This is a genomic window from Streptomyces sp. NPDC031265, from assembly GCF_055570295.1.
The window spans coordinates 150372-206468 of record NZ_JBVIHM010000011.1 but is presented as its reverse complement, the minus strand read 5'-3'; the positions used below and the strand labels follow the sequence as shown (position 1 = coordinate 206468).

The window sequence follows — 56097 nt, the reverse complement described above, 5'->3', positions numbered from 1 at the left end:
CTGCTCAGCAGCCCGGACAGCGCGCACTTGCGTTGCGGGCGAGGTCCACATGGACGCGCCCGAAGAGAAGGATTCTGGTCGGCACATCGTCAGATTGACGATTGCCGGGGGCCTCAGTCAAGTGCCTTCGATGATGTGGGAGATCCATCACGGCCTGCTCCACCCCTCTCGCACCGTCCCTCACACCGCCTCTCCCAGCGCGGCGATCACATCGGCCCGGCGCGGCTGCCCGGCCGCGCGGCGCACGATCCGGCCGGTGCGGTCCAGGACCAGGACGGTCGGCGTGGCCCGGATGTCCAGGGCGCGCACCAGCGCCAGGTTCTCCTCGGCGTCGATCTCCACGTGCGCGACCCCCTCCACCATCGCGGCAACGTCCGCCAGGGTGCGCCGAGTTGCCCGGCAGGGCTGGCAGAACGCGCTGGAGAACTGCACCAGGGTCGCCCGCTCGCCCAGCTCCGCGCCCAACTGGGCTGCTCCCAGCCCCGGCCCCTCCTCGCGCACCGCGCTTCCTCTCCTCGTTCCTGCCGTCCCGCCTGTTCAGCACCGCACGCCGCCCGGAAGATTCCCGCCCGCCCCGACCTGGGCGTACGTGATGAGAATCTCCCCGTCCGAAGGCCCCAGGACTGGCCACCACGGCGCGTATCGGGCACGATCTGCCCAACGCCGAAAACCTACGGCTGCGTAACTTCCACCGGGAGAACCCTCCCCGGGAACAGAAGGGTCAACTCCAGATGGCAGAACTCGTCTATCGGCCGGTCGTCGGCGCCGCCCTCACGGTGTTCAAGGCGCTCGACCTGAAGATCGACACCCAGGGTTCGGAGAACATCCCACGCTCCGGCGGCGCGGTGCTCGTCAGCAACCACGTCAGCTATCTGGACTTCATCTTCACCGGCCTCGCCGCTCTGCCCCAGAAGCGCCTGGTGCGCTTCATGGCCAAGGAGTCGGTCTTCCGGCACAAGATCTCGGGCCCTCTGATGCGCGGCATGAGGCACATCCCGGTGGACCGCAAGCAGGGCGAGGCCGCGTACGCGCACGCCCTGGACTCGCTGCGCTCCGGTGAGATCGTCGGCGTCTTCCCCGAGGCGACCATCTCGCAGTCGTTCACGCTGAAGAGCTTCAAGTCGGGCGCGGCCCGGCTCGCCCAGGAGGCCGGGGTCCCGCTGATCCCGATGGCGCTGTGGGGCACCCAGCGGGTGTGGACCAAGGGCCGTCCGCGCAACTTCAAGCGCAGCCACATCCCTGTCACCATCCGGGTCGGCGAGCCGGTCGAGGCCCCCGCCGACCAGTACGCGGGGGCCATCACCCGGCGGCTGCGCGAGCGGTGCCAGGAGCTTCTGGAAGCCGCCCAGCGCGCCTATCCCGTACGCCCCAAGGACGCCGCGGACACCTGGTGGATCCCGGCCCACCTCGGCGGCACCGCGCCCACGCCCGAAGAGGTGCGCGAGCGCGACACCAGCCGCTGAGTCCGCGAGGCGGCCGCTGAATCGTCACGCCCCGGCGGCGACCGGGGCGTGGACGGTGATCCGCGCGCCGGGGCTCACCTTCTCCAGGAGCTCGGTGAGCTCTGCCGCCGCCTCTTCCAGGCCGCAGTGCGGAGCCATCCCCTCCAGCAGGAAGAGCGCGTTGACGGACTCCTCGGTGAGCCGGGTCCGCACGCCCTGACGCCAGTTCCAGCGACGGCAGGTCACGCCCTCGTCGTCGCACCACACCACCTCGCCCGCGTCCGGGTGCTCGACGGCCGCCTCCCCGCCCGCGACGGTGGGGAACGGCTCGTCGCCGGTGGCCCGCACCAGCCGCATCGACCCCGCGATGTGGTCGGTGTCCTCGCCGCCGACCGGGACGAGATGGGCGACACTGATCGCGTTGTAGACGTCGACGAGCCGGTTGATGCGCGGCAGGCCGCCGTCGGCGAGCGCGCGCCTGGCGAGCGCCTCGGCCGAGTTGCGGGTGCGCGAGGGCTTGGCGCCGAACGCGGTGTACGCGTCCCGCCAGGCCGCCATGTGCGGGTCCTCGTGCGGGGCGAGCGCGCCGAGCCGCTCACGCAGCCGCCGGGCGGCCTCGTCGAGCAGTGCCGAACTCGCCTCGTCGCTGGGGCCGTTGACGAGTCCGCGGGCCTCCACGGCGACATGGGTGAAGCCGGGCGCGAGCGCGTACACCTCGTCGGACACGGTGAGCGTGAGCGTCATGGTCTGGGGTGCCTCACATTTCGGTCGGGAGCGTCCGCCAGAGGTGCGGACGGTCGGGCGCGGCCTTCAGAGCGGCCAGCACCACCGGATGCGGTACATCATAGAGTACCGGATAGTCCACCTCACTGAACTCCGGCCGCACCTTCCAGGCCAGCCGCTCCTCCCCCAGTGAGAACTGGGCGTCGACCCCGGGCTTGTTCCCGCGCACGTCCTGCCGCGCCCACTCCCGCTCACCGGGCAGCTTCAGGGCGACCAGGCCGTGCAGGACGGGGTTCGAGCCGTCGTCGTCGGCGAGCCGCTGATAGCAGAGGGCCGCCGGTATCCCCTCGGCCCGCAGCAGCGCGGCATAGGCGTGGGACTTGGCGTAACAGATGCCGGTGCGCCGCTCCAGGACGTCGGAGGCCCGCCAGGTGACCCGGAGATCGCCCGCGTCCTGGGAGTGCGGGATGGTGTCGCGGACGAATTCGAAGGCGACCTTGGCGTATGAGTATGCGTCGGGTGCGACGGTCGCGAGTTTCGCCGCGAGGTCGCCTACGAGCGGGTGCTCGTGATCGATGACCTCGTCCGATACGAGATACGCCGAGAGTTCAGAGTTCCGCTGGATGAGTCGCATGGCACGCGAGCGTACGAAAGCGGCCGACCGCAAGTCAATGACTTTACGATCGGCCGCATAAATATTCGGCCCAGTCGGCGGGACGCCTAGCGGGACATCTCTTCCTTGAGCGCCGCGAGGAAGCCGTCCACGTCGTCCTCGCTGGTGTCGTACGAGCACATCCAGCGGACGTCGCCGGCCGCCTCGTCCCAGAAGTAGAACCGGTAGCGCTTCTGCAGCCGCTCGCTCACGTCGTGCGGCAGCCGGGCGAAGACCGCGTTCGCCTGGACCGGGTAGAGGATCTCGACCCCGTCGACCGAGCGGACGCCCTCGGCGAGGCGCTGCGCCATCGCGTTGGCGTGGCGCGCGTTGCGCAGCCACAGGTCCTTGGCGAGCAGCGCCTCCAGCTGCACCGAGACGAAACGCATCTTGGAGGCGAGCTGCATCGACATCTTGCGGATGTGCTTCATCCGGCGCACCGCGTCCGGGTTGAGCACGACGACGGCCTCGCCGAAGAGCATGCCGTTCTTGGTGCCGCCGTACGAGATCACGTCGACACCCGCGGCGTTGGTGAACGCACGCATCGGCACGTTCAGGGACGCCGCCGCGTTGGCTATCCGGGCGCCGTCGAGGTGCACCTTCATGCCGTGCTGGTGGGCGTGGTCACAGATCGCGCGGATCTCGTCCGGCGTGTAGACCGTGCCCAGCTCGGTGTTCTGGGCGATCGAGACGACCTGCGGCATCGCGCGGTGCTCGTCCTCCCAGCCCCAGGCCTGCCGGTCGATGAGCTCGGGGGTCAGCTTGCCGTCCGGCGTCGCCACGGTGAGCAGCTTCAGGCCCGCCATGCGCTCCGGCGCGCCGCCCTCGTCCACGTTGATGTGCGCGGACTCGGCGCAGATCACCGAGCCCCAGCGATCGGTCAGCGCCTGGAGGGCGACGACGTTGGCGCCCGTCCCGTTGAAGACCGGGAACGCCTCGGCGTGGGAACCGAAGTGGCTGTGGATGACGCGCTGGAGGTGGTCGGTGTAGTCGTCCTCTCCGTACGCGATCTGGTGCCCGCCGTTGGCGAGCGCGATGGCGGCCAGGACCTCGGGGTGCACGCCCGCGTAGTTGTCGCTGGCGAAGCCGCGCACCTCGGGATCGTGGTGCCGTCGCGCGTCGGTCTTCACGGCTTGGGGGTCAGCCACAGGCGCTGTCCATTCACTTCCACGGCGGGCCGGTCCCAGACTCCGGCGATGGCCTCGGCCAGCTCCTTGACGTCGGTGAAGCCCGCGAACTTCGCATTCGGGCGCTCGGCGCGCATCGCGTCGTGCACCAGTGCCTTGATCACCAGGATGGCAGCAGCGGCGTTCGGCCCGTCCTCGCCCCCCGCCTTGCGGAAGGCGTCGGCGAGCGAGAGGGTCCACGCCTCGGCCGCGGCCTTGCCCGCGTTGTACGCGGCGTTGTTCGCGGTGGGCTTGTGCGCCCCGGACTGGCTCACCAGTACGTAACGGCCGCGATCGCTGCGCAGCAGCCCGTCGTGGAAGGCCAGCGAGGTGTGCTGCACGGTCTTGATGAGCAGCTTCTCCAGCAGCTCCCAGTCGGCGAGGTCGGTCTCCGGGAAGGAGGCGCTGCCGCGCCAGCCGCCCACGAGGTGGACCAGACCGTCGATCCGGCCGAACTCCTTCTCGGTCCTGGCCGCCCACTCGCGGGTGGCGCCCAGATCGAGCAGGTCGACGGTGTCGCCCACGACGGTCGCCCCGCCATGGGCGTAGCGCGCCGCGTCGACGGCCTCGGCCAGCCGTGTCGCGTCCGCGTCGGACGCCACCACGATTGCACCCGCCTCGGCGAGCCTGAGCAGGGCGGCGCGGCCCGCCGGGCCCGCTGCCCCGGCCACCGCGACCACGGCGCCGCTCAGCGGCCCGTTGCCATTCCCGTTGCCGTTCATGATCGTCTCCTCCGCACGAGTGCTCACGCGGCAGCTCGCTCGGCGTTCGCCGCGGTGATCCCCTTGGTGGAGGCAATCACGTCCTTCAGCTTCTTGGCGAGCGCCTCATAGAACATGCTCAGGGGAAACTCGTCCGCGAGCACGTCGTCGACGAGTTTGCGCGGCGGCAGCGAGAGATCCAGGGCGTCCGGGCCCTTGGCCCAGCGGGATCCCGGGTGCGGCGCGAGGTAGGTGGAGACCAGGTCGTACGCGGCGAACCAGTGCACCAGCTTCGGGCGGTCGATGCCGTCCCGGTAGAGCTTCTCGATCTCGGCGCAGAGCTCGTTGGTGACCCGCGGGGCCTGCTCCCAGTCGATGTGCAGCTTGTTGTCGGTCCAGCGCACCACGTCGTGCTTGTGCAGGTACGCGAAGAGCAGCTGGCCGCCGAGGCCGTCGTAGTTGCGGTTGCGGTCGCCGGAGACCGGGAAGCGGAACATCCGGTCGAAGAGCACCGCATACTGCACGTCGCGGCCGTGCTGGTTGCCCTCGGCCTCCAGCTTCACGGCCTCCTTGAAGGCGGTGAGGTCGCAGCGCAGCTCCTCCAGGCCGTACATCCAGAACGGCTGGCGCTGCTTGATCATGAACGGGTCGAACGGCAGGTCGCCGTGGCTGTGGGTGCGGTCGTGGACCATGTCCCAGAGCACGAAGGCCTTCTCGCAGCGCTCCTGGTCGCCCACCATCTCCCGGATGTCCACGGGCAGTTCGAGGCCGAGGATGTCGACGGCCGCCTCGGTGACGCGGCGGAAGCGGGCGGCCTCGCGGTCGCAGAAGATGCCGCCCCAGGTGAACCGCTCCGGCGCCTCGCGCACGGCGATGGTCTCCGGGAAGAGGACGGCCGAGTGGGTGTCGTACCCGGCGGTGAAGTCCTCGAAGGCGATGCCGCAGAAGAGCGGGTTGTCGTAGCGGGTGGCCTCCAGCTCGGCCAGCCAGTCGGGCCACACCATGCGCAGCACGACCGCTTCGAAGTTGCGGTCCGGGTTGCCGTTCTGCGTGTACATGGGGAAGAGGACCAGGCGCTGCAGCCCGTCGGCGCGGTCGGCGGCCGGGTGGAAGGCGAGCAGCGAGTCCAGGAAGTCCGGCACGTCGAAGGCGCTGTCGGCCCACTTGCGCAGGTCGGCGACGAGCGCGCGGTGGTACGCGGCGTCGTGCGGCACCAGCGGCGCGAGCTCCTCGACCGCGGCCACGATCCGCTCGACCACGGCCTCCACGGCGGCGCGGGCCGGTGCGCCCTCGGCGTCGAAGTCGATGGATCCGTCCTTGGACTGCCAGGGCCGGATCTCCTCGACGGAACTCTTGAGCACGGACCAGGCAGGGTGCTCGACCACGGGCCGGTCGGCGATCACGCCTTCGGCAGCCACGTCCTGCACAAGAATTTCCGTCATGTCACTTCCTCCACAGGAGAACCTCGCGTTAAGACACCGTATCCGTGTTCGGTTCCCCCACTCAAGGGGGATCCCAGGAAATTATCCTGCGCTTCGTCACACCGACCGCTGTTCTTCCTGCGGAGATCCGCAGGGGCGCTCGGTTCTGCCACGGCGCAGACGTAGTACTCCCCCGCGTCAAGGGCCCGGGGACTCGCCCACCTCCGGGTGACCCGTCAGGCCCCCGCACGCCCCGCGGCAACCGGGCGGGCGCCTCCACTGCCCCGCGCGAGCCGGGGTCCAACGCGCCTCCCGGCCGTTAGGCTGCGGCACTGCCGCGTGCGCACGGGACTGCCCGCGCGGAAACCGCCGTCGACGGAAGCGAGGCCTGTCTTGACGTTCCTCACCATCGGTCATCGCGGGGTCATGGGTGTCGAGCCGGAGAACACCCTGCGTTCCTTCGTCCGCGCCGAACGCTCGGGCATGGACGTCATCGAACTGGATCTGCACCTCAGCAAGGACGGCGCGCTCGTCGTGCTGCACGACGCGGAGGTGGACCGCACCACGGACGGAAAGGGCCCGGTGGCCGACAAGACGGTCGCCGAGCTGCGGGAGCTCGACGCGGGTCAGGGCGAGCGCATCCCCCTGTTCGACGAGGTCCTGGACGCGGTCGGCTCACCGCTCCAGGCCGAGATCAAGGACGTCAGGGCCGCCGACGAGCTCGCGCGCGTCATCCACGCGCGCGATGTCGTCGGCCGCGTGACCGTCTCCTCGTTCCACGAAGAGGCGCTCGCACGGATGTCCTCGCTGGTGCCGGGGGTGCGGACGGTCCTGGTCGCGAGCCGCTGGGACAGCGATGTCGCGGAGCGGGCCACGGCGGTGGGCGCGCACGCCCTCTCGCTCGACATCCGCCGCCTCACACTGGAGGACGTGGAACGGGCACACGCCGCGTCCGTACAGGTCATCGGGTGGGTGGTGAACACCCAGGACCATCTGCGGCTGGTGCGCGCGCTGGGCCTGGACGGCGCGACGACCGACTACCCGGAAATCCGCCGCACCGGCCGGTTCACAGCCTGAAACGCCCGCGGTACCGCTAGACCAGTTCCTTCACCAGGAGCTCGAAGGCGAGGTCCTGGCGCTGCGGGATGCCGAAGCGCTCGTCGCCGTACGGGAAGGGCGTCATCCTTCCCGTACGGCGGTAGCCGCGCCGCTCGTACCAGGCGATCAGCTCGTCCCGCACCGAGATCACCGTCATGTGCATCTCGGTGACCCCCCAGCCCTCGCGCGCGGAGCGCTCGGCCTCAGCGATGATCTCCTTGCCGAGGCCGCCGCCCTGGAGGCCGGGGCGGACCGCGAACATCCCGAAGTAGGCGGCGTGGCCGCGGTGTTCGAGCTGGCAGCAGGCGACGATGGCGCCGTCCCGCTCCACCGTGAGCAGCCGGCTGCCGGGCGTGGTGATCACCTTGCGCACCCCCTCCGGGTCGGTGCGCTGCCCTTCGAGGATGTCCGCCTCGGTGGTCCAGCCGGTCCGGCTGGAGTCCCCGCGGTAGGCCGACTCGATGAGCGGGACCAACTCCTCGACGTCGGCCTCGGTGGCGTCCCGGTAGCTCAGCTCTCCGGCGCGGGTGGTGTCCATGCGAACGTTCTCCCAACTGCATCATGACGTGGCGGGCGCACCCCGAGCGTAACCCCGCCCCTAAGCTGCTTCGGCATGGTGCATGTGCTGAGCAGCAGAACCCTTCTGCGCCCCACCGACCCCGACCGCTCCCGCGCCTTCTACGGCGGGCAGTTGGGGCTCGCGGTCTACCGCGAGTTCGGCACGGGGCCGGAACGCGGCACGGTCTACTTCCTCGGCGGCGGCTTCCTGGAGGTGTCCGGCCGCGCCGATGCGCCCCCCGCGCCCGGGCTGCGGCTGTGGCTCCAGGTGGCGGACGCGGCCCAGGCGTACGAGGAGCTGACCGGGCGCGGGGTGGAGATCCTGCGGCCTCCGGTGCGCGAGCCGTGGGGGCTGATCGAGATGTGGCTCCAGGACCCGGACGGGGTACGGATCGCGGTGGTCGAGGTGCCCGCCGACCATCCGCTGCGTTTCCGCCCCTGACCTCGGCCACCCCGCTGCGACGAGGCCGGTGGCCCGGCGGCACCCGAGCTCCCCGCGCGCCCCCCTGTGTGTCCTTGCGCCCGCGTGCGACACGGCCCGTACGGGAATCGACCCCTCGGCAGGGCGACATGTCGAGCGGGGAGGTGTGCCATGCACGGAACCGCGCTGTCCGGCTGGCTGCTCGTGGCGGTGTGCGCGGCCACCGGCGCGTACTGCGTACTGCGGCTGCGCAGCGACTGCGCACGCGCGCGCAGTTCGGCCGGGGGCGAGGCGGTGATGGGCTTCGGCATGGCCGCGATGGCCGTCCCGGCGGCGTTCGCGTCCCCGCCGTCCTGGATCTTCGCCGCGTACGCGGGGGTCTTCGGGGCCGCGGCCCTGCGGGCGGGCTGGCTCGCCCGCGCACGCGGCCACAGCCACAGCCACAGCCACAGCCACCATCTGCACCACATCATCGGCTCGCTCGCCATGGTCTACATGGCGCTGGCGATGAGCACCCCGGACGACCACGCGGCACACGGGGGCCACACGGCTCCCGCGGGCGGGATCCCGCTCGTCACCGGCGCGCTGCTCGTCTACTACGTGGGCTATGTGCTCACGACGGGCGCGCGGCTGCTGCCCGCGGCGGGACCGGCCCGCGACGGCGGTGCGCCCGGCTGGGGCGCGCGGCCCGAACTGATGCTGGCGTGCCGGTTGTCGATGGGCATGGCCATGCTGGCGATGCTGCTCGCCCTCTGACGTGCGCCGGGGGTTCGTCCGGGGCCCGTCCGCGGCTCTCCTGACGTCCGCCCGGCGACGCCCGCCGGTGATCGTGATCAAAACGTGGCGTGCGTCACTTGGTGTGCGAGGTCGTACCTATGGGGACGGCCCCGCTCATAGGCTGAGGCCATGATGGTCTGCCTCGCGTTGCTGGCGCTCGGCGTCGTGGCCGCCGTGGTGGCCCCGCGGCTGTTCGCGCGCGCCCACTGGGCCGAGCGCGAGCCGGTGGTGGCGCTGTGGGTCTGGCAGTGCGTGGTGGCCGCGGTGCTGCTGTGCTTCGCGCTCGCGATGGTCTTCAGCGCGGCGGCGGCCTGGCAGACGGTACGGGGGCAGGTGTTCGCGACCGCCCCGCGCGCGGTGGTCGACGCGTACGCGCTGGGGCCGTACGGCCCCTGGTCGGCGGCGCTCGCGGTCCTGCTCTTCTGCGGCGGCGCCTGGACGGCCGCGATGCTCACCCGGGAGATCCGCGCTGCGCGGGCGGGGCGCCGGGCACGCCGTTCGGAACTGCTGGTGCGCGCGCCGCTGCTGCCCGGCGAGGAGCCCGGCGGGGCGCCGCTGGTGGTCCTGGAGGCCCAGCGCCCGGACGCCTGGTGGCTGCCGGGACCGAGCCCCCAACTGGTCATCACCACCGCGGCACTTCGGCGCCTGAAAGGCCGTCAGCTCGATGCCGTGCTCGCCCATGAGCAGGGCCACGCGCGCGCCCGCCACCACTGGCTGCTGAACTGCTCGGCCGCGCTGGCCAACGGATTCCCGAAGATCCCCGTGTTCGCGGCCTTCCGCGACGAGATGCACCGGCTGGTGGAGCTGGCCGCGGACGACGTCGCCTCGCGGCGGTACGGGCGGCTGACGATCGCGCTCGCCCTGGTCGAACTCAACGAGGACCGGGGTCTGTTCGGCCCCTGCCCGGCCCCGCACGGCGAGGTCCCGCAGCGGGTGAAGCGGCTGCTCGCCGCCTCGCCCCGGCTCACCGCGGGCCACCGGCTCCGGCTGACCGCGGCGGCCGCCCTGGTCCCGGTCGTGCCCCTGCTGGTGGCCTTCGTCCCGGGCCTGCGCGCCCTGGGCTAGCCCCCGCGCTCACGAGATCGACCCGTCGGCACTCAGCGAGGATCGAGCCCATGCCCATCGCAGCCCCGGCGACGCGCGCCCCCGCCCTCGCCACCGGTCCGGCCCGCGCGGGCGCGGCCCTGGCGACCCTATCCGGCCTCCTGCTGGCCCTTGTGGCGGCCGGGTGGGGGCCGCTGATGTCCCTGGACCGCGCGGTCGCCGACGGGCTCCACAGGAGGGCCGTGGCGGAGCCGGGGCTCACCCACGTCAACCGGGTGCTCACCGACTGGGTCTGGGACACCTGGACGATGCGCGCCCTGCTGGCCGTGGTGGTCGTCGCCCTCTTCGTACGCGGCGGACGGCGCCCGGCGATGTGGGCGGCGGCGACGAGCGCGCTGGGCACGTTCGTCCAGCAGAGCCTGAAGGCGGCGCTCGGGCGGGAACGGCCCAGCTGGCCGGATCCGGTCGATTCCGCGTCGTACGCGGCCTTCCCGTCGGGCCACGCGCTCACCGTGACGGTGACATTCGGCCTCCTGCTGTGGCTGGCCGTCGCCCGTGGCGCCCGGCCCGCGGTGCGGCGGGCGGTGGCCGCGGCCGGCGCCGTCTCGGTGCTCGGAGTGGGCTTCACCCGCGTCTATCTCGGCGTCCACTGGCTCTCGGACGTGATCGGCGGCTGGCTGATCGGCGCGGCTCTGGTGGCCCTGTCGGCGGCGGCGTACGGGAAATGGGGCGCGAACCGGCCGCATCCGGCCGACGGGGCTTGAACCGGCCGGGGCACTCGGGGAAGGATCGCGGCCATGGCGATCAAGGGTGTGCTGTTCGACTTCTCCGGGACGCTGTTCCGCGTCGAGTCCACGCGGGACTGGCTCCACGCCGTCCTCGACGAGAGAGGCATCACTCTCCCGGAGGAACAACTCACCCGGTACGCCGATGAGTTGACCGAGGCGGGGGCGCTGCCCGGCGGCGCGGACCCGTCGCACGTGCCGCCGCATCTGACGGAGCTGTGGACGACCCGCGACCGCAGCGCCGAGCTCCACCGGGCCGCGTACACCGGGCTCGCGAAACGGGTGACACTGCCAGATCCGCAGTTGTACACCGCGCTCTACGAACGGCACATGACACCTGCCGCCTGGCGCCCCTATCCCGACGCGCGGGCGGTCCTGACCGGGCTGCGCGAGCGGGGCGCGCGCGTGGCGGTGGTGAGCAACATCGGCTGGGACCTGCGGCCGGTCTTCCGCGCCCATGACCTGGACGGCCTGGTGGACGCGTACGTCCTGTCGTACGAGCACGGGGTGCAGAAGCCGGACGCGCGGCTGTTCCGGGCGGCGTGCGAGGCGATCGGGCGGGAGCCGGGCGAGGTGCTGATGGTGGGCGACGACCGCCGGGCGGACGGCGGCGCCGCGGCACTGGGCTGCGCCGTCCACTTCGTGGACCACCTGCCGGTCGAAGAGCGGCCGACCGGGCTCAGCCCCGTCCTGGAAGTCGTCGACCGGGGCGAAGAGCAGGCCGCATACGGGCCGCCCCTCCTGGGTGATCCCCCGCGTCACCCAGAAAGGGCAGCAAATCCGCAGGCCAGAACCCCCGGGAGGGGTTCCCGCATACGGTGACCTGAGTATATTGGCTCAGAGCCAGTCAACGCAGGAGTTACAGCATGTCCCCGCGCAGCGCATCGGTCAATGAAGAGTTGCGCCGACGTTCCCGCGAACGGCTGCTCCAGGCGACAGTCGAGCTGGTGGCGGAGCGCGGCTACGAGGCGACCACCCTCGGCGACATCGCCGACCGGGCCGGTTCGGCACGCGGTCTCGTCTCGTACTACTTCCCCGGCAAACGCCAGCTGCTCCAGTCGGCCGTCCACCGGGTCATGCACCTGACCCTGGAGGCGGGCCTGGAGCAGGAGCCGCGGACCGACGACGGCCGGGAGCGGCTCGCCCGTGCCATCGACGCCGTACTGAGCCTCACCAAGGTCCACCCCGTGCTGATGCGCGCCCATATGGCCGGGATCCTCCAGGCCGAGGGGTTCGTGCAGTGCCCCGAGCAGCAGCGCCTGTCCTGGCTGCTGCGGGACACCGTGGAGCGGTTCGGCTCGACGGACGTGGACGCCGACTACCCGCTGCTGCGCGCGCTCCTGATGGGCGCGGTCTTCGCGGCGCTGCTGCCCGGCGCGCCCATGGAGGTGCCCCGGCTGCGGGCCGAGCTGTTCCAGCGGTTCGGGCTCGACTGGGAGCTCGGCGATCCGCCGCCGCAGGGGAAACCCCTCGCCGTCCCCTGACGCCGCGCGCACCCCGGTGCGATGCTGGAGTCCCTGGTGGGATCCTCCTGCGGGAAGGGAGCACCCTTCGTGCTGCGCATAGCCGTCGTCGGTTCCGGGCCGAGCGGGGTCTACACCGCCCAGTCCCTGGTCACCCAGAGCACGGTACCGGGGCTGCGGGTCGACGTCCTGGACCGGCTGCCCTGCCCGTACGGACTGGTGCGCTACGGGGTGGCGCCCGACCACGAGAAGATCAAGTCGCTCCAGAACAACCTGCGGACCGTCCTGGAGGACGAGCGGATCAACTTCCTCGGGCACGTCGAGATCGGCCCCGGGGGCGTCTCGCCGGAGCGCCTGCTGCGGCTCTACCACGCGGTGGTGTACTGCGTGGGCGCGTCCACCGACCGTCGGCTCGGCATTCCCGGCGAGGACCTGCCGGGCAGCTGCTCGGCCACCGACTTCGTCTCCTGGTACAGCGCCCACCCCGACGCCGGAGCGAACGGCTTCTCCCTCGAATGGCTCACCGCGCGCTCGGCCGTCGTCGTCGGCGCGGGCAACGTGGCGGTCGACGTGGCCCGCATCCTGTCGCGCGGCGCCGACGAGCTGCGCCCCACCGACGTGCCGCACGCGGCGCTGGGCGCGCTGGCGGCGAGCCGGGTGCGCGAGGTGCACATGGTCGCCCGGCGCGGCCCCTCGCAGGCGAAGTTCACCACGAAGGAGCTGCGCGAGCTGGGCTCGCTGCCGGGCGCCGAGGCCGGGGTGGACGCCGCCGAACTGGCTCTGGATCCGGCCTGCTCGGACCCCTCCGCGCTGCCCGCCGCCGTCCGCCGCAACGTCGAGGTGCTGCGCGGCTGGGCGGCGGCGGACCGCGAGCCGCGCGGCGTGGAGCGCACACTGCGGCTGCGGTTCTTCCTGCGCCCGGTGGAGATCCTGGAGCGGGACGGGCGGGTGGGCGGGGTCCGGTTCGAGCACACGGCCCCGGACGGGGCCGGGGGCGTGCGCGGCACCGGCACGTACGAGGAGATCGAGGCGCAGCTGGTGCTGCGGGCGGTCGGCTATCTGGGCGTGCCGCTGGCGGGCCTGCCGTTCGACCCGGCGACGGGGACGGTCCCGCACTCGGCCGGACGCGTCCTGCGCGACGGCGTGCCGTCGCCCGGCGAGTACGTGGCGGGCTGGATCAAGCGCGGCCCGACCGGCGTCATCGGCACCAACCGCCCGTGCGCCAAGGAGACGGTGACCTCGCTCCTGGAGGACACGGAAGCCCTCTCGCGGCGGCCCGTCGAGGGCGAACCCGTGGACGCCATGCGGGAGTCGGGGCTGCGGCCGGTCCAGTGGCGGGGCTGGCTGGACATCGAACGGGCGGAGGCTGAGCTCGGGCGCTCGCTGGGCCGGGGGCCGGTGAAGATCGCCGACTGGGACGGGCTGCTGGCGGCGGCGCTGGGGGCGGGCGAGGAGTGAGGCGGCCGAGCGGGGGCTCAGCGGCGGTGAGCACGGGCGAGGGCTGAACGGGGCTGGGGGCGCGCGACGGCCGAGCGGGTGCCAGGGTGGCGAGGACGCCGCCCTTCTCCGCCGCGACCAGCTTGAGCAGTGCTTCCTCGTGTGCTGGGCACGGTGACGGGTGAGCGGGGCTGGACAGGCTCGGCGGCTGAGCGGCGCTGGGCCGCCGAGTCCGGGCCCGGCCGCGAGTCCGGACTCAGCCACCGAGTCGGCGCTCAGCCGCCGAGCCGCTCCCCTTGGAGCGCCACCGCCTCCAGGATCCGGTCGAACAGCCCGGGGAAGAGCTCCTCCAGGTCGGTCCGGCGCAGCCCGTTCATCTTGGCGGTGCCCCGGTAGGTCTGCTGGATGACACCGCTCTCGCGCAGCACGCGGAAGTGGTGCGTGGTCGTGGACTTGGTGACGGGCAGGTCGAAGTACGAGCAGGAGAGCGCGCCGTCGGCAGCCGCCAGCTCACGGACCACCCGCAGCCGGATCGGGTCGGAGAGCGCGTGCAGCACCGCCTCCAGACGGATCTCGCCGCGCGCCGGATGGTCGAGTTCGCGCTTGCTCGTTGCTGTGGACACGCACTCATTGTACGAGACCCATCGTAGTTTGACATCTCCCGTACTACGATGCGTATCGTACGAAGCGAGCCCGGCGCCGCCCAGTGGTGCCTCGGCCGTCCTGGATGGAGTCTGCCGTGTCTGCTGCGAGTGCCCTGTTCGAGCCCTACACCCTGCGGTCGCTGGCCATTCCGAACCGGGCCTGGATGGCGCCCATGTGCCAGTACAGCGCCGAGGTGTCCGGCCCGAACGCGGGCGTGGCGAACGACTGGCACTTCGCCCACTACGCGGCTCGCGCGGCCGGCGGCACGGGCCTGATCCTCGTCGAGGCCACCGCGGTGGCCCCCGAGGGCCGGATCTCCCCTGCCGACCTCGGCATCTGGAACGACACCCAGGTCGAGGCGTTCCGCCGGATCACCGCGTTCCTGGAGGCGCAGGGCACGGTGCCCGGAATCCAAATAGCTCATGCCGGCCGCAAGGCGTCGACGGACCGACCCTGGCTCGGCGGCGCACCGATCGCCGCCGGTGACGAGCAGGGCTGGCAGCCGGTGGGGCCGAGCCCGGTGCCGTTCAGCGAGCGGCACACCGTACCGGCCGAGCTGGCGGTTGATCAGATCAAGGAGATCGTCGGCCAGTTCGCCGACGCGGCCCGGCGCGCGCGGGACGCCGGGTTCAAGGTCGTCGAGATCCACGGCGCCCACGGCTATCTGATCGGCGAGTTCCTCTCCCCGCACTCCAACAAGCGCACCGACGCGTACGGCGGCTCGTACGAGAACCGCACCCGCTTCGCGCTCGAAGTCGTCGACGCGGTGCGGGCGGTGTGGCCCGAGGAGCTGCCGCTGTTCTTCCGGATCTCGGCCACGGACTGGCTGGAGGAGGGCGGCTGGAACGGCAACGACACCGTCCGCCTCGCCGCGCTGCTCAAGGAGCACGGCGTGGACCTCCTGGACGTGTCCACCGGCGGCAACGCGACCGGGGTGCGCATTCCGGTCGCACCCGGCTACCAGGCGCCGTTCGCGGCCCGGGTACGCAACGAGACCACGCTGCCCGTCGCCACCGTCGGCCTGATCACCGAGCCGGCCCAGGCCGAGAAGATCCTGGCCAACGGCGAGGCGGACGCGATCCTGCTCGGCCGGGAGCTGTTGCGCAACCCGTCCTGGGCCCTTCAGGCTGCACATGAGCTGGGCGGAGAGGTCCAGGTGCCGGACCAGTACGGCTGGGCGATCTGAACCCGGCCCCGGCCGCTCTCAGAAGATCTCGAAGGGCCCGCTCACCCCGGTGAACGGGCCCTTCGCCGTGTCGCCGCCCGGCCAGGAACCCCCGTGGCGCGCCCCGTCATGGCTGCTCCGCTCTCGTACGGGTGAATGCGGCCCGGGCGGGCCGGACGGGTGGCGCCGTGGGTGTCCCGGATGACCTCGCAGGGCCCTCCCACGCCCTCCGACCTGCGTGGACGCCATCTGCGGGGGCCGCTGTCAGTGGTCGGGTGCAGACTGGCCACTATCCGGGACAACGGCGTTTTGGAGGGGTCGGGATGACCGACGTACTGCTCACTGTGGGGACGCGCAAGGGACTGTTCATCGGCCGCAGGCACGGCGGCGACTGGCGGTTCGGGGGTCCGCACTTCAATGCCCAGGCGGTCTATTCGATCGCGATCGACACCCGGCGCACGGTTCCCCGACTGCTCGTCGGCGGGGACAGCGCGCACTGGGGGCCCTCCGTCTTCCGCTCGGACGACCTGGGCGAGACCTGGGTGGAGCCACCCCAACCGGCCGTGAAGTTCCCCGAGTTCACCGGCAGGTCGCTGGAGCGGGTGTGGCAGCTGCACCCGGCGGGCCCGGAGGCACCCGATGTGGTCTACGCGGGGACGGAACCGGCCGCGCTCTTCCGCTCCGAGGACGGCGGCGAGAGCTTCGCCCTGGTGCGCCCGCTGTGGGAGCACCCGACGCGCTCGCAGTGGGTTCCGGGCGGTGGCGGCGAGGGCCTGCACACCATCGTCACCGACCCCCGGGACGCCCGGGCGGTGACCGTCGCGGTGTCCACGGCCGGGGTCTTCCGCACCCGGGACGGCGGCGAGAGCTGGGCGCCCGCCAACAAGGGCGTGTCGGCGGTCTTCCTGCCCGACCAGCACCCCGAGTTCGGCCAGTGCGTGCACAAGGTCGCGCAGGACGCGGCAGACCCGGACCGGCTGTTCCTGCAGAACCACTGGGGCGTCTACCGCAGCGACGACGGCGGCGAGCGGTGGCAGGACATCGGAGAGGGCCTGCCGTCCACGTTCGGATTCGCCGCCGCGACCCACCCCCGCCGCCCGGACACCGCCTACCTCTTCCCGATCACGGCCGACTCGGACCGGGTCCCGGCCGAGAACAAGTGCCGGGTCTTCCGCACCGAGGACGGCGGCCGGACCTGGGACCCGCTGTCGGCCGGACTGCCTTCCGAGGCGCACTACGGCACGGTGCTGCGCGACGCCCTGTGCACCGACGACGCCGACCCGGCGGGCGTGTACTTCGGAAACCGCAACGGCGAGGTGTACGCGAGCGCGGACGACGGGGACACCTGGAGCCTGCTCGCCTCGCACCTGCCCGACGTCCTCTGCGTACGGGCGGCGGTGATCCGCCAGTAGAGTGACGGCCGTGGCAGCACGACCGTTGAAAGAGATCGTCGAGCCCGGGTGGGCGGACGCTCTGGAGCCCGTGGCCGGACAGGTCGCCTCGATGGGCGACTTCCTCCGTCAGGAGATCGCGCAGGGGCGCACCTACCTCCCGGCCGGACAGCATGTGCTGCGGGCCTTCCAGCAGCCGTTCCAGGACGTACGGGTCCTGATCGTGGGCCAGGACCCCTATCCGACGCCGGGGCACGCCGTCGGGCTCTCCTTCTCGGTCGCCCCCGAGGTACGTCCGCTGCCGGGCAGCCTGGAGAACATCTTCCGTGAGATGCACACCGACCTGGGGCTGCCCAGGCCCGCCAACGGGGATCTGACGCCCTGGACGCAGCAGGGCGTCCTGCTCCTGAACAGGGCGCTGACCACGGCGCCCCGCAAGCCCGCCGCGCACCGCGGCAAGGGCTGGGAGGAGGTGACCGAGCAGGCGATCCGCGCGCTGGCCGCGCGCGGGACCCCGCTGGTCTCGGTGCTGTGGGGGCGCGACGCCCGCAATCTGCGCCCGCTGCTCGGCGAGCTCCCCGCGATCGAGTCCGCGCACCCCTCCCCGATGTCGGCGGACCGGGGATTCTTCGGGTCGCGGCCGTTCAGCCGCGCCAACGACCTCCTGGTCCGGCAGGGCGCACAGCCGGTCGACTGGCGCCTGCCGTGACAGCCGGCGGCGACGCCTGGGTACTCGGGGTCGACTCGGGCGGGTCCGGGGTGCGGTTCGCGCTCGGCCGGGCCGAAGCGGGTGCCCCGGCCGAGGTGTTGGCGTCCGACGAGCCGGTACGGACCGGCCCCGCCGGGATCGACGCCGGGCATCTGCTCGGCCAACTGGTGCCCGCCGCACTGGAGTTGCTGGGCCGGACCGGCGCGGATCGGGTGGCTGCGGTGGCCGTGGGCGCCGCCGGGATGGCCTCGCTCGGCGACGACCTGCGGGCCAAGCTGCCCGCGGCGCTCGCCGGCGCGTTCGGGGTGCGCCGCCTCGCGCTGGCCGCCGACGCCGTGACGGCGTACGCGGGAGCACTCGGCCAGCGCCCCGGGGCGGTGGTCGCGGCCGGCACCGGAATGATCGCGCTCGGCACGGATCTGACGCGGTGGCGGCGGGCCGACGGCTGGGGCCATCTGCTCGGCGACTGCGGCGGCGGTGCCTGGATCGGCCGCGCGGGGCTGGAAGCGGCGATGCGCGCCCACGACGGCCGACGCGGTGGCTCGGCCGCGCTGCGCGAGCGGGCCGAGGCGCTGTTCGGCCCGGCGCCGGAGCTGCCCGGGCTGCTGTATCCGCGCACCGACCGGCCCGCGGTGCTGGCGTCGTTCGCGCCCGAAGTGGCGCGCTGCGCCGCGTCCGACGCGGTCGCGGCGTCGATCCTGCGGGAGGCGGCCCGCAACATCGCCGAGTCGGCGGCCGCGGTGTGCCCCGACGGGGCCGCCGGGCGCGGGGGCGGGGGCGGCCACACGGCCCTCGGTCTGTTCGACGGTGACGGCGCGAACCGAACGGTTGGCGAACGCGCGAGCGAAAGTGTGAGCGAATGCGAAGTGGCGCTCACCGGCGGCCTGTTCCACTTGGGCGATCCGCTGCTCGTCCCCGTACGGGAGGAGCTCGCCGCCCTGCTGCCGTCTGCGCGCACGGTCCCCGCGGCGGCAGATCCGCTCGCCGGAGCCCTGCTGATCGCCTCCGCGCTGGCCCGCGAGGAGCTGCGACTGCCGCACCATCCGCGCATGTTGTGGGTCACGACAGAGCAGGACACTTGAGGGCAATGTCACTCGTGGGATAAATACGGACAGATACCGCTCACCTGCCCCCTCCCCGAACACCCGCGCGCGCAAAGCCAGTAGCATGCCGGGCCATGAGCTCCCCCACTGGGCCCGCATCCGGCCTGCCTGTACGAATGCCGCGACCCCGCCAGCCAGGGCGGCACCGCCGCCCGGAGCCGGTGGTCGCTCCCGAGGGTGCGCCCGCGCTCGTCCTCGCCGTTCCCGGTACTCCTTCCCCCGCCGTGCGCGCCCTGGCGGAGGAAGTCATCAGCATCGCGCGCTCCGAGCTGCCCGGCCTCGACGCCCGGATCGGCTACCTGGACGCCGACGCCGCGTCCATGGAGTTCCCCCCGCTCGACGCCGTGCTCGCGCACGCCGCCGCCGAGCGCACCGCCCGCTACGAGCAGGCCCGTGCCGCCGGCCAGGACGTGGCCGCCCCCGACGGCCCCGTCGCCGTCGTCGTGCCGCTGCTCGCGGGCCCCGACAGCGCCCTGATCCGCCGGGTGCGCCAGGCCGTCATGGACAGCCGCGCCGCCGCCGAGCTGACCGACGTCCTCGGCCCGCACCCGCTGCTCGCCGAGGCCCTGCACGTGCGCCTCTCCGAGGCCGGTCTGGCCCGCGCCGACCGCGCCCGGCTGTTCACGGTCGCCACCGCCGCCGACGGCATCATCCTGGCGACGGTCGGCGGCGAGGAGGCCGTGCAGGCCGCCGGGATCACCGGCATGCTGCTGGCCGCCCGGCTGGCCGTGCCCGTGATGGCCGCCGCGCTCGACCAGGAGGGCTCGATCGCCGCCATGGCCGAGCAGCTGCGCGGCTCCGGCTCGGTGCAGCTCGCGGTCGCCCCGTACCTGATCGGCCCCGAGGTCGCGGACGGGCTGCTCGACGCCGCCGCCAAGGAGGCCGACTGCCTGGCCGCCGAGCCGCTGGGCGCCTACCCCGCGATCGGCAAGCTCGTGCTGTCGCAGTACGCGGCCGCGCTGGGCATCACGCCGCAGCCGCAGGGCTCCCCCGTGCACTGACGTACCCGGTACCCGTACGCGCACTTGTGACGCGAAAGGGCCCGCACCCGGCGAGGGTGCGGGCCCTTTCGCGCGTACGGGAAGAGTGCCCCTCAGCCGAAGACGACGCACGAGGCCGCGGGGGCGGGCACGGAGCCCGCCCGGCGCGGGATGCCGCTCTCCTCGTACAGGTCGAACCAGGTGACGTCGCCGGAGCGCTCGTTGGCCGCGTAGAGGCGGCGGCCCGAGGGGTCGAGGGTCAGATGGCGCGGCCAGCGCCCGCCGCAGTCCACGGTGGCCACCAAGACGGCGTGCTCGCCGTCGGGGTCGAGCGCGAGCGTGGCGATGGAGTCGTGGCCCCGGTTGGCGACCCAGAGGAACCGTCCGTCTCGCGCGACGACGACCTCGGAGGGGAACGTCTCGGTCGTCACGCCGTCGTGGATCACCCGGGTCTCCCCCAGCGGCTCCAGGGTGCCCGCGGCGGCGTCCCAGCGGCACACGACGAGCGTGGGCTCCAGCTCGTTGAGGACGTACGCGTGGCGGCCGTCGGGGTGGAAGGCCAGGTGGCGGGGGCCGGTGCCGGGGCGCAGCGCGGTCTCGCCGTGCGGGCGCAGGACGCCGGTCGCCGGGTCGAGCGCGCAGACGCGTACGGAGTCGGTGCCGAGGTCGACGCTCAGCAGCCAGCGCCCGCTCGGGTCGGGCAGCACCTGGTGGGCGTGCGGGCCGCTCTGGCGCTTGGGGTGCGGGCCGGAGCCGTGGTACTTGAGGACGTACGCGGCGGGGCCCGGGCGGCCGTCGGGGCCCACCGGGAGCGTGGTGACGCTGCCCGAGGTGTAGTTGGCGGTCACCAGGTGGCCGGCGGCGAGCGCGAGGTGGGTCGGGGCGGCGCCGTCCACCGGCACCGGCTCGCCGAGCGGGACCGGGGTGTCGCCGGTGACGTCGAAGGCGGCGGCCGTACCGTGCTCGCTCTCGCCCACCGCGTACAGCACCGTGACGTCCGCCGACAGGGCCAGGAACGAGGGGTCGGGGAGGGCGTCGGTGGCGCCGAGCGCGGTGAGCGCGCCGGTCAGCGCGTCCACGGCGGCGACGGTCACTCCCCTCCCGCCCGCCGTGGTGAACGACCCGATGAATGCCCGCCCGGCGCTGCTCTCGGCCACCGTGCTACCCCTCTCCGCGCGACTGCGCACCGGGGCTGGCCCCGGCGCCGACTGCGGCGACCGTAGCAGGCGGTCTAGACCAAATGAGGGGTGCGGGTGGCTCGTCGTGTCGCGGAGGTCGGGCGCGGGGTGCGCCCCCTACGAGCCCGAGGCTCAGGCCGTAGGGGACGGGCTCGCGGGATGCGCCGGACAAGCCCTGAAGGCCGGGGTGCGAGGCGGTTCCCGCAACGCCCCTGGTCAGGCCGTGAGCGCCGGTGCCCGGGGCGAAGTGCGCAGAGGCGTGGCCAGGGCCGCGAGGGCGTGTTCCAGGGCGTGCAGATGGCGCAGGGCGGCCTCGGCGGCGGGGTGGTGGTGGGGCTCGGCGGCCGCGGACGAGGCCGGGGCCGCCGAGACCGCGGAAGCGTGCGCCGCCGGAGTCACCAGGGCCTCCACCGCCGCCTCGACCCGGTCGCACGCGGCCGTCAGCCGGGCGTCGTGCGAGGCGGCCGGGTCGGCGGCCACGGTGGCCAGACCGCGTACCTCGCGGGCGCAGTCGTCGAGCAGGGCGATGATCTGCCGGGCGCGCGACCTGCGGCCCTTCAGCGGGCTGAGCGGGTGGACCAGCGGCGCCAGCGCGAGGCGGACGCGGCCGAGCAGCAGCTCAAGCTCGGCGGCGTGCGGCGCGGGGTCCGCGCCGTCGTCCCCGGCGAGTCGGCGGGTCGCCGCGCTGGTGCAGCCGCGTACGCAGTGCAGCGCGCGCTGGATCCAGGCGTCGGTCGCCGCGTGCGTGGTGACCGGCAGGACGAGCGCGACGGCCGCCGCCGCGCCGAGGGCGCCCACCGCGGTCTCCTCGAAGCGCAGCACGAGCAGCCCGGGGTGGAGCACGCCGAGCAGGCCGTACAGCAGTCCGGCCATGACGGTGACGAAGAACATCATCCAGCTGTACGACGGCGCCGCCGTGTAGAAGATCCCGAAGACGCAGACGGCGACCAGCGCGGCCGTCGGCGCGGGCGCGCCGTGCAGCGGCAGGGCGACGAGCAGACCGGCCACGATGCCCGCGACCGTGCCGAGCACCCGCCGGAAGCCGCGGACCAGGGTCTCGCCCCGCGACGCGGTGTTCACGAAGATCCACCAGGCTGTGCCGACGGCCCAGTACCAGCGCTCGTCCGACAGGAACTGGCCCACCGCGACCGCGATGGCGCAGGCCGCCGTCGCCTGGAAGGCCTGGCGGGTGGTTGGCCGGGCCAGCCCCCGGCCGCTGAGCGGGGCCGGTGCGGCGGGCGGCGGGGTGCGCCGCTCGATGCACCACACGCCGAAGCGGACCAGCGCCGAGGCGGCGATCGCCAGGGCGATCGCCCCGTACAGCTCGGGCAGTTGGGCCGGGACGGCGTGCAGGAACTGGGTCGTGAAGAACATCATGAAACCGAAGATGCCGAGCGCGTGGCCGCGCGGGCCCCAGCGCCGGGCGTAGACCCCCGCGAAGACCACGGCGAGCCAGGCGGAGTCGCGCAGCAGCGGGGTGCCGTGCAGGGCCGTGGCCAGGGCGAGTACGGGGAATCCCACGGCCGGGAGGAGCGCGGTGGTGAGCGCCTGGCCCCGGACGGTGGCGTCGCCGACGGTGAAGAGCGCGAGGAGCGCGGCGAGGCCCGCGGTGATGGAGGCGGGCAGGGACATGCCGCAGAGCTCGGCGGCAGTGACCGCCAGGCTGATCCCCAGGACGGCGCGTACGGAGACCCTCAGTCGCAACAGCCCCGGATCCGGAGCCACGAACATCCTCTTCACGGCGGTCGCCGCGCCCCCCTTCGTTGGAGCAGACACCCTCTTCGGCTTGCCGGTGCGCGGGCGTACAACGGCCGCGCAACGGCTTCGGACATGGCAAAGGCGCCGCGGTCCGGGACCGGCGTCGTCGCCGCCCCGGCGCTGCGCAGCGCCATCTGCTTGCTACGTACAGAGGAAAGCATCCGCAGTGACACTGGCTCAACTGGCCCCGTTTCGACTGAGCCATTGGTACAGTTGAATCGCGTACTTCAGGACCAGGAAGGGACCAACGGACCATGGCGGTGGACGCACTCGACACCCGGATCCTGCGGCTCCTCATCGAGCGGCCGCGCACCAGCGTGCGCGAGTACGCACGACTGCTCGGCATCGCGCGCGGCACGCTCCAGGCGCGGCTCGACCGCCTGGAGCGGGACGGGGTGATCACCGGGACGGGCCCGTTCCTCTCCCCCGCGGCCCTCGGCCACCCCGTCCTCGCCTTCGTCCACGTCGAGGTCACGCAGGGCCGTCTCAACGAGGTGGGCGACGCGCTCGCGGCCGTTCCCGAGATCGTCGAGGCGTTCTCGATCACCGGCGGCGGCGATCTGCTGACGCGCGTCGTGGCCCGCGACGCCGGTCATCTCGAAGACGTCATCCAGCGCCTGATCCAGCTCCCGGGCGTGGTGCGCACCCGCACCGAGGTGGCCCTGCGCGAGCGGGTGCCGCACCGGCTGCTGCCGCTGGTGGAGGCGGTGGGGCGGGCCGCCGGAGCGCAGCAGGAGACCGGCGTCGGCGCGCATTCCCGCTGACCCATCGGATTTCCCATACCTGCCATGGGGTTCTCCATTGGCCGCCCAACGAAGACGGGTCTACGTTCGAGGACATCGGCGCGACGGGCCACCGGGCCCGCGGCGCCGCAGCCCGCACCTTTCCCGGGCCGCCCGGCATCCGGGCCGGCCCGACTCCCCTCGGAGACATGTGACATGGCAAAGATCCTTTTCGTGATGACCGGCGCCGACCAGTGGACGCTCGCCGACGGCAGCAAGCACCCGACCGGCTTCTGGGCGGAGGAGGCCGTGGCCCCGTACGAGGCGTTCACCGGGGCGGGCCACGAGATCGTGGTCGCCACGCCCGGCGGGGTCGTCCCGCCCGTCGACAAGGGCAGCCTCGCCGCCGAGGTCAACGGCGGCCAGGAGAACGCCGACCGGGTCGCCAAGACGCTGGCCTCGATGGACGAGCTGCGGCGCCCGGTGAAGCTGGAGGAGGTCGACCTCGACGCGTACGACGCGGTGTTCTACCCCGGCGGCCACGGCCCGATGGAGGACCTGGCGGTCAACGCCGACTCCGGCAGGCTGCTGACCGACGCGCTCGCCTCGGGCAAGCCGCTCGGTGTGGTGTGCCACGCCCCGGCCGCGCTGCTCGCCGCGACCGGCGAGGACGGCTCCAACGCGTTCGCGGGCTACCGGCTGACCGGCTTCAGCAACGCCGAGGAGACCCAGGCGGGCCTCGCGGACAAGGCGAAGTGGCTGCTCCAGGACCGTCTGGTGGAGTTCGGCGCCGACTTCCAGGAGGGCGAGCCGTGGGCCCCGCACGTGGTCACCGACCGCAATCTGGTGACCGGGCAGAACCCGGCTTCCGCCGGTCCGCTGGCCGCCGAGCTCCTGAAGCGGCTGGCCGCCTGACGCCTCGGGGACTTCGCTGCTTCCGGCCCCCGAGTTGCGTCCCGCCCGGGAGCCGGAAGTCTTGAGGGCGACGCCCGTGCGGAAGACGCCGTACGGAATCGGAGCACGGCCATCCGGCTCAGCAAGCCCAGCAAGGGGGTAGACCCATGCAGGACCTCGCAGCCCTCGCGGAGGAGCACCTGGCCAAGGCGCACCTCGCCTCGCACGGCCGCAGCGCCCATCTCATCGTGCACGACGGCGCGCTGCGGCAGAGCGTGATCGCGCTGACCTCGGACTCCGAGCTCGACGAGCACAACGCGCCGCTCTCGGCCACCCTCCAGGTGCTGCGCGGCCATGTGCGGCTGACGTCGAACAGCGGCAACAAGGAGCTCCGCGCGGGCCAGCTCTGCGAGATCCCCCAGGAGCGCCACGGCCTGCTGGCACTGGAGGACTCGGCGGTGCTCCTGACGGCCGTCACCGCCGTGGAGTAGCGGCAGGGTCCGGGGCGGTCACCGAGGCACTGTTTCCCGGTGGCCGTCCCGCTCCCCCGCCCGCCTGGTCACCAGGAAGCCGACCAGAGTCAGCAGCCATGCCGCCACCGCGACCCAGAGCAGCACCACGCCCAGTGTGCGCAGCCCCGTGACGTGCGCGGCGGCGGCGGTGGACAGCGCGGCCACGGCCGCCATCCCCAGCGGGAAGACGGTGGCCCAGCGCCGTACGTCGTAGTGCGGCCGGGGTCGGACCACCTCCGCCGTCAGCAGGATGGCGTACCAGGCGAGATCGAGGCCGAGCAGGATCAGGGTGGCCGTGCGCAGGGCCTGGTGGGCGTTTCCGGTCCACAGCGGGGACGCGGTCAGTCTCGAGCCGGCCAGCGCCGAGATCGCCAGTGCGCCGCCCGCGATCCACTGGTCGCCCGCCCCGGTCCACACCTGGCGGAAGTCGAACCGGACCAGCGCCTCCCCGTAGAGCAGCACCCCGAGGCCGAAGACGACGAGGGCCGACCGGGCCAGCCAGTCGCCCTCGCCCATGGCCGCGAGCGTGGCCGCGAGCACCGCGAGCCCCTGGGTGGCGACGCACACCAGGAACGCCCCGCCGGGCATCCGCCGCTTCCAGCGGCGTACGACCGAGTACAGCAGTCCGGGCCAGAGCGCGGTGGCCAGTGCGAGCAGGGCGGCGGCTGCCGTCTGCCAGCCGAGCGCCGAGAGCCGGGTGCCGAGCACGGCCGCGGCCGCGACGGCCGTCAGCGCGGGCGGGGTGTCGGCCTCCGCGTGCCAGCGCGGGCGGTCGCGCAGGAACCGGACCGAGAAGTCGGCGGCGAGCACCAGCCACACCGCGCCGGTCAGCCCCAGCGCGGCGCGCGAGAAGGTCTCGTGGCCGACGAGGTGCAGGCCGATGGAGACGATGCCGGTCGCCATGACGGCGGAGCCGGCCGCCGGGGGGAGTTCGGCCCACCAGGGGCCGGGAGGACGGGTCACCGTGCCATCGGTACGCGGCGGCCGCCGGGCCCGCCACCCGGATGCGCCAGGGGGACCACCGGGAACACCCGCCCCCGCTTGGTCCAGACCTATTGACGGAAGGTCTGGACCACTTTACGGTGTGGCGCAGCCGGACCCCGTACCGCAACCGGACCCGTACGTCTCCAGGTTCCCCACAGCCCAGGAGGTACCCCCATGCTCGGTCGGATGTTACGTCTCGCGGGAGCCGGCCTGACGCTGGCCCTCGCCGCGCAGCTGCCCGCCGCGGCCGCGCCCGCCGCACCCCAGGGCGATACCTGCGCGGTGAAGTCGAAGCCCGCGGGCAAGGTGCTCCAGGGCTACTGGGAGAACTGGGACGGCTCCTCCAACGGCGTCCACCCGCCGTTCGGCTGGACCCCGGTCACCGACTCCCGTATCGCCGCGCACGGTTACAACGTCATCAACGCGGCGTTCCCCGTCATCCGCTCCGACGGCACGGCGCTGTGGGAGGACGGGATGGACGCGACCGTGAAGGTCGCCACCCCGGCGGAGATGTGCGCCGCCAAGGCGTCCGGGCAGACGATCCTGCTGTCCATCGGCGGGGCGGCGGCCGGGATCGACCTGAGCTCCGCCGCGGTCGCGGACAGGTTCGTCGCGACGGTCGTCCCCATCCTCAAGAAGTACAACTTCGACGGAATCGACATCGACATCGAGACCGGTCTGGTGGGCAGCGGAAATATCGGCCAACTCTCCACTTCCCAGGCGAATCTGGTCCGCATCATTGACGGCGTCCTCGCCCGAATGCCGTCGAACTTCGGGCTCACGATGGCGCCGGAGACGGCGTACGTCACGGGCGGCAGCGTCGCATACGGGTCGATCTGGGGCGCATATCTGCCCATCGTGAAGAAATACGCGGACAACGGCCGGCTGTGGTGGCTGAACATGCAGTACTACAACGGCAGCATGTACGGCTGCTCCGGCGACTCGTACTCGGCGGGCACCGTCCAGGGCTTCACCGCGCAGACCGACTGCCTCAACAAGGGCCTGGTCGTCCAGGGCACCACCGTCAGGATCCCCTACGACGAGCAGGTCCCGGGTCTGCCCGCGCAGCCGGGTGCCGGGGGTGGCCATATGGCGCCGAGCCTGGTGTCGCAGGCGTGGAACCGCTACGGCGGCGCGCTGAAGGGCCTGATGACCTGGTCGATCAACTGGGACGGCTCCAAGGCCTGGACCTTCGGCAACAACGTGAAGGCGCTGCAGGGGCGTTGACAGCCCGGCGCGGCGCACCGGAATGCCACCTTCCGAAAACCTGCACACCGCGTGCGCAGACCGGTCACCGCACCCCTCCGCGCACGTCGGCCGCACCAGCCGGAGAGGGCCTTAACAGCCGGAGTGTCCCAGTTGAGCAAATGGACTTCGGGGTACGGGGAATTCATGAAGTGAAGCTCGTGAAGAAGCTGCTCACAAACCATGAACGCCTCTGCACGCAGCGGTAATAAGCATCGTGAGGAATGCCTGATCAGGGCCGATGTGGATTGGCTGTGCACGGCGTCGGCGTGCTTTGATCCTGCCCCATACGGAAGCCCCGGCAACGGGCTCTCCGTAGTGAATTCCCCCCGAATGAAGGGCAGTTTCCCCATGAACATCACCCCCCAGGTCGAGACCCGCGAGATCTCCGACGCCGACCTCGACAACGTGTCCGGCGGCCTCGTCGGCACCGCGCTCGGCAACGTGACCGGCACCGCCGACTCGCTCCTCCCGGTCTCGGGCATCGTGGGCTCGGTCACGGGTCTGGTCGAGTCGGCCACCGGTGTGAACACCGGCGTCGTCACCGGCCTGGCCTCCGGCCTCGTCGCCGGTCTCTGAGACTGCGCGCGAGCCCCGGAACCCGCTCGGTTCCGGGGCTTCCCGCATTGGTACCCAGGTAAGGGCAGAGTCCCGTGCAATTTCGTCAACAGGCCCTTTCCAAGCTCCAGTCACCGGAGGAACTCGACCTGCCGGTGCGTTTCGCGCGCCCGCAGGGGCGGCTCGTCCTGGCCGTCACCGTGGCCGTCATGGCCGCCGCCTGCTTCTGGGCGGTGACCGGATCGGTCTCCTCCACCCTGAGCGCGCCCGGCATCCTCACCCACGCCCAGGGCAGCTACGTCCTGCAGAGCCCCGTGGCCGGACAGGTCACCGGTGTGCTCGCCAAGGAGGGCGAGGCCCTCGCTGCCGGAGCGCCGCTGCTCAAGGTCCGCACCGAGTGCGGCGACCGGGTCGTCCGCGCCATCGCGGCGGGCCGGCTGACCACGCTCAGGGCCGCCATCGGCGCGGTCGTGGCGCTCGGTGCGGACGTGGCCAGCGTCGAGCGGACCGGCGGCGCCGACGACCCGCTGATGGCGATGCTGTACGTGCCGGGCGGCGGTGGCGCCTCCGTCCCGGTGGGCGCGCCCGTCGACCTCACCGTGCAGTCCGTGCCCAGCGGGCAGTACGGGGTGCTGCGGGGCAGGGTGGCGGCCGTCGGCCGCAGCGCCCAGACCCGCGAGCGGATCACCGCCTTCCTCGGCGACGCGCAGCTCGCCGAGCAGTTCTCGCGGCAGGGCAGGCCGGTCGCGGTCCTGGTGGAGCTCGACCGCTCGGCCGCCACCAAGTCCGGCTACCGCTGGTCCTCGGCCCAGGGCCCGCCGTACGCGGTCGACTCCATGACCCCGGCCACCGGCTCCGTCCATCTGGCCGACCAGCGTCCCCTCGATTGGCTCCTCCCGTGACCGCACCGCCCGCCTCCTCCGCACCCCCGCAGCTCCCGCCCCCCGGCCGCGGCCGCCACCGCCCCGAGAGCGCACCGGCGGGCAGGCGCCGTGCCCGGCAGGCGCCCAAGGCTAAGCGGGCGAGGACCGTGCGCAGCCCCACCGTCCTCCAGATGGAGGCCCTGGAGTGCGGCGCCGCCTCGCTGGCGATGGTGCTCGCGCACCACGGCCGCCATGTGCCGCTGGAGGAGCTGCGCATCGCGTGCGGCGTCTCGCGCGACGGCTCGCGGGCCAGCAACGTGCTGAAGGCCGCCCGCAGTTACGGGCTCACGGCCAAGGGCATGCAGATGGAGCCCGCCGCGCTGGCGGAGGTGCGCGCGCCCGCCATCTTGTTCTGGGAGTTCAACCACTATGTCGTCTACGACGGCATCGGCCGCCGCTTCGGACGGCGGGGCGTGTACATCAACGACCCCGACAAGGGCCGCAGGTTCGTGCCCGCCGAGGACTTCGACACCAGTTTCACCGGTGTCGTCCTGGTCCTCGAACCCGGCGACGGATTCCGGCGCGGCGGCCGCAGGCCCGGCGTGCTCGGGGCGCTGCCCGCGCGGCTGCGCGGCACCACCGGCACGATGCTGGTCGCGCTCGTCGCCAGCCTGCTGCTCGTGGCGGTCGGAGCGACGCTGCCCGCGCTGAGCCGTACGTACATCGACGCCTTCCTGATAGGTGATCAGACCTCCCTGCTCGGCGTGCTGTTCACGGCCATGGGCACCATGGTGGCGCTCACCGCCGCGCTGACCTGGCTCCAGCAGGCCAACCTGCTGCGCGGGCGCGTCATCTCGTCGACGCTCGGCGGCGCCCGCTTCTTCCGGCATCTGCTCCGGCTTCCGGTGACGTTCTTCGCCCAGCGCAGCCCCGCCGACCTCGTCCAGCGGCTCCAGTCCAACGACGCGGTGGCCGAGACCCTGGCCCGCGACCTCACCGCGGCGGGCGTCGACGGCGTCGTGGTGCTGCTCTACGCCTTCCTGCTGTGGACCTACGACCCGCAGCTCACCGTCATCGGGGTGGGCATCGCGCTCCTCAACGTGGTCGCGATGCGCGTGGTGGTACGCCTGCGGGCCACCCGTACCCAGAAGCTGCGGGCCGACAGCGCCCGGCTGACCAACACCTCGTACACCGGCCTCCAGCTGATCGAGACGATGAAGGCGACCGGTGGCGAGGACGGCTACTTCCGCCGCTGGGCGGGGCAGCACGCCACCACTCTGGAGGAGCAGCAGCGCCTCGGGGTGCCGAGCGCGTGGCTGGGTGTCGTCGCCCCGCTGCTCGCCACGCTCAACAGCGCGCTGATCCTGTGGATCGGCGGGCTGCGGGCGGTCGAGGGGCACCTCTCGATCGGGCTGCTCGTCGCGTTCCAGGCGCTGGTGACCCGCTTCACCGCGCCGGTCACCCGGCTCAACTCGGTGGCGGGACGGATCCAGGACTTCGCGGCCGACGTGGCCCGACTCAAGGACGTGGAGAACTTCCCGGTGGACGCGCTGTACACGCGCGACGAGCCGGAGCACAGCACCCGCAGACTGAAAGGCCATGTGACGCTCGACGACATCACGTTCGGCTACAGCCCGCTGGACGCGCCGCTGCTCACCGGCTTCTCGCTGTCCGTGGGGCCGGGGCAGCAGGTGGCGCTCGTCGGCGGCTCCGGCAGCGGCAAGTCAACGGTGTCCCGGCTCATTTCGGGGCTCTACACGCCGTGGGAGGGCTCGATCCGCATCGACGGGCAGCGCCTGGAGGACATCTCCCGCAGCGCGCTCGCCGCCTCGGTCTCCTTCGTCGACCAGGACGTCTTCCTCTTCGAGGGCACCGTGCGGGACAACGTGGCGCTGTGGGATCCGTCGATTCCGGACGACGCGGTCGTCGCCGCTCTTCAGGACGCGGCGCTGTACGAGGTCGTCGCCCGCCGTCCGGGGGGCATCCACGGCCGCGTCGAGCAGGACGGCCGCAACTTCTCCGGCGGGCAGCGCCAGCGCCTGGAGATCGCCCGCGCCCTGGTGCGCCGCCCCAGCGTCCTGGTCCTCGACGAGGTCACCAGCGCCCTGGACGCGGAGACCGAGCAGGTCATCATCGACAATCTGCGCCGGCGCGGCTGCGCCTGCGTCGTGATCGCCCACCGGCTGAGCACGGTCCGCGACAGCGACGAGATCGTGGTCCTGGACCACGGCGCCGTCGTGGAGCGCGGCCGCCACGAGGAGCTGCTCGCGGCGGGCGGGCCGTACGCCGAGCTGGTCAAGGAGCACTGAGGTGACGTCCGTACACGGTCTCGCCGACCCCGGCGCGCTCGGGCACGACCCGGTCCTGGCAGCCCTCGGCGGCCTCGGCCAGGAGGTCGACTGCACCGGTCTGCGCGGCTTCTCCCTGGAGGGGCCGCAGGTGCTGTGGCTCGTCGTGGGCGGCGCCCTCGACCTGTTCGCGGTGGACGCGGCGGCGCAGGGCCACTGGCACTTCCTCGGCCGACTCGAACCCGGCACGCTCCTGCTCGGCCCGGTGGAGGGACCGCAGCACACCCTCATCGGCAGGCCCCTGCGCGAGTGCGTACTGCGCCGGATCCCGCTGCGGGAGCTGTACCGGTCCGCGTACGCCGATTCGGTGGCGTACGAAGGCGGCTACGGCAGCCACTACGACACCGGGGACGAGGCCCTCAGCCTGCTCGAACACGCCTTCTCGCTCGGTGTGGGGCGCGGCCAGCGCGTGCTGTTCGAGGCGCCGCTGGACGGCCGTACGACGTTCGACGAGCCGGTGGCCGACGACGACGTCCTGTGGCTGCCGGTCTCCCCCGGCAGCGTCCAGTACGGCGCCGCGTTCAGCGCCGAGGCGGCCGGGGACCTGCTGGTCGACGGGGCGCTGTGGCAGGGCATGGTCAACCGGCAGCACCGGCTGCTGTCCGCACTCGACCGCTGGATCGAGCGCATGGAGCGCGCCCACGAGGACCGCACGGCGGCCGGCATCAAGGCGGGCGAGGCCGTCCGCGACGAGGCCGACCGGGCTCTGCTGACCTCCATCGGCCGCCCCGGCAGGGCGCCTTCGCGTACGGCCGGGGCGAGCGACGACGCCACGTACGCGGTGTGCTCCCTCGTCGCCCGCGCGGCCGGGATCACGCTCACGGAGCCGTCCAGGAGCGGCGCGGTGAGCGAGCGGATCGACCCCGTCGAGCAGGTGGCGGTCGCCTCCCGGATCCGGACCCGCCCCGTGCGGCTCGACGGGAGCTGGTGGAGCGAGAACGCCGGCCCCCTGGTGGGCCACCGGGCGGCGAGCGGAACGCCGGTCGCCCTGCTGTGGCGGCGCGGCGGGTACGAGGCGGTGAACCCGGCGACCGGGCGCCGCACCCGGGTCGGCGCGGCCAACTCCGAGGAGTTCGAGCAGCGGGCTGCGATGTTCTACCGGCCGCTGCCCGAGACGCCGCTGAGCAAGTGGGGGCTGCTGCGGTTCGGACTCCGCGGCACCCGTCCCGATCTGCGCAACCTGGTCCTCGCCGGGCTGGTGACGGTCGGGCTCGGCGCGCTGGTGCCGCTCGCCACCGGCCAGGTGCTCGGGGCGTACGTACCGCGGGCCGAGACCAGCCTCATCGCCCAGGTCTCGCTGGCGATCATCGTCAGCGGCGTCGTCGCGGCGGCCTTCTCACTGCTGCAGAACCTGACCCTGCTGCGGATGGAGGGGCGTATCGAGAGCACGCTCCAACCAGCCGTGTGGGACCGGCTGTTGAGGCTGCCGACGAAGTTCTTCACCGAGCGCTCCACCGGTGAACTGGCGAGCGCGGCGATGGGGGTCAGCGCCATTCGCCGGGTGCTGTCCGGGCTGACCCCGGTCGTGGTCCAGGCGGGCACGGTCGGTGCGATGAACCTCGTACTGCTGCTCTGCTTCAGCGTGCCGCTCGCCCTGACCGCGCTCGGGATGCTCGCCGTGATCGCGGCGGTGTTCCTCGCCCTGGGCATCTGGGAGCTGCGCTGGCAGCGCCGTCTGGTAGAGCTCGGCAACAAGCTCAACAACCAGGCGTTCCAGACCCTGCGCGGACTGCCCAAGCTGCGGGTCGCCGCGGCGGAGAGCTTCGCGTACGGGGCGTGGGCGCGGGAGTTCGCCCGCAGCCGGGAGCTCCAGCAGCGGGCGGACCGGATCAAGAACGTGACGACGGTGCTCAACGCCGTCTATCTGCCGCTGTGTTCACTGGTGATGTTCGTGCTGCTCGCGGGCCCGGCGCGCGGGTCTCTTTCGGCCGGTGCGTTCCTGACCTTCAACACCTCCGTGACCATGCTGCTGACCTCGGTCACCCAGCTCACCGGGGCGTTCCTGTCGGCGGCCGCCGCACTGCCGATGTTCGAACAGATCAAGCCGGTGCTCGACGAGGCGCCCGAGGTGAGCGGCACCGGCACCCAGCCCGGCGCGCTGTCCGGGGAGATCGAGGCCCGGGGCCTCTCCTTCCGCTACACCGACGACGGTCCGCTGGTCCTGGACGAGGTGTCCCTGACGGTGCGGCCCGGCGAGTTCGTGGCGATCGTCGGCCCCAGCGGCTGCGGCAAGTCGACCCTGCTGAGGCTGCTGATCGGCTTCGACCGGCCGGTCGCGGGCAGTGTCCTGTACGACGGGCAGGACCTGGCGGCGCTCGACCGGGCGGCCGTGCGCCGCCAGTGCGGCGTGGTCCTCCAGCACGCCCAGCCGCTCAGCGGGTCGATCCTGGAGTGCATCTGCGGCGCGGAGGCGTTCACCCAGGAGGAGGTGTGGGAGGCGGCCGCGATGGCGGGGCTCGCCGAGGACATCAAGCGCATGCCGATGGGCCTGCACACCATGATCGCCAATGGCGGCGCCGTCTCCGGCGGTCAGCGCCAGCGGCTGATGATCGCCCAGGCCCTGGTCCGGCGCCCCCGCATCCTCTTCTTCGACGAGGCGACCAGCGCGCTCGACAACGAGACCCAGCGCGTCGTCATCGAGAGCACCCGCGCCCTGGACGCCACCCGCGTCGTGATCGCGCACCGGCTCTCCACGGTGCTGGACGCCGACCGCGTGATCGTGATGTCCGAGGGCCGCGTCGTACAGCAGGGGCCGCCCGCCGAGCTCCTGGCGGACACGGGCGGGCGGCTCCACGAGCTGGTGCGGCGGCAGTTGAGGTAGGCGGCCGCCGTCCGGGGCCGATGCGTCAGAAGCTGACCTGTGCCCGGACGTCGGCGCGGCCGACGGACTCCAGCTCGTACATCGTGCAGTACAGCCGGCGGATGTACTCGATGTCGCGGTCGCGGGCGCGGGCCTCCTTGACGGGATACAGCACCGTCAGCTCGTACGAGCGCTCCCGGTTGATGTCGCCGTCCTTGTCGCGCCACTGGCCGCGCCCCTCCTGGAGGGTGAGGCCGGACGGGAAGCGCGGGGTGACCACCTCGGCGACGAACTTCATGAACTCCTCCTCGGTGATGGGCGGTTTGCCGTCGTGGCGGCCCGTGCCGAAGTAGAGGTGCGTGGAGACGTACGGGCTGCCGTGGCCTTCGGTGGCCTGCGCGGTGGCGGCTGCGGGCGCGGCCGTCCCGTAGGCGACCTCGGACACCGGTCCCCCGGTGGCGAAGAGGAGCGCGATCGCCACGAGGGCGGCGGCCGCGGGCGTCGAAATCCGAACGTGCAGCATGCGGGTCCTGTCTGTCGACGGGCGGTGGGGGTGGTTCTCGGAACGGGTGGTTCACGGAACACGTGGTTCTCGGGACGGGCGGCTCTCAGGCCGGGTGGTTCCGAGGGATCAGGGGACCCGGGCCGCCGGGCCCGACGGGCAGCGACTCCCGCAGGAAGGCGGCCGCGTCCCGCAGGTTCGGCGGGGCCCCGGGGCTCGCGAGCAGCCGGACCGCCGTGGCGCCGAGCGTCTCGGTGGTGCGTACGGAGCCGATCCCGGCGGCCCGGGGCGCGACCTCCGCGATCAGCTCCTCCGCCTCGCCCCAGGCCCGCGCCCGTACCAGCGCGGACAGGAGCTCAGCGGTGAACAGGTGGCGGTAGGACGGGCCGGGTGCGGTGGCCGCCTCGTACAGCAGGGGGACGGCCCGGCCCCAGGCGCCCAGCCGGGACAGCACCCAGCCCTCGTGGCCGAGCAGTTCGGTCCGGTCGATCCACCAGGCCCACGGCGGGTCGTCGGGGGATGCGCCGTCGAGGAAGCGGCTGCGGGCGCGGGAGATCAGGGCCACGGCTTCCCGGCTTCCGCCCAGCATGGCGGTCGCGTGCGCCCGGCGCACCAGGACGAGGCTGCCCACCAGGGCGGGCAGGGGCCGGGGCCCGGCCACCCGGGCAGCCGTCTCCAGAGCGGCCTTGGGGCGGCCGGTGTGGGCCTCCAGCATGCTGTGGTTGAGCAGCGTCAGCCGGGCGGTGCCCCGGTCGCCGCAGAGCTCCGCCAGGGCGAGGGCCCGCCCGTTCATCCGGCGCGCCCGGCGGTAGTGGCCCGCGTCGAAGAGGATCCAGCCGATCACCTCGCTCAACTCGGCGAGGGCGGCGAGCAGATCGCGGTCGCTGCGGCGCAGCCGGGCGGGGTCGGCCGACAGCTGCGGGATGCGGCGCAGGGCCTCGCGCACGGCGGGCAGAGCGGCCGTGGCACCGCGTGAGGCGTCCAGGGCGACCAGGCGCTCGATCGCGCCCAGGGCCGCGGGGATGAGGGCGGCGGGGTCCTCGGCGCACGCCTCCTCGCGGGCCGAAGGGGCCCGGGACGGCCGCCCGGTCATGAGGTGACCCGGGCCTCGGAGCGCCGGGACCGGCCCTGGGCGAGGGCGGTGAACGAGGAGGCCACCTCGGTCAGCCACTCCACCTCGTCGCGGAAGTCCTCGTACGGCGGCCGTGCGGGGATGTCGGAGGCGTCGGCCTGCTCGGCCCGCTCCTCGGGCGGACGGCTCAGCACGGCCCGCACCTGGAGCGCCTCGCCCAGCGGGGAGGTGGGGTCCTCGGGCAGATCGAGGGAGCGGGCCTCGCGCGCGAAGTCCGCGAGGGAGAGCGAGGTGCGCAGGATCAGCTGGCCGTCGCGGATCTCGATGACCCGCCGGTAGAGGCCGTAGTGGAGATCGCGGGGCGGGATGAGGTCGCGCGGCCAGCACCGCGGCGGGTCGAGTGCGATGTCCGGCGACGCCTGGTACAGCGCCCACCACAGCGGCCGCAGTCGCAGATACGAGCGGTAGCTGCGCAGCCAGCCGAGTGCGCGGGTGATGTGGATCCCCCAGGACGGGATGGTCCAGCCGGTGATCTGGAGCAGGGCCCCGATGCTGCCGCACGACCACTGCACGGGGTCGAGGGCGGATCCGTCGAAGTGCAGCCTGGTGCCGGCGATCTGGATGCTGCGCGTGACGCAGTAGACCAGGATCAGGCTCGCGCCGAGGGTCACCGTCCGCATGCCGACCTTGAGCCATTGCCGGTTGGCCATCTTGGTGAACCGCAGGGAAAGCCGCACGGTCTCGAATTGACCGATCGCACAAATCACCAGATAGAACGACATATACAGCGCGTATTCGCCGTGCTGAATACTGAGCAGGATCGTCGAGGTGGCCGTTTTGGACTTTGTCACCGGGCCGACGGCGATCGACGCGGCCACGAGTACACAGAGGGCGACGCCGAAGAACAGCACCCGGCGCCGGGCCCTGCGCCGGGCCTCTTCGGGCGGACACGACCAGTACACGAGGACGACCTGCTGCGCCGCGGTGAGCACGACCACCGCCACCTGCACGATGAGCGAGGTGACGTTGGGGCGCCCGAAGAGGGCCGAGATGTGCACCCGCAGGGCGTCCAGATCGACCAGGAAGCTGATCCCGGAGCACAGGAAATAGGTGCACAGCGCCCACAGGGCCGGGTCGTGCTTTCTGCGCAGCAGATCCGGCAGCCGGTACGCGAACGCCGCGAGGCCGCCGAGGGCGCAGGCCCACGCCAGGAATCCGTAGACAGTGTTCATCTGTTGTCATTCATCCGTTGTCCGGCTTCCCGACACCGTTCTCGATCCGGGCGACGACCTCCGCGGCCTCGTCCGGGACGCCCCAGGCGGGTTCGAGCCACCGCTTGGTGGCCCTGGCCAGGATCAACGAGGCCATCGTCTCGGCCTCCTGCTCCTCGTCGTCGCTGTAGCGCGAGCGCATCAGCATGCTCTGGACGACGCCGGGTTCGACGCCGGTGAACAGCTGTCCCGCGTCACCGCGGTCGAAATTCACGGAGCCGCGGTGCTGGAAGGCGATATGCGCCAGCTCATGGGCGATGATGTGTTCTTTGTGTGACTGCGATGCGGCCTTCTCGTAAGCAATAACGTCGAAGTCGTCCATTTTCAGCCAAAGACCGAAGAGATGGCGCTCGGGGAACGGCATCGGAATCAGATGGATCGGCCGCCGGTTCTGCACGCTGAGAAAGCGGTGCAGTTCCTCGATGCCGCAGCCGTGCTCCATGCCCCACTCCGCGAGCATCGCCTCACAGGTATGGCGGACCTTTTTGAGACGGCGCCTGCGCCGACGGTCCCCCGGTGACGGTAACGCTGAGTCAGGCAACACGGAATTGACCTCACTGATTCAACGAGCCCGTGATTCAGGGCCCCTGATCCCCGCGGACAATGCGGCCATGATGCCATACGCTCAACTCGCGAAAGATTGACGTGAGTTCCATTCGGCCGCGTGGGGCAGAACCGTGCCGGTGCCCCTTTCGTCCGGGTCATGGTGAATGGGTGTGGGCGAGCCCGTCAGCGGAACTCCGGTCCCGCCGCGCCGCGCGGCGACGATCTCCGCGGCGATGGACAGGGCGGTCTCCTCGGGCGTACGGGCACCGAGGTCGAGGCCGATCGGCGAGCGCAGCCGGGCCAGTTCGCGCTCGGTGAGGCCGGTCTCGCGCAGCCTGCGGTCGCGGTCCTCGTGGGTGCGGCGCGAGCCCATCGCGCCGACGAACGCCACGGGCAGCCGCAGAGCCGTCTCCAGGAGCGGGATGTCGAACTTGGCGTCGTGGGTCAGGACGCACAGCACCGTGCGCCCGTCGGTCTCCGTGCCCCGCAGATAGCGGTGCGGCCAGTCGACCACCACCTCGTCGGCCTCCGGGAAGCGCTCCCGGGTGGCGAAGACGGGGCGCGCGTCGCACACCGTCACGCGGTAGCCGAGGAACTTGCCCGTACGCACCAGGGCCGCCGCGAAGTCCACGGCGCCGAAGACGATCATGCGGGGCGGCGGCACGCTCGCCTCGGCGAAGACGGTGATCCCGCCCGCCCCGCAGCGCTCCCCGGTCTCCGCCAGGCCGAAATCCCCGGTGCGCCCCGCGTCCAGCAGGGCGCGGGCCTCGGCCGCCGCGGCGCGGTCGAGGCCCACAAGCCCGCCGAGGCCGCCTTCGTACGATCCGTCGGGGCGTACGAGCAGTGCCCGGCCAAGGCGTCCGGCCGGGCCCGCGACCACCCGGGCGAGGGCGGCGGCCCCGCCCCGGGCGGCGGCCGCGAGCGCCGCCGCGACCACCGCCCGGTCCGGCGCGTCCACGCGCACCGGCGTGACCAGTACGTCGACGACCCCGCCGCAGGTCAGCCCGACCGCGAAGGCATCCTCGTCGCTGTAGCCGAACCGCTCGCGGACCGCCTCGCCGTCCTGGAGCGCCTGGACGCACAGGTCGTAGACCGCCGCCTCCACACAGCCGCCGGAAACGGAGCCGATGGCGGCGCCGTCGCCGTCCACGGCGAGCGCGGCGCCCGGGCCGCGCGGCGCGCTGCCGCCCACGGCCACCACGGTGGCCACGGCGAAGTCCCGGCCCTGCCGCGCCCACCGGTCCAGTTCCCCGGCGATGTCAAGCACCTCGGCCCCCGTCCGGCCCGGTCCGGGTCCCTGTCCCGGCCAGCAGGACGCGGTCGGGGCGGATCGGGAGATCGCGGTGGCGCACGCCCGTCGCGTGCCAGACGGCGTTCGCGACCGCCGCCGCGGCCCCCACGATCCCGATCTCCCCGATGCCCTTGATCCCGACCGGGTCGTCCGCGTCCGGATCGTCGACCCAGTCCGCCTCGATGCGCGGCACATCGGCGTGCGCGGCGAAGTGGTAGCCCGCGAGGTCCGGCCCGACGTGGGCGCCCGAGGCCCGGTCGCGGACCGCCTCCTCGTGCAGCGCCATGGAGATACCCCAGGTCATACCGCCGATGAACTGGCCGCGTGCGGTGAGCGGGTTGACGATCCGGCCCGCGGCGAAGATACCGAGCATGCGCCGGACCCTCACCTCGCCGCTGGCGGGGTCCACGGCGACCTCCGCGAACTGCGCCCCGTACGAGTGCCGCTCCTTCTGGGGCAGCGCGGCGATCGCGGCGGAGGTGTCCGAGCGCGCCGTGACGCCCTCGGGCGGGATGTCGCCGCCCAGGGCCAGCTGTTCGCGCAGCTCGGCCGCCGCGGCCATGATCGCCCAGGCCCAGGAGCGGGTGCCCGTCGAGCCGCCGGCGATCATCGCCGGGCCGAAGTCACTGTCCCCGATCCGCACCTGGACGCGGCCGGGCTCGACCTCCAGCGCGTCCGCCGCGATCAGGGTCAGCGCGGTGCGAGCGCCCGTCCCGATGTCGGCCGCGGTGATCCGTACGGTGAAGGTGCCGTCCGCCTGCGCCGTCACGGCCGCCGTGGAGGGGGCGGCGCCCGCGGGGAAGGTGGCCGCCGCCGTGCCGGTCCCCAGCAGCCAGCGCCCTTCGCGGCGCACTCCCGGACGCGGGTCGCGCTCCGCCCAGCCGAACCTGCGGGCGCCCTCCTCGAAGCAGGCGAGCAGACTGCGGCCCGCGAACGGCAGCCCGGAGACGGGTCCGGCAGCCGGCTCGTTGCGGGCCCGCAGCGCGATCGGGTCGATGCCGCACCGCTCGGCGAGCTCGTCGAGAGCCGACTCCACGGCGAACGAGCCGGGGGCCTCGCCCGGCGCGCGCATCCAGGTCGGTGTCGGCACGTCGAGCCGGACGAGCCGGTTGGCGGTGCGGTGCGCGTCGGCGTCGTACAGCACCCGGCCGAACGCGGCGCTCTGCTCGACGAACTCATGGACGGTCGAGGTGACGTTCTGGGCCTCGTGCCCGAAGGCGCGCAGCCGTCCGTCGGCGTCGGCGCCGAGCCTGACCCGGTGGGCCGTGGGGCTGCGGTAGCCGACGAGCGAGAACATCTGACGGCGAGTCAGAACGACGCGGACCGGGCGGTGGAGCACGGTCGCCGCCATCGCGGCGGCCACCTGGTGGGGGCGCACGCCCTTGGAGCCGAAGCCGCCGCCGATGTGCTCGGACAGCACGCGTACCGAGGCCGGGTCGAGGGAGAACAGCCTGGCGAGCTCGTCCGCCACCCACTTGCTGCCCTGGTTGGAGTCGAAGACCTCCAGCCGGCCACCGTCCCAGCGGACCGTCGCCGCGTGCGGCTCCATGGGGTTGTGGTGCTCCTCCGGCGTGCTGTACCGCGCGTCCACGACGACGGCGGACGCGGCGAGTTCGCGCTCCAGGTCCCCCTTCTCCGTCTCCATGGACTCGCGCGGCTCCGGGGTGTACGTGCCGGGGCCGCCCGGGGTGAACTCGACGTCGTGCGGCTCCGTTTCGTACCGCACGACCAGCGCCTCGGCGGCCTCCCGGGCCTGTTCGGAGGTCTCGGCGACGACCAGCGCCACCGGCCAGCCCGCGCAGGGCACCCGGTCGTTCTGGAAGAGCGCGACGATCGGGTCGGGCCGCCCGAGGAGGCCCTGGTAGTCGGCGTCGACGCGCGGGGCGTTGCCGTGGTGCAGCACGGTGAGGACGCCGGGCATGGCGAGGACCGGGGCGGCCTCCACCGAGCGGACGCTGCCGCGCGCGACGGTGGACACCACCAGCCAGCCGTGGGCCAGGCCGGCGAACGGGATCTCCCCGGCGTAGCGGGCCGCTCCGGTGACCTTGTCGCGGCCCTCCACGCGGGTGTGGGCGGCGCCGACGGCGCCGGTGACCCGGCTGGGTCCGGTGGTCGTGGTCATCGGGCGGCCTCCTCGGCGAGTTCGGTGAGCACGGCCACGACGAGGTTGCGCATCAGCGTCACCTTGTAGCCGTTGTGGGGCAGCGCCTCGGCGACCGCGAGCTCGGCGTCGGCCGCCGAGGCGAAGGCGTCGGCGCTGGCCGGGCCCCCGGTCAGCGCCCGCTCGGCGGTGCGGGCCCGCCACGGCCGGGACGCGACCGCCCCGAAGGCCAGGCGAACTTCGTGCACGACACCGTCGCGTACGTCGAGGGCGGCGGCGATCGAGCCGATCGCGAACGCGTACGAGGCACGCTCGCGCACCTTGCGGTAGCGCGAGAGGGCGGCGACCGGCGCGGGCGGCAGCGTCACCCCGGTGATCAGCGCGCCCGGCGGCAGCGCGGTCTCCCGGTGCGGGGTGTCGCCGACCGGCAGATAGAACGCGCCGAGCGGCAACTCGCCGGGCCCGTCGGCCCTTTCGTACGAGACGACGGCGTCGAAGGCCGCGAGGGCCACCCCCATGTCCGACGGGTGGACGGCCACGCAGTGCGCGGAGGCATCGAGGATCGCGTGGTTGTGGTGATCGCCGTCGACGGCGGCGCAGCCGGTGCCGGGGGCGCGCTTGTTGCAGGGGGCGGCGAGGTCGGTGAAGTAGCCGCAGCGGGTGCGCTGGAGGAGGTTGCCGCCGACCGTGGCCATGTTGCGCAGCTGGCCCGACGCACCGGCCAGGACCGCCTGCGCCAACGCCGGGTAGCGGCGGCGCACTTCGGGGTGGGCGGCGAGGTCGCTGTTGGTGACGGTCGCGCCGATGCGCAGCCCGCCGTCCTCGGTCTCCTCGATCCGGTCGAGGGGCAGTTCACGTACGTCGACGAGGAGCGCGGGCCGCTCCACGCCGGACTTCATCAGGTCGACGAGGTTGGTGCCGCCGCCGAGGAAGCGCGCCTCGGGGTCGGCGCCGAGCAGCGCCACCGCGCCGGGCACGTCGAGGGCGCGCCGGTAGCCGAACTCCCTCATGCCGCCGCCTCCGTCCCGGCCGAACGGCCCTGGGCCGGCTGTGCCTGGGCAGCCTCGGCCGCCCGGGCCACCGCTTCGACGATCGACACATAGGCGCCGCAGCGGCACAGGTTGCCGCTCATCCGCTCGCGGATCTCCTCGGCGGTCAGCTGCGGCACTCCTGCCTCCGGCCGTACGTCGGCGGTCACGGCACTGGGCCAGCCCGCCGCGTGTTCCTCGATCACGGCGAGGGCCGAACAGATCTGCCCTGGTGTGCAGTAGCCGCACTGATAGCCGTCGAGGTCGAGGAAGGCCTGCTGTACGGGGTGAAGTTGCTCGCCGTCCGCCACGCCCTCGATGGTGGTGATCTCGCGCCCCTCGGCGGCCACCGCGAGCTGGAGGCAGGAGACGGCACGGCGCCCGTCGATCAGTACGGTGCACGCCCCGCACTGCCCCTGGTCGCACCCTTTCTTCGTACCGGTCAGATCCAGACGCTCGCGCAGGGCGTCGAGCAGGGTGGTGCGGTGATCGACGGGCAGCGTGTGCTTCTCGCCGTTGATGTTCAAGGTGATGGCGCTGGACGTCGATGGGGTCGTCATGAGCAGCCTTCTCTCGCGTGGGTGAAGCGCCGTCCATCGGAAACCTGCGGCCTGCGCGGCGTGCGAGAGGCCGGTCGGGCGTGCACCAGCCGTCCACTCCGGCCGTGTCTGCCGCTATGGTGGACCTAAACGGACAGCTGTCCGCATATCTCTTGAAACCTAACGGACAGCTGTCCGTTTCACAAGAGCCGAACCCGCCGGGGTGTCCCGCCGGGACGCCGCGCCCGCGGAAGGAGGACGAGTGCAGCACAAGAAGGACGCGCCGTTGCGCTCCGACGCGCAGCGGAACCGCGAGCGCATCCTGGAGGTGGCGCTCGCCGAGCTGACCCGCTCGGCCGACGCCCCGCTGAGCGCGATCGCCAAGAAGGCGGGGGTCGGGCAGGGGACGTTCTACCGCCACTTCCCCCACCGTGAGGCCCTCGTCCTGGAGGTCTACCGGTACGAGGTGCAGCAGGTCGCCGACACCGCGGCCCAGCTCCTCGAAACCCGCCCCCCGGACCGGGCCCTGAGGGAATGGATGGACCGCCTCGCCCAGTACGCGATGGCCAAGGCCGGACTGGCCGACGCGATGCGCAAGGCCACCGCCCGGGGCACCCTGGCCGGGCTCGGCCACGAACCCGTGACCGCGGCCGTCACGCTGCTCCTGAACGCGAACGACGAGGCCGGCACCATCCGCCCGGGCGTGACCCCCGACGACTTCGTCCTCGCCATCGCCGGACTCTGGCAGATCGACCCGCACGGCGACTGGCAGGCCCGCGCCGGACGCCTGCTCGACCTCGTCATGGACGGGCTGCGGGCGGGGGCGCCGGGCACCGGAGCGCGCCACTAGCCGAGGAAGCCCGGCCCGGGGAGGCCCAGCCGGAGCCCGGCCCCGGGAAGCTCAGCCGAGGAAGCTCAGCCGCACCTGCCGGTCGGGGTTGTCCCTGTTGGTGTCGACCAGGCACACCGACTGCCAGGTCCCCAGCTCCAGCCGCCCCGCGACCACCGGCAGCGTCGCGTGCGGGGGCACCAGGGCGGGCAGTACGTGGTCGCGGCCGTGGCCGGGGCTGCCGTGGCGGTGCTGCCAGCGGTCGTCCGCCGGAAGGAGCATGTGCAGGGCGGCCAGCAGGTCGTCGTCGCTGCCCGCGCCGGTCTCGATGACCGCGATCCCGGCCGTCGCATGGGGTACGAAGACGTTCAGGAGGCCGTCGCCGCCGCCGGACGCCTCACGGAGGAACCGCTCGCACTCCCCGGTCAGATCGGTGACGGTCTCGGACGTTCCGGTGGTGAGGTGCAGGACGCGCGTGGTGAAGACGGACATGGCCCCATCCTCGCGCCCATCCGGCAGGACCGCGCGTCCGGCCGGCGAGACGGCATCGACCGGGTCCTGGCCGGCCCGGCTGCACACCATCTCGCGCGATTCGGCGCGCGAGGCGGGGGCGACGGCGCACCGGCTGCTCGACGCCCTCGCCCCGGGACGGTCGCCGCCGCCCAGCAGGCGCTCGGCAAGAGCGAGTCGGTCGGCCGGCAGCGGATGCTGACGCTGCACGGCGGCTCACTGGAGCGCGACAAGCTGGAGATCTCCCCGAACCTGTGGGCGGGGGTTGGCCTGGTGCGGGGCGGCGCGGGCACCGCGCCGGTGGGCAGCCGCGGCGAGGTGGCGGACCGGATCGAGGAGTACCACGACCTGGGAATCGAGCACTTCGTGCTCTCGGGCTATCCGCATCCGGAGGAGGCGTACTGGTTCGGCGAGGGCGTCACCCCCGAGCTCGCCGCGCGAGGCCTGCCGCCGACGATCCCGGCCTCCCCGCTGCTCGGCGCACCGGCGGCCAACGGATGCCCGGCCTCGGCTCCCGGCGGGGCTCCACTGCTGGTGGGAGGGGGGTCGGTAGGGCGGTCGCCGCCCTCCGGGAAGATCCACACACCCCCCTTGGTTGGTAGAACCGTGAACGACTTCGGGGCACAGGACGTGGATGTGGTGGTCATCGGCGCCGGACAGGCAGGTCTGTCCGGCGCCTACCATCTGCGCCGGGCGGGGTTCGACCCGGACCGCGACTTCGTGGTCCTCGACCACGCGCCCCGGCCGGGCGGCGCCTGGCAGTTCCGCTGGCCCTCGCTGACGTACGGCAAGGTGCACGGCATGCACGCGCTGCCCGGCATGGAGCTGACCGGCGCGGACCCGGCCCGGCCCTCCTCGGAGGTGATCGGCGAGTACTTCTCCGACTACGAGGACGCCTTCGGTCTGCGGGTGCACCGGCCGGTCGAGGTGAGCGCGGTACGGGAGGGCGAGGGCGGGCGGCTGCGCGTCGAGACGTCCGAGGGCGTGTACGCCACGCGCGCGCTGATCAACGCCACCGGCACCTGGGACCGGCCGTTCTGGCCCCGCTACCCGGGCCAGGAGACGTTCCGGGGGCGACAACTGCACACCGCCAACTACCCGGGACCCGAGGAGTTCGCGGGTCAGCGTGTGGTCGTGGTCGGCGGTGGCGCCTCCGGCACCCAGCACCTGATGGAGATCGCCGACTACGCGGCCGCCACCACCTGGGTGACCCGGCGCCCGCCCGTCTTCCGGGAGGGCCCGTTCACCGAGGAGTGGGGGCGGGCGGCGGTCGCGATGGTCGAGGAGCGCGTACGCCAGGGGCTGGCGCCGACGAGTGTGGTGTCGGTGACCGGTCTGCCGGTGAACGACGCGATCCGCGCGGCGCGCGAGAACGGTGTGCTGGACCGGCTGGCGATGTTCGACCGGATCACGCCGAGTGGGGTGGCGTGGGACGACGGGCGGGTCGTGGACGCGGACGTCATCCTCTGGGCTACCGGGTTTCGGCCCGTGATCGACCATTTGGCGCCGTTGAGGTTGCGGGCGTCCGGGGGTGGCATACAGATCGACGGCACCCGGGCCGTCAGGGACGAGCGGGTGCATCTGGTCGGCTATGGACCCTCCGCGTCCACGATCGGGGCGAATCGCGCTGGGCGCGCCGCTGTTCGGGAGATCAAGGCGCTGCTGAGTGCGCCGCCACTGGAAGTGGCGTGATGCGTCTGCGGGCCGTCTTGGGCTGGTCGCGCCCACGCGGCGGAGCCGCACAATGTCACAGCCCCGCGCCCCCGAACAGCAGGGACGCGGCTGGGCCAGGGCCTGTCGTCACATTCCCGTCGTCGCCCGAAGGGCGGCCCTGCGGCGTCTGGTGCGTGCTCTGGAGGTCCCCCCTGCTCGAAGAGCTCGGGGGAGTGCCGGGCGGAAGTCCTCGCACTGGACGTACTTGGGCTCTCGCCCGGTGCGGCGAGTGAGGGTCCCCCTGCTCGAAGAGCTCGGGGGAGCTCGCCAGGCCTCGCGGGGCAGGTGGGAATCCGACGACAGGCCCTAGCCCCCCGAGTTGCTCCGGAGCTTGTTGAACTCCCTCACGTTCCGCTGCTGTTCCGCATAGTCCGCCGTGAAGCGCGTGTCCCCGGGGGCCACCGTGACGAAGTAGAGCCAGTCCCCCGGCGGCGGGGCGATCGCCGCGTTCAGCGCCTGCTGCCCCGGGTTGCCGATCGGTGTCGGCGGCAGACCGCCGCGCGCATAGGTGTTGTACGGGCTGTCGGTGCGGATGTCTGCGTGGGTGGTGGTCAGGGTGGAGCGGTTGAGCGCGTAGTTGAGCGTCGAGTCCATCTGCAGCGGCATGCCCTTGGCCAGCCGGTTGAGGACGACCCGGGAGACCTTGCCCATGTCGGCCGCCGTGTCGGCCTCGGCCTGCACGATGCTGGCGACGACCACGGTCTGATAGACCGTCATTCCCTGCCGCTGGGCTCCCGCGCCGATGTGGTCCTTGCCGAACCGCTTGTTGGCGGTGTCGACCATATAGGCGAGCAGCCCGCCCGGTGTGGTCTTCCTGGTCACCGGATAGGTGGCCGGGAAGAGATAGCCCTCGGGGTTGCCACGGGCGTCGGCCGGGAGGGCGAGCCCCGCCTCGGACGCCGCCCGGCGAGTGGTGCCCGCCTCGACCCCGAGGCTCTTGTCGACCGCCGCGTACACCTGCCCGGCCCGCCAGCCCTCCGGGACGACCAGGGACTTCACCTTGCCGCCGGTCTCCCGCAGCACCAGCACGAGCACCGCGGCCCCCACCACGAGCAGCAGGCCGAGCGCGCCGAGGAGCAGCCGACCGCGCCGGGTGAACCGGGTCCGGGGTCCGGACCTGGGCGTGGACTCCGTCATACGGGCACGCTATCCCGGCGGCCCCCGTCAGGAGGCGACCGGCGCCAGCCGTGCGTCGCGGCGCACCAGCGCGGCGTACTTGCCTTCCTGGTCGAGCAGTTGCTCGTGCGTCCCGCGCTCGGCCGTCCGGCCGCCGTCCAGTACGACGATCTGGTCGGCGTCGCGGACGGTGGAGAGCCGGTGCGCGATGGTGATCGTGGTGCGGCCCGCCGAGAGCGCGTCGATGGCCTGCTGCACGGCGTGTTCCGTACGGGTGTCCAGCGCGCTGGTCGCCTCGTCGAGGATGAGGACGGGCGGGTCGCGCAGGATCGTCCGGGCGATGGCGAGCCGCTGCTTCTCGCCGCCGGAGAAGCGGTAGCCGCGCTCGCCGACCACCGTGTCGTAGCCATCGGGCAGGGAGGCGATGTGGTCGTGGATCTGGGCCGTGCGGGCGGCCGCCTCCAACTCCTCGTCGGTGGCGTCGGGCTTGGCGAAGCGCAGGTTGTCGGCGACGGAGGCGTGGAAGAGGTAGGTCTCCTGGGAGACCACGCCGACCGCGCGCGCGAGGGTGTCGAAGTCCAGGTCGCGGACGTCGACGCCGTCGAGCGTGACCCGCCCGCCCGTCACGTCGTACAGCCGGGGCACCAGGTAGCTGAGCGTGGACTTGCCGGAGCCGGTGGGGCCGACGACTGCGAGGCTGCCGCCGGCCGGGACGGCCAGGTCGACCCCGCTGAGCGTCGGGCCGCTCTTCTCGTCGTAACTGAAGTCGACCGACTCGAAGCGGATCTCGCCGCGGACCTTCTCCAGACGGACCGGGTGCTCGGTTTCGGTGATGTCGACCGGGAGGTCGAGGTATTCGAAGATGCGCTGGAAGAGGGCGAGCGAGGTCTGCATCTGCACCCCGGTGGAGAGCAGGCTCACGGCGGGCCGGAAGAGGCCCTGCTGGAGCGAGACGAACGCGACGAGCGTGCCGATGGAGACCGCGGGGCCGCCGGACTGCAGGGCGAGGCCCGCGGCCCAGTAGATGACGGCGGGCATGGCGGCCATGACGATGCCTATGGTCGACATCCGCCACCGCCCGGCCATGCTGGAGCGCACTTCGAGGTCGACCAGGCGCTCGGACTCGGCCGCGAAGGACTTGGTGAGCGAGTCGGCGCGGCCCATGGTGCGGCCGAGCAGGATGCCGCTGACCGACAGCGACTCGGTGATCTCGGCGGCCATCGCGGCCATCTGCTTCTGGCGCTGGGTCGTGATCTTCTTGCGCTCGCGCCCGACCTTGCGGCTGATCCAGACGAAGACCGGCAGCAGGAGCAGCGAGACGACGGTCAGCCGCCAGTCGAGGGCCAGCATGGCGACGACGGTGGCCATGACGGCCGTGAGGTTGGAGACGAGCGAGGTGGCGGTGGAGGTGACGGTCGCCTGCATGCCGCCGATGTCGTTGGCGATGCGGGACTGGACCTCGCCGGTCCGGGTCCGGGTGAAGAAGGCGAGCGGCATCCGCTGGAGCTGTGCGTAGACACCGGTGCGCAGGTCGTGCATGACGCGCTGACCGACGGTCGTCGAGATCAGCGTCTGCAGGACACCGAAGACGCCGGTGACGACGGCGGTCGCGAGCATGCCCAGGGCGAGCAGGCTGAGCAGCCCGGTGCGACCCTGCGGGATGGCGACGTCCAGGATCTCGCGCAGCAGGAACGGCGAGGCGACCGAGACGAGTGAGGACGCGGCGACCAGCAGGCCGACGACGGCCAGCCGGCCGCGGTAGGGGCGGAAGAGCCGCAGGATGCGCCGCGTCTGGGCGGGCGGCTCTTCGCGGTCACGGGGCGGGGGCGTCCAGGAGGATTCCTCGGGGTGCATGGGCTCCTTCGAAGGGGTGAGACGGCAGGACGGCGCCACTCACGGCCACTGCGACTCTCACTGCGACTCGCAGTCACCGCGGCGACGCCACTGGCAGGACTCTGACTTTGTGGAGCATAGCTCACTGTTACCTATGCTCACAATGCACTAGGTCCTGATATTGTTCCCGTATGAGCACCACCGACGCCGACGGCGTGCTGGCCGAGCAGTTGCTCCGGCTCACCCGCCGACTCCACCGCATCCACAAGCAGCACCTGGAGCCGGTCGGCATCACCCCCGCCCAGTCCCGGCTGCTGCGGACGGTCGCGCACTACGAGAGCCCGCCCCGCATGGCCGATCTCGCCGCCCGTCTGGAGGTGGTCCCGCGCGCCGTGACCACCCTGGTCGACGCGCTGGAGGAGAGTGGCAACGTGCGCCGGGTCCCCGATCCGACCAACCGCCGCGTGGTGCGCATCGAGCTCACCGACACCGGCCGGGCGACGCTGCGTTCGTTGCGCGGCGCGCGCCGGGGCGCGGCGGAGGAGATCCTGGCGCCCCTGACCACCGGCCAGCGCGAGGTGCTCGGCGGTCTGCTGTCCGCTCTGGTCGACGGAGTGCCGGAGCGCCGCTGCTGAGGGGATCCGCCGCATGCCGCTCCTGGAGCCGAAGCCGCAAGCCCTGCGCCCCTCCGGGCGGCGCACCGAGTCCCCCGACCGGGTCCCGGACCGGCTCGCGGGCGGCACCCCGGAGCCGCTGCGCGGCGAGCTGACCGCCCTGCTCGGCGCCGACAAGGTGCTGTGGAAGGTCTCCGACCTGGTGCGGTACGCCTCGGACGCCAGCCCGTACCGCTTCGTCCCCCAGGTCGTGGTGGTCGCCGAGGACATCGACGACGTCTCGGCCGTCCTGTCGTACGCGCGCGGAAAGCGCCGCGAGGTCGTCTTCCGGGCGGCCGGGACCAGCCTCAACGGCCAGGCACAGGGCGAGGACATCCTGGTGGACGTGCGCCGCCACTGGGCCGGTGTCGAGGTCCTGGACGGCGGCGCCCGCGCCCGGGTCCGGCCCGGCACGACGGTCGCGCGGGCCAACGCGGCGCTCGCCCGGCACGGCCGCGTGCTCGGCCCCGACCCGGCCAGCGCGCTCGCCTGCACGATCGGCGGGGCCGTCGCCAACAACGCCTCCGGGATGACGGCGGGCACGACCCGGAACTCGTACCGCACGGTCGCCTCGCTCACCTTCGTCCTGCCGAGCGGCACCGTGGTCGACACCGGCGACCCGCGCGCCGACGAGGACCTGGCGCACGCCGAACCCCGCCTGTGCGCGGGCCTGCTGGCGCTGAAGGCGGAGATCGAGGCGGACCCGGAGCTCACCACCCGGATCCGCGCCAAGTACGCGATCAAGAACACCAACGGCTACCGGCTCGACGCGTTCCTCGACGGCTCGACGCCGGTGGAGATCCTGCGCGGGCTGATGGTCGGCTCCGAGGGCACCTTCGGCTTCATCTCCGAGGTCGTCTTCGACACGTTGCCGCTGGAGCGCCACCTCAGCACGGCACTGCTCTTCTTCCCCGCGCTCCCGGCCGCCGCCGCCGCGGTGCCGCTGTTCAACAAGGCCGGGGCGCTCGCCGTGGAGCTGATCGACGGCAACACCCTGCGCGCCTCGGTGAGCGTGGCGGGCGTCCCCGCCGACTGGGCCGCGCTGCCCAAGGAGACGGCCGCGCTGCTCGTGGAGTTCCGCGCGCCGGACGAGGCGGGCCGCGAGGCGTACGAGCGTGCCGCGGCCCAGGTGCTCGCCGGGCTCGACCTGGTCGCCCCGGTCGCCTCGGTGACCAACGTGTTCACCCGGGACGCCGGGGCGATCGCCGGGTACTGGAAGGCCCGCAAGGCGTTCGTCACGGCGGTCGGCGGTTCCCGCCCGGCCGGTACGACCCTGATCACCGAGGACTTCGCGGTGCCGCCGGCCCGGCTCGCCGAGGCCTGCGAGGCGCTGCTCGCGCTCCAGAAGACCCATGGCTTCGACGCGGCCGTCGCAGGCCACGCGGCCCACGGCAACCTCCACTTCCTGCTGGCGTTCGACGCGGCCGACCCGTCCGACGTCGAGCGGTACGCGGCGTTCATGGACGACTTCTGCCGCCTCACCGTGGAGCGCTTCGACGGCTCGCTGAAGGCCGAGCACGCCACCGGCCGCAACATCGCGCCGTTCCTGGAGCTGGAGTGGGGGCCGAGGGCCACCGAGCTGATGTGGCGGACCAAGCAGGTCATCGACCCCGACGGGGTGCTCGCGCCGAGGATCGTCCTCGACCGCGACCCGCACGCCCATCTGCGCGGCCTCAAGACGATCCCGAAGGTGGAGCGGGTCGCGGACCCGTGCATCGAGTGCGGCTTCTGCGAGCCGACCTGCCCCAGCCGCGACCTGACGACCACACCCCGGCAACGGATCGTGCTGCGGCGGGAGATGATGCGCCAGAGCGACGGCTCGGCCGTCCAGGACGCGCTGCTCGACGCGTACGGATACGACGCCGTGGACACCTGCGCGGGCGACTCGACCTGTGCGCTCGACTGCCCGGTGGGCATCGACACCGGCGCCCTGATGAAGGGCTTCCGCCATCTGCGGCACAGCCCGCGCGAGGAGCGGGGCGCCGCCCTCACCGCCCGTCACTTCAAGGCCGTCGAGGCCTCGGCGCGCCTCGCGGTGGCCGCCGCCCGCACCATCGGGGACCGCCTCGGCGACCGCGCCCTCGCGCGCGTGACGGGCCTCGCCCGCAAGGCCGTACGCCCCGATCTGGTGCCCGAGTGGCTGCCCCAGATCCCGGGCGCCGCCGCCCGGGCCCTGCCCCGTACGCGACGGGTCGGCGCGAGCGCCGTGTACTACCCGGCGTGCGTCAACCGCATCTTCGGGGAGCCCCAGGGCCACCGCGGCCCGTCGCTTCCGCAGGCCGTGGTGGCTCTCGCCACGCGCGCGGGGAGGCCGGTGTGGATCCCCGAGGACGTGGCGGGCACCTGCTGCGCCACCATCTGGCACTCCAAGGGGTACGAGCTGGGCAACGCCGTGATGGCCAACCGGATCGTCGAGGCCGCATGGGGCTGGACGGCCGGCGGCACGCTCCCGCTGGTCGTCGACGCCTCCTCCTGCGCCCTGGGCATCGCGCACGAGGTGGTGCCGTATCTCACCGCGGACAACCGGGAGTTGCACGCCGCGCTGACCGTGGTGGACTCGGTGGTGTGGGCCGCCGAGGAGCTGCTGCCGCGGCTGACCGTGGTGCGCAGGGCGCGCTCGGCTGTGCTCCATCCGACGTGCTCCATGCGGCATTTGGGCGACGAGGCGCAGCTGCGGGCCGTCGCCGGAGGCTGTGCGGAGGAGGTCGTGGTGCCGGACGACGCGGGGTGCTGCGCCTTCGCGGGCGACCGGGGAATGCTCCACCAGGAGCTCGCCGGGGCGGCGACCGCGCGGGAGGCCGCCGAGGTGACGGACCGTCACTTCGATGTCCATCTCTCCGCGAACCGGATGTGCGAGATCGGCATGGAGCGGGCGACCGGCCGCGCCTATGTCTCCGTCCTGCTGGAGCTGGAGCGCGCGACCCGGCCCGGCCCGGAGTATCTGCGGCGCACCTGACCCGGCGCCCTTGCCGCGCGCAGGGCAGCAGGACTGACGAGCCGTCAACGGCCCGTCCGTGCCCCTTCCCCGCGCCTCCCACGACCCGGGCGTATCCGGACGTACCGTGACGTGGTGCAGCGGTGTACCTTCCCGGGGCGGCCCCCAGCGTCGACAGGCCCCCTTGCGCGGCAGCAGCCCCAACAACCATGGTCCTTACCGAGGTTCGTGTAACGCCGCGCAGAAATCAGTTCTCTCTCTTCCCAGGAGACTCGATGAACGACGCAGCTCCGCAGAACCACGACATCAGCCGACGTTCCGTCCTGTGGACGGCGGGGGCCGCGGGCGCCGGGATCGGCGTCGGCGGCCTGGGCACGGGCAGCGCCTCCGCCGCAGAGCAGACCGGGCAGACCGCGCAGACCCCGGCCGGGGCCCAGGCGGCGCCCGCGCCCAAGCGCCAGGGCCGGACCATGATCGGGGTGCCGTTCCAGCGGCGCTCCACGGTCCGGGTGGGCCTGATCGGCCTGGGCAACCGCGGCGGAAGCATGATCGACCTGTATCTCGCCGTCCCCGGGGTACGGGTCGTGGCGCTCTGCGACCCGGTGAAGGCCAAGACGGAGAGCGCCGCCGCCAAAGTGACCGCGGCGGGCCAGCCCGCGCCCGCCGTCTACCTCAACGGCGACCACGACTACGAACAGCTCCTCAAGCGCGACGACATCGACTTCGTACACATCGCCACGCCCTGGGACACCCACTTCGACATCACCAAGGCGGCCCTGCTCAACGGGGTGCACGCGGGCGTGGAGTGCCCGGCCTCGATGCGCCTGGACCAGCTGTGGGAGCTGGTCGACCTCTCCGAGCGCACCAGACGCCACTGCATGCAGCTGGAGAACTGCTGTTACGGCAGGAACGAGATGCGGGTACTGCGCATGGCGCACGCGGGCAAGTTCGGCGAGCTGCTGCACGGCGCGGGCGCGTACATCCACGATCTGCGCGGCCTGATGTTCGACCCGAAGTACTACGAGGGGCCCTGGCGTCGCCTGTGGCACACCAGGCTGCGCGGCGACCTCTACCCCACCCACGGCTTCGGCCCGGTCGCCAACTACATGGACGTCAACCGCGGCGACAGAGTGGTGTCCATCGTCAGCGTCGGCACGCCCGCGCTCGGCCTGGCCGAGTACCGCGCGGCCCATATGCCCGCGGGCGACCCCAGCTTCAAGGAGTCGTACATCGAGAGCGACCGGACGATCAGCCTGGTGCAGACGGCCAAGGGCCGCGTGATCCGCCTCGAACACGATGTGTCGACTCCGCACCCCTACAGCCGGATCAACAGCCTCGGCGGCACCAGGGGCCTATTCGAGGACTACCCCGAGCGGATCTACATCGAGCCGGACCAGCACGACGACAACTGGGGCGACTTCTCGAAGTACACCGACTGGGACCACTGGCTCTGGAAGGAGCACGCCAACCCGCCCGGCGGGCACGGAGGCATGGACTACATGCTGGTGTTCCGGCTGATGCAGTGCATGCGCCTCGGCCTCGTCCCGGACTTCGACGTGTACGACGCGGCCACCTGGTCGGCGCCGGTGCCGCTGAGCCACCTCTCGCTCAAGGCGAAGGGCGCGCCCCAGCAGATCCCCGACTTCACCCGCGGCGAGTGGCACAGGTCCCGCCCCGGAACGGACTCCGAGAAGCCGTCGGAGGCCTGAGACCACGGGGCCCGTGCCTGGCGGCGAGCACGGGCCCCGCACCGCCCCGTCAGCAGCGCCGCAGGTCCTCGATGAGGTCGCCCTGGGCGGTCTTGAGGCTGCGCTCGTAGCAGCCGTCGGAGCCGGTCAGACGGTAGCGCTCGGCGGAGGTGCCGGTCGCGTGCCGCTGGTCGCGCGGGACGTTCAGGGTCCAGGAGGCGTCGCCCCGGTAGGTGTCGTCCAGGTGCGACCACGAGGTGGCCCGGCCGCCGCGCAGGGTGGCGGTGTCCGCGCGGTCCCCGAGGGTGATCACGGTCCGCAGCCGGTCGTCCGCGCCGATGGTGGTGGCGCCGTCCATCGTGTACGTACGGTGCACGCGCGCGGTGACGGCCGGGCCGCGCCCGTCCCTGGTGACCGCGCTGTCGTCGGTCCAACTCCCCTTCAGGGAGTCGGCGTTCTCGCCCTCGGTCCAGCGGTGGACCGTGTCGGCGGCGACGCTGCGGGCGACCGTGGTGGTGACCCGGCCGTGCGAGGTGTTCAGATGGCCCGCCGTGGTCAGCCGGTGGCCCGCCTTGGCGTCCAGGCGCATCTCGGCTCCGGGCGTGTAGGCCGTGGAGCCGGTGGGCGCGCTCTCCTCGTGGCGGGTGAGCGCCCCGGTGACGACCTCGCTGCCCCGATCCTGCCAGACCAGTACGTTGACCGGCGCCGACCAGCCGGACTGTCCCTCGGGGACCCCGGCGACGGACACCTCCACGCGGTGCGCGCGGCCGTCGTTGAGCAGCGCCGCGTACGGCGTCAGGTCGTACTCGATGGGCCGTACGTCGAAGGCGTGGGGCGCCGGGACGACGTACCAGAGGAAGGGGTTGGACCAGCCGCCGGTCCATACGTTCGGGAACGGCGAGGCGATTCCGGCGAGTTGGTCGTCGACCTTGATCCGCACCTCGCGGTTGGGCCCCGCGGCCGCCTTGCAGGAGTAGGGCGCGGGGTCCGGCACCGCGAGGTACCAGAACTCCTCGCAGCCGCCGCCCGAGCCGGTCGCGTACACCTCGGCGACGATGCGCTCGGAGTTGCGCGGCGTCGTCAGCGCGGTGCCGTCGAGCGGCAGCACCTTGTCCGGCGCGGCGGCGGGCTTCACGCGGCCCTCGGCCGCGTAGAACGTCAGCGTGACCTTGACGTCGATGACGCCGGTGTACGTCTCGTCGACAACATTGCCGATCAGCATCTCGACGGGCTGCTCGGAGCGGAAGGTGTCGCTGTAGCGGGTGACGTCCTTCTCGACGTTCCAGGCGATGCCGTCCGGCGAGGGCTCGGGGGTGGAGGTCCGCAGCACCTCGACGCCGCCGACGTGGAGATAGCCGAGGCGGTCGTACTGCCTTCCCTTGACGTTGCCGTCGAGCCGCAGCACCACCTTGCTCCACCGGTCGCCGCACCCCGTGGGCGGCGCGTAACTCCCCTTGTACGGCGTGAAGTCGCGGAACTGCGCCCGCGCCAGGGTGACTTGGCAGCTGCGGGTGTGCGGGACGGCGACCGGCGGCGCGGCGGTGACCGGGTCGTGCCAGTCGGTGCCGAACTCGGCGGGGGGCTCGGCCGGCTGTGCGGCCGCCGCGGCCGGGCCCGCGCCGAGCAGCGCTCCGGCGGCGAGCACCACCCCGCCGATCATGGACATGATCCTCTGTGGTCTCATGCGTCAGGAGTGAAGCGTGAGTGGGCGCCGCGCACCAGGGGCGGGCCGCCGGTCTTGGCGTGTTCCGGCCGCCCGGGCGGAAAAATCGATTGCCCCGGGGCCTCTCGGAAGGCCAACCTTGCACGGTTTGAACCACTCTTTCCGATCCTTGGGACGTCATGCAGATTCGCGATCTTCCTTATACGGATCCAGGCGAACCAGACGTCCGCTCGGGTCCCCGGTTCCTGCTGTGGCTGGGCCGCAACCAACTCGGCGGGCAGCTCAAATCGACGGCCTGGGGGCTGCTGCACCAGTGCGGCATCGCCGGGCTGCCGCTCGGCGTGGGCGTCGCCGTCCAGGCCGTGATCGACCGCTCGGGGACGCGGCTCGCGCTCGCGGGCGGCCTCATCGCGCTGATGGGCGCGGCCATCGCCGTCGGCGACACCATGCTGCACCGCACCGCGGTCACCAACTGGATCACGGCCGCGGCCCGCGTGCAGCAACTGCTCGCGCGCAAGACCGCCGAGCTCGGCTCGGTGCTCACGCGCCGGGTCGCGGCGGGCGAGGTCGTCGCGGTCTCCACCGGCGACGTCGAGAAGATCGGCTGGTTCGTGGAGGCGCTGTCGCGGTTCGCTGCGGCGGCCATCGCACTGGTGATCATCTGTGTCGGTCTGGTGCTGTACCAGCCGGCGCTCGGCGTCGTGGTCGCCGCCGGCGTGCCCGTGATGGCCCTGGCCGTCCTGCCGCTGCTGCCGCCCGCCACCCGGCGGGCCGACACCCAGCGCGAGAAGGCGGGCCGGGCGACCGAGCTGGCCTCGGACACCGTGGCCGGGCTGCGGGTGCTGCGCGGCATCGGCGGCGAGGAGCTCTTCCTCGGCCGCTACCGCGAGGCCTCCCAGGAGGTCCGCAGGGCCGCCGTGCGCAGCGCCCGCATGTGGTCGCTGATCTCGGCGGTCCAGGTGCTGCTCCCGGGCGTCCTGCTGATCACGGTGGTCTGGTACGGGGCGGCGCTGGCCCGCGACGGCCGGATCCAGGTCGGCGAACTGGTCACCGTCTACAGCGCGGTGACGCTGATGCTGTTCCCGCTGCGCCACTTCGAGGAGATCGCCATGGCGTACTCCTTCTCGCGGCCCTCGGCCAAGCGCGCGGCCCGCGTGCTGGCGCTGCAGAGGGCCACGGACCCGGGGGGGGGGGAGGGGGGGGGGGTGTCTCTGGGGGGGGTGGAGCGGGGGGGGTTCGGCCGGCCCGTGACGAGAGGGCCTTC

50 protein-coding genes and 1 pseudogene are annotated in these 56097 nt (G+C 72.8%); 28 read left to right on the top strand and 23 right to left on the bottom strand.

Annotated features, from left to right (window positions below; genetic code table 11):
* Nucleotides 1-180: 180 nt before the first annotated feature.
* The gene (locus ACZ499_RS19325; protein WP_468676418.1) at nucleotides 181-501 is read right to left on the bottom strand and encodes a TlpA family protein disulfide reductase; all 321 of its coding nucleotides are present in this window, start codon (nucleotides 499-501) and stop codon (nucleotides 181-183) included.
* A gap of 230 nt (nucleotides 502-731) precedes the next feature.
* On the opposite strand from ACZ499_RS19325, the gene ACZ499_RS19320 reads away from it, so the two are divergent.
* Nucleotides 732-1463: a lysophospholipid acyltransferase family protein gene (locus ACZ499_RS19320; RefSeq protein WP_468676417.1), complete on the top strand. Its 732-nt coding sequence runs from the start codon at nucleotides 732-734 to the stop codon at nucleotides 1461-1463.
* A gap of 24 nt (nucleotides 1464-1487) precedes the next feature.
* Here the strand turns inward: ACZ499_RS19320 and ACZ499_RS19315 are convergent, their stop codons facing one another.
* The 5 genes from ACZ499_RS19315 to ACZ499_RS19295 form a co-directional block, all read right to left on the bottom strand.
* On the bottom strand, nucleotides 1488-2186 hold the full coding sequence (locus ACZ499_RS19315) for a B3/B4 domain-containing protein (RefSeq protein WP_468676416.1): 699 nt from the start codon (nucleotides 2184-2186) through the stop codon (nucleotides 1488-1490).
* Nucleotides 2187-2199: 13 nt separating this feature from the next.
* On the bottom strand, nucleotides 2200-2799 hold the full coding sequence (locus tag ACZ499_RS19310) for a transglutaminase-like domain-containing protein (RefSeq protein WP_468676414.1): 600 nt from the start codon (nucleotides 2797-2799) through the stop codon (nucleotides 2200-2202).
* A gap of 86 nt (nucleotides 2800-2885) precedes the next feature.
* Entirely contained in the window at nucleotides 2886-3947 is a 1062-nt protein-coding gene (locus tag ACZ499_RS19305; RefSeq protein ID WP_468676475.1) for a threonine aldolase family protein, read from the bottom strand.
* Nucleotides 3944-4705, bottom strand: coding sequence for an SDR family NAD(P)-dependent oxidoreductase (locus ACZ499_RS19300; RefSeq protein WP_468676412.1), 762 nt, complete (start codon nucleotides 4703-4705; stop codon nucleotides 3944-3946). The genes ACZ499_RS19305 and ACZ499_RS19300 overlap by 4 nt, the downstream gene beginning before the upstream one ends.
* Nucleotides 4706-4728: 23 nt before the next feature.
* On the bottom strand, nucleotides 4729-6126 hold the full coding sequence (locus ACZ499_RS19295; RefSeq protein ID WP_468676410.1) for a DUF6421 family protein: 1398 nt from the start codon (nucleotides 6124-6126) through the stop codon (nucleotides 4729-4731).
* A 372-nt stretch (nucleotides 6127-6498) separates the two neighbouring features.
* Between ACZ499_RS19295 and ACZ499_RS19290 the strand changes: the two genes are divergently transcribed.
* Nucleotides 6499-7182, top strand: a complete 684-nt coding sequence (locus ACZ499_RS19290; RefSeq protein WP_468676407.1) for a glycerophosphodiester phosphodiesterase — start codon at nucleotides 6499-6501, stop codon at nucleotides 7180-7182.
* Nucleotides 7183-7198: 16 nt separating this feature from the next.
* On the opposite strand, the gene ACZ499_RS19285 is transcribed toward ACZ499_RS19290, so the two are convergent.
* Nucleotides 7199-7741, bottom strand: coding sequence for a GNAT family N-acetyltransferase (locus tag ACZ499_RS19285; RefSeq protein ID WP_385535351.1), 543 nt, complete (start codon nucleotides 7739-7741; stop codon nucleotides 7199-7201).
* 75 nt (nucleotides 7742-7816) lie between these two features.
* Between ACZ499_RS19285 and ACZ499_RS19280 the strand changes: the two genes are divergently transcribed.
* The 7 genes and pseudogenes from ACZ499_RS19280 to ACZ499_RS19250 all read left to right on the top strand — a co-directional run bounded on the left by ACZ499_RS19280 (nucleotide 7817) and on the right by ACZ499_RS19250 (nucleotide 13709).
* Nucleotides 7817-8203, top strand: coding sequence for a VOC family protein (locus ACZ499_RS19280; protein ID WP_385535348.1), 387 nt, complete (start codon nucleotides 7817-7819; stop codon nucleotides 8201-8203).
* A gap of 150 nt (nucleotides 8204-8353) precedes the next feature.
* Nucleotides 8354-8938, top strand: coding sequence for a DUF5134 domain-containing protein (locus tag ACZ499_RS19275; protein WP_468676404.1), 585 nt, complete (start codon nucleotides 8354-8356; stop codon nucleotides 8936-8938).
* Nucleotides 8939-9088: 150 nt separating this feature from the next.
* Entirely contained in the window at nucleotides 9089-10024 is a 936-nt protein-coding gene (locus tag ACZ499_RS19270) for a M56 family metallopeptidase (RefSeq protein ID WP_385535344.1), read from the top strand.
* A gap of 50 nt (nucleotides 10025-10074) precedes the next feature.
* Nucleotides 10075-10767 (top strand): phosphatase PAP2 family protein, encoded by a 693-nt coding sequence (locus tag ACZ499_RS19265; RefSeq protein WP_468676403.1) that lies wholly within the window; start codon nucleotides 10075-10077, stop codon nucleotides 10765-10767.
* Nucleotides 10768-10800: 33 nt separating this feature from the next.
* Nucleotides 10801-11490 (top strand): annotated as a pseudogene (locus tag ACZ499_RS19260) (HAD family hydrolase); the annotation flags it as partial.
* A 164-nt stretch (nucleotides 11491-11654) separates the two neighbouring features.
* Nucleotides 11655-12272, top strand: coding sequence for a TetR/AcrR family transcriptional regulator (locus ACZ499_RS19255; RefSeq protein ID WP_468676400.1), 618 nt, complete (start codon nucleotides 11655-11657; stop codon nucleotides 12270-12272).
* A 69-nt stretch (nucleotides 12273-12341) separates the two neighbouring features.
* The gene (locus ACZ499_RS19250) at nucleotides 12342-13709 is read left to right on the top strand and encodes an FAD-dependent oxidoreductase (RefSeq protein WP_468676398.1); all 1368 of its coding nucleotides are present in this window, start codon (nucleotides 12342-12344) and stop codon (nucleotides 13707-13709) included.
* Between the two features lie 254 nt (nucleotides 13710-13963).
* Here the strand turns inward: ACZ499_RS19250 and ACZ499_RS19245 are convergent, their stop codons facing one another.
* Nucleotides 13964-14311, bottom strand: coding sequence for an ArsR/SmtB family transcription factor (locus ACZ499_RS19245; protein WP_468409371.1), 348 nt, complete (start codon nucleotides 14309-14311; stop codon nucleotides 13964-13966).
* Between the two features lie 116 nt (nucleotides 14312-14427).
* On the opposite strand from ACZ499_RS19245, the gene ACZ499_RS19240 reads away from it, so the two are divergent.
* The 5 genes from ACZ499_RS19240 to ACZ499_RS19220 all read left to right on the top strand — a co-directional run bounded on the left by ACZ499_RS19240 (nucleotide 14428) and on the right by ACZ499_RS19220 (nucleotide 19702).
* Nucleotides 14428-15519 (top strand): NADH:flavin oxidoreductase/NADH oxidase, encoded by a 1092-nt coding sequence (locus ACZ499_RS19240; protein ID WP_468676396.1) that lies wholly within the window; start codon nucleotides 14428-14430, stop codon nucleotides 15517-15519.
* Between the two features lie 302 nt (nucleotides 15520-15821).
* Nucleotides 15822-16910 (top strand): WD40/YVTN/BNR-like repeat-containing protein, encoded by a 1089-nt coding sequence (locus ACZ499_RS19235; RefSeq protein WP_468676394.1) that lies wholly within the window; start codon nucleotides 15822-15824, stop codon nucleotides 16908-16910.
* Nucleotides 16911-16920: 10 nt separating this feature from the next.
* Nucleotides 16921-17598 carry a uracil-DNA glycosylase gene (locus tag ACZ499_RS19230; RefSeq protein ID WP_468409373.1) on the top strand — a complete coding sequence of 226 codons (678 nt, stop codon included), beginning with the start codon at nucleotides 16921-16923 and terminating at the stop codon, nucleotides 17596-17598.
* Nucleotides 17595-18680 carry an N-acetylglucosamine kinase gene (locus ACZ499_RS19225; RefSeq protein WP_468676391.1) on the top strand — a complete coding sequence of 362 codons (1086 nt, stop codon included), beginning with the start codon at nucleotides 17595-17597 and terminating at the stop codon, nucleotides 18678-18680. Before ACZ499_RS19230 ends, ACZ499_RS19225 begins: the two co-directional genes overlap by 4 nt.
* A gap of 95 nt (nucleotides 18681-18775) precedes the next feature.
* A complete protein-coding gene (locus ACZ499_RS19220; protein WP_468409377.1) occupies nucleotides 18776-19702 on the top strand; it encodes a sirohydrochlorin chelatase in 927 nt (308 codons plus the stop codon).
* A gap of 92 nt (nucleotides 19703-19794) precedes the next feature.
* Here the strand turns inward: ACZ499_RS19220 and ACZ499_RS19215 are convergent, their stop codons facing one another.
* Together ACZ499_RS19215 and ACZ499_RS19210 are read right to left on the bottom strand one after the other, a co-directional pair.
* Nucleotides 19795-20838: a lactonase family protein gene (locus ACZ499_RS19215; protein WP_468676389.1), complete on the bottom strand. Its 1044-nt coding sequence runs from the start codon at nucleotides 20836-20838 to the stop codon at nucleotides 19795-19797.
* Between the two features lie 237 nt (nucleotides 20839-21075).
* Nucleotides 21076-22590, bottom strand: a complete 1515-nt coding sequence (locus tag ACZ499_RS19210) for an FUSC family protein (protein ID WP_468676473.1) — start codon at nucleotides 22588-22590, stop codon at nucleotides 21076-21078.
* A 281-nt stretch (nucleotides 22591-22871) separates the two neighbouring features.
* Between ACZ499_RS19210 and ACZ499_RS19205 the strand changes: the two genes are divergently transcribed.
* From ACZ499_RS19205 to ACZ499_RS19195, 3 genes are all read left to right on the top strand, one after another.
* Nucleotides 22872-23381 carry an Lrp/AsnC family transcriptional regulator gene (locus ACZ499_RS19205; RefSeq protein WP_468409381.1) on the top strand — a complete coding sequence of 170 codons (510 nt, stop codon included), beginning with the start codon at nucleotides 22872-22874 and terminating at the stop codon, nucleotides 23379-23381.
* A 174-nt stretch (nucleotides 23382-23555) separates the two neighbouring features.
* Nucleotides 23556-24254 carry a type 1 glutamine amidotransferase domain-containing protein gene (locus tag ACZ499_RS19200; protein WP_468409383.1) on the top strand — a complete coding sequence of 233 codons (699 nt, stop codon included), beginning with the start codon at nucleotides 23556-23558 and terminating at the stop codon, nucleotides 24252-24254.
* A 146-nt stretch (nucleotides 24255-24400) separates the two neighbouring features.
* Nucleotides 24401-24724, top strand: a complete 324-nt coding sequence (locus ACZ499_RS19195; protein WP_385540114.1) for a cupin domain-containing protein — start codon at nucleotides 24401-24403, stop codon at nucleotides 24722-24724.
* 18 nt (nucleotides 24725-24742) lie between these two features.
* Here ACZ499_RS19195 and ACZ499_RS19190 read toward each other — a convergent pair whose 3' ends face one another.
* Complete coding sequence (locus ACZ499_RS19190) at nucleotides 24743-25708, bottom strand: tellurite resistance/C4-dicarboxylate transporter family protein (protein WP_468676387.1); 966 nt, start codon at nucleotides 25706-25708, stop codon at nucleotides 24743-24745.
* A gap of 195 nt (nucleotides 25709-25903) precedes the next feature.
* Between ACZ499_RS19190 and ACZ499_RS19185 the strand changes: the two genes are divergently transcribed.
* From ACZ499_RS19185 to ACZ499_RS19165, 5 genes are all read left to right on the top strand, one after another.
* Nucleotides 25904-26956 carry a chitinase gene (locus ACZ499_RS19185; RefSeq protein WP_468676385.1) on the top strand — a complete coding sequence of 351 codons (1053 nt, stop codon included), beginning with the start codon at nucleotides 25904-25906 and terminating at the stop codon, nucleotides 26954-26956.
* A 369-nt stretch (nucleotides 26957-27325) separates the two neighbouring features.
* Nucleotides 27326-27553, top strand: a complete 228-nt coding sequence (locus ACZ499_RS19180) for a type A2 lantipeptide (protein WP_468676382.1) — start codon at nucleotides 27326-27328, stop codon at nucleotides 27551-27553.
* A 74-nt stretch (nucleotides 27554-27627) separates the two neighbouring features.
* A complete protein-coding gene (locus tag ACZ499_RS19175; RefSeq protein ID WP_468676380.1) occupies nucleotides 27628-28434 on the top strand; it encodes a hypothetical protein in 807 nt (268 codons plus the stop codon).
* Nucleotides 28431-30704 carry an NHLP family bacteriocin export ABC transporter peptidase/permease/ATPase subunit gene (locus ACZ499_RS19170; RefSeq protein ID WP_468676378.1) on the top strand — a complete coding sequence of 758 codons (2274 nt, stop codon included), beginning with the start codon at nucleotides 28431-28433 and terminating at the stop codon, nucleotides 30702-30704. Before ACZ499_RS19175 ends, ACZ499_RS19170 begins: the two co-directional genes overlap by 4 nt.
* Before the next feature lies 1 nt (nucleotide 30705).
* The gene (locus tag ACZ499_RS19165) at nucleotides 30706-33564 is read left to right on the top strand and encodes an NHLP bacteriocin export ABC transporter permease/ATPase subunit (protein WP_468676377.1); all 2859 of its coding nucleotides are present in this window, start codon (nucleotides 30706-30708) and stop codon (nucleotides 33562-33564) included.
* Between the two features lie 25 nt (nucleotides 33565-33589).
* Here ACZ499_RS19165 and ACZ499_RS19160 read toward each other — a convergent pair whose 3' ends face one another.
* From ACZ499_RS19160 to ACZ499_RS19125, 8 genes are all read right to left on the bottom strand, one after another.
* The gene (locus tag ACZ499_RS19160) at nucleotides 33590-34066 is read right to left on the bottom strand and encodes a DUF3574 domain-containing protein (protein ID WP_468676375.1); all 477 of its coding nucleotides are present in this window, start codon (nucleotides 34064-34066) and stop codon (nucleotides 33590-33592) included.
* Nucleotides 34067-34151: 85 nt separating this feature from the next.
* Nucleotides 34152-35138, bottom strand: coding sequence for a DNA-binding protein (locus ACZ499_RS19155; RefSeq protein WP_468676373.1), 987 nt, complete (start codon nucleotides 35136-35138; stop codon nucleotides 34152-34154).
* Entirely contained in the window at nucleotides 35135-36349 is a 1215-nt protein-coding gene (locus tag ACZ499_RS19150; protein WP_468676371.1) for an MAB_1171c family putative transporter, read from the bottom strand. Before ACZ499_RS19150 ends, ACZ499_RS19155 begins: the two co-directional genes overlap by 4 nt.
* A gap of 10 nt (nucleotides 36350-36359) precedes the next feature.
* On the bottom strand, nucleotides 36360-36848 hold the full coding sequence (locus ACZ499_RS19145; protein ID WP_468676370.1) for a toxin: 489 nt from the start codon (nucleotides 36846-36848) through the stop codon (nucleotides 36360-36362).
* A gap of 165 nt (nucleotides 36849-37013) precedes the next feature.
* On the bottom strand, nucleotides 37014-38201 hold the full coding sequence (locus ACZ499_RS19140; protein ID WP_468676368.1) for an XdhC family protein: 1188 nt from the start codon (nucleotides 38199-38201) through the stop codon (nucleotides 37014-37016).
* A complete protein-coding gene (locus ACZ499_RS19135; protein WP_468676366.1) occupies nucleotides 38194-40347 on the bottom strand; it encodes a xanthine dehydrogenase family protein molybdopterin-binding subunit in 2154 nt (717 codons plus the stop codon). Before ACZ499_RS19135 ends, ACZ499_RS19140 begins: the two co-directional genes overlap by 8 nt.
* A complete protein-coding gene (locus ACZ499_RS19130; RefSeq protein WP_468676364.1) occupies nucleotides 40344-41336 on the bottom strand; it encodes an FAD binding domain-containing protein in 993 nt (330 codons plus the stop codon). Before ACZ499_RS19130 ends, ACZ499_RS19135 begins: the two co-directional genes overlap by 4 nt.
* Nucleotides 41333-41914, bottom strand: coding sequence for a 2Fe-2S iron-sulfur cluster-binding protein (locus ACZ499_RS19125; RefSeq protein ID WP_468676362.1), 582 nt, complete (start codon nucleotides 41912-41914; stop codon nucleotides 41333-41335). Before ACZ499_RS19125 ends, ACZ499_RS19130 begins: the two co-directional genes overlap by 4 nt.
* 241 nt (nucleotides 41915-42155) lie before the next feature.
* Here ACZ499_RS19125 and ACZ499_RS19120 point away from each other — a divergent pair, with 241 nt between their 5' ends.
* Nucleotides 42156-42743 carry a TetR/AcrR family transcriptional regulator gene (locus tag ACZ499_RS19120; protein WP_468676360.1) on the top strand — a complete coding sequence of 196 codons (588 nt, stop codon included), beginning with the start codon at nucleotides 42156-42158 and terminating at the stop codon, nucleotides 42741-42743.
* Between the two features lie 51 nt (nucleotides 42744-42794).
* On the opposite strand, the gene ACZ499_RS19115 is transcribed toward ACZ499_RS19120, so the two are convergent.
* Nucleotides 42795-43214 (bottom strand): YjbQ family protein, encoded by a 420-nt coding sequence (locus tag ACZ499_RS19115; RefSeq protein ID WP_468676358.1) that lies wholly within the window; start codon nucleotides 43212-43214, stop codon nucleotides 42795-42797.
* Between the two features lie 624 nt (nucleotides 43215-43838).
* Between ACZ499_RS19115 and ACZ499_RS19110 the strand changes: the two genes are divergently transcribed.
* Entirely contained in the window at nucleotides 43839-44924 is a 1086-nt protein-coding gene (locus tag ACZ499_RS19110; protein ID WP_468676471.1) for an NAD(P)-binding domain-containing protein, read from the top strand.
* Between the two features lie 327 nt (nucleotides 44925-45251).
* On the opposite strand, the gene mltG is transcribed toward ACZ499_RS19110, so the two are convergent.
* Nucleotides 45252-46082 (bottom strand): endolytic transglycosylase MltG, encoded by an 831-nt coding sequence (gene mltG, locus ACZ499_RS19105; RefSeq protein ID WP_468676356.1) that lies wholly within the window; start codon nucleotides 46080-46082, stop codon nucleotides 45252-45254.
* A 27-nt stretch (nucleotides 46083-46109) separates the two neighbouring features.
* Entirely contained in the window at nucleotides 46110-47915 is a 1806-nt protein-coding gene (locus ACZ499_RS19100) for an ABC transporter ATP-binding protein (protein ID WP_468676353.1), read from the bottom strand.
* A gap of 170 nt (nucleotides 47916-48085) precedes the next feature.
* Here ACZ499_RS19100 and ACZ499_RS19095 point away from each other — a divergent pair, with 170 nt between their 5' ends.
* The 3 genes from ACZ499_RS19095 to ACZ499_RS19085 all read left to right on the top strand — a co-directional run bounded on the left by ACZ499_RS19095 (nucleotide 48086) and on the right by ACZ499_RS19085 (nucleotide 53191).
* Nucleotides 48086-48529 carry a MarR family winged helix-turn-helix transcriptional regulator gene (locus ACZ499_RS19095; RefSeq protein WP_385540140.1) on the top strand — a complete coding sequence of 148 codons (444 nt, stop codon included), beginning with the start codon at nucleotides 48086-48088 and terminating at the stop codon, nucleotides 48527-48529.
* Nucleotides 48530-48542: 13 nt separating this feature from the next.
* Complete coding sequence (locus ACZ499_RS19090; protein ID WP_468676351.1) at nucleotides 48543-51503, top strand: FAD-binding and (Fe-S)-binding domain-containing protein; 2961 nt, start codon at nucleotides 48543-48545, stop codon at nucleotides 51501-51503.
* Between the two features lie 254 nt (nucleotides 51504-51757).
* Nucleotides 51758-53191 carry a Gfo/Idh/MocA family protein gene (locus ACZ499_RS19085; RefSeq protein ID WP_468676349.1) on the top strand — a complete coding sequence of 478 codons (1434 nt, stop codon included), beginning with the start codon at nucleotides 51758-51760 and terminating at the stop codon, nucleotides 53189-53191.
* 49 nt (nucleotides 53192-53240) lie between these two features.
* Here ACZ499_RS19085 and ACZ499_RS19080 read toward each other — a convergent pair whose 3' ends face one another.
* Complete coding sequence (locus ACZ499_RS19080; protein WP_468676347.1) at nucleotides 53241-54854, bottom strand: peptide-N4-asparagine amidase; 1614 nt, start codon at nucleotides 54852-54854, stop codon at nucleotides 53241-53243.
* Between the two features lie 158 nt (nucleotides 54855-55012).
* Between ACZ499_RS19080 and ACZ499_RS19075 the strand changes: the two genes are divergently transcribed.
* Nucleotides 55013-56097, top strand: a 1085-nt coding sequence (locus ACZ499_RS19075; RefSeq protein ID WP_468676346.1) for an ABC transporter transmembrane domain-containing protein, incomplete at its 3' end; no start/stop codon positions are given.

What these genes read in the sequence shown, in the direction of transcription:
- ACZ499_RS19320 (WP_468676417.1), top strand. Translation starts at nt 732, where the DNA reads ATGGCAGAACTCGTCTATCGGCCGGTCGTCGGCGCCGCCCTCACGGTG.
- ACZ499_RS19315 (WP_468676416.1), bottom strand. Translation starts at nt 2,186, where the DNA reads ATGACGCTCACGCTCACCGTGTCCGACGAGGTGTACGCGCTCGCGCCC.
- ACZ499_RS19310 (WP_468676414.1), bottom strand. Translation starts at nt 2,799, where the DNA reads ATGCGACTCATCCAGCGGAACTCTGAACTCTCGGCGTATCTCGTATCG.
- ACZ499_RS19300 (WP_468676412.1), bottom strand. Translation starts at nt 4,705, where the DNA reads ATGAACGGCAACGGGAATGGCAACGGGCCGCTGAGCGGCGCCGTGGTC.
- ACZ499_RS19295 (WP_468676410.1), bottom strand. Translation starts at nt 6,126, where the DNA reads ATGACGGAAATTCTTGTGCAGGACGTGGCTGCCGAAGGCGTGATCGCC.
- ACZ499_RS19285 (WP_385535351.1), bottom strand. Translation starts at nt 7,741, where the DNA reads ATGGACACCACCCGCGCCGGAGAGCTGAGCTACCGGGACGCCACCGAG.
- ACZ499_RS19280 (WP_385535348.1), top strand. Translation starts at nt 7,817, where the DNA reads ATGGTGCATGTGCTGAGCAGCAGAACCCTTCTGCGCCCCACCGACCCC.
- ACZ499_RS19275 (WP_468676404.1), top strand. Translation starts at nt 8,354, where the DNA reads ATGCACGGAACCGCGCTGTCCGGCTGGCTGCTCGTGGCGGTGTGCGCG.
- ACZ499_RS19270 (WP_385535344.1), top strand. Translation starts at nt 9,089, where the DNA reads ATGATGGTCTGCCTCGCGTTGCTGGCGCTCGGCGTCGTGGCCGCCGTG.
- ACZ499_RS19265 (WP_468676403.1), top strand. Translation starts at nt 10,075, where the DNA reads ATGCCCATCGCAGCCCCGGCGACGCGCGCCCCCGCCCTCGCCACCGGT.
- ACZ499_RS19255 (WP_468676400.1), top strand. Translation starts at nt 11,655, where the DNA reads ATGTCCCCGCGCAGCGCATCGGTCAATGAAGAGTTGCGCCGACGTTCC.
- ACZ499_RS19235 (WP_468676394.1), top strand. Translation starts at nt 15,822, where the DNA reads ATGACCGACGTACTGCTCACTGTGGGGACGCGCAAGGGACTGTTCATC.
- ACZ499_RS19220 (WP_468409377.1), top strand. Translation starts at nt 18,776, where the DNA reads ATGAGCTCCCCCACTGGGCCCGCATCCGGCCTGCCTGTACGAATGCCG.
- ACZ499_RS19210 (WP_468676473.1), bottom strand. Translation starts at nt 22,590, where the DNA reads ATGTTCGTGGCTCCGGATCCGGGGCTGTTGCGACTGAGGGTCTCCGTA.
- ACZ499_RS19205 (WP_468409381.1), top strand. Translation starts at nt 22,872, where the DNA reads ATGGCGGTGGACGCACTCGACACCCGGATCCTGCGGCTCCTCATCGAG.
- ACZ499_RS19200 (WP_468409383.1), top strand. Translation starts at nt 23,556, where the DNA reads ATGGCAAAGATCCTTTTCGTGATGACCGGCGCCGACCAGTGGACGCTC.
- ACZ499_RS19195 (WP_385540114.1), top strand. Translation starts at nt 24,401, where the DNA reads ATGCAGGACCTCGCAGCCCTCGCGGAGGAGCACCTGGCCAAGGCGCAC.
- ACZ499_RS19185 (WP_468676385.1), top strand. Translation starts at nt 25,904, where the DNA reads ATGCTCGGTCGGATGTTACGTCTCGCGGGAGCCGGCCTGACGCTGGCC.
- ACZ499_RS19180 (WP_468676382.1), top strand. Translation starts at nt 27,326, where the DNA reads ATGAACATCACCCCCCAGGTCGAGACCCGCGAGATCTCCGACGCCGAC.
- ACZ499_RS19160 (WP_468676375.1), bottom strand. Translation starts at nt 34,066, where the DNA reads ATGCTGCACGTTCGGATTTCGACGCCCGCGGCCGCCGCCCTCGTGGCG.
- ACZ499_RS19155 (WP_468676373.1), bottom strand. Translation starts at nt 35,138, where the DNA reads ATGACCGGGCGGCCGTCCCGGGCCCCTTCGGCCCGCGAGGAGGCGTGC.
- ACZ499_RS19150 (WP_468676371.1), bottom strand. Translation starts at nt 36,349, where the DNA reads ATGAACACTGTCTACGGATTCCTGGCGTGGGCCTGCGCCCTCGGCGGC.
- ACZ499_RS19145 (WP_468676370.1), bottom strand. Translation starts at nt 36,848, where the DNA reads ATGCTCGCGGAGTGGGGCATGGAGCACGGCTGCGGCATCGAGGAACTG.
- ACZ499_RS19135 (WP_468676366.1), bottom strand. Translation starts at nt 40,347, where the DNA reads ATGACCACGACCACCGGACCCAGCCGGGTCACCGGCGCCGTCGGCGCC.
- ACZ499_RS19130 (WP_468676364.1), bottom strand. Translation starts at nt 41,336, where the DNA reads ATGAGGGAGTTCGGCTACCGGCGCGCCCTCGACGTGCCCGGCGCGGTG.
- ACZ499_RS19125 (WP_468676362.1), bottom strand. Translation starts at nt 41,914, where the DNA reads ATGACGACCCCATCGACGTCCAGCGCCATCACCTTGAACATCAACGGC.
- ACZ499_RS19115 (WP_468676358.1), bottom strand. Translation starts at nt 43,214, where the DNA reads ATGTCCGTCTTCACCACGCGCGTCCTGCACCTCACCACCGGAACGTCC.
- mltG (WP_468676356.1), bottom strand. Translation starts at nt 46,082, where the DNA reads ATGACGGAGTCCACGCCCAGGTCCGGACCCCGGACCCGGTTCACCCGG.
- ACZ499_RS19100 (WP_468676353.1), bottom strand. Translation starts at nt 47,915, where the DNA reads ATGCACCCCGAGGAATCCTCCTGGACGCCCCCGCCCCGTGACCGCGAA.
- ACZ499_RS19095 (WP_385540140.1), top strand. Translation starts at nt 48,086, where the DNA reads ATGAGCACCACCGACGCCGACGGCGTGCTGGCCGAGCAGTTGCTCCGG.
- ACZ499_RS19090 (WP_468676351.1), top strand. Translation starts at nt 48,543, where the DNA reads ATGCCGCTCCTGGAGCCGAAGCCGCAAGCCCTGCGCCCCTCCGGGCGG.
- ACZ499_RS19085 (WP_468676349.1), top strand. Translation starts at nt 51,758, where the DNA reads ATGAACGACGCAGCTCCGCAGAACCACGACATCAGCCGACGTTCCGTC.
- ACZ499_RS19080 (WP_468676347.1), bottom strand. Translation starts at nt 54,854, where the DNA reads ATGAGACCACAGAGGATCATGTCCATGATCGGCGGGGTGGTGCTCGCC.